Raw genomic sequence first — 45,591 nt, forward strand, 5'->3', positions numbered from 1 at the left:
TGCTCGTTCCTCGCAAAACTTTTTGGCCCAACCCCGGGAAAGTGTGGTAGCCCTTCGGGCAGGCCATACGGGGAGGACGGAAAAGCCCAAAAGCGAGGGCGCTGCGCGCCCCCCAAGGGCATTGCGCTGCGCGCTGAAGGACAGGGGCACTCCCTGTCATGTCTAACCTATAGCGCACAGGGGGCCTTGCCGCAAGGCCCCGGGGGTGGCGCACACTTGCCGACCGTAACGGGGAAGTGCTTGATCGGGGGCTTGTGTCTACTGAGGGTTACCGTCGGGAGCTCGTGTCCGAGCGGGAGTACGTGGCTGGGCTTTATGCGCGGCTTGATGCCGAGCGGGTTCGGGTCAAGGGGGCGTTCGAGGCTGCTCTGTTGGGGACCGGTGGGACGCCGATGGAGCGGGACTTCGAGGTTCGGGCGTTGGGCAAGGAGGCTCGGCGGCTCGACGTGGCCGACAACGGGTTGTGCTTCGGGCGCCTGGACAGCGTTGACGGCAAGGCGTCCTACATCGGGCGCATCGGGTTGTTCGAGCAGGATGACGAGTACGAACCCCTTCTGCTCGACTGGCGTGCGCCGGCGGCTCGGCCGTTCTACACCGCCACCGGCGCGCGGCCGGAGGGGATGCGGCGGCGTCGGCAGTTCCACACGCGGGGACGTCGGGTGCTGGAGTTCACCGACGAGGTGTTGGGGCGGCCCGAAGGCGGGGAACGCGGGGACGCGGCGCTGCTCGCGGCGGTCAACGCGCCGCGTGGGGAGGGGATGCGCGACATCGTCGCGACCATCCAGGCCGAGCAGGACGAGATCATCCGGCTCGACCACCCCGGTGTCGTGGTGATCGAAGGCGGACCGGGCACCGGCAAGACCGTCGTGGCGTTGCACCGCGTCGCCTACCTGCTCTACACGCAGCGGGAGCGGATGGAGCGGCACGGGGTGCTGGTGGTGGGCCCCAACCCCGCGTTCCTCAACCACATCAGCCGCGTCCTGCCGTCGTTGGGCGAGTCCGACGTGGTGTTCATGACGCCCGGTGATCTTGTGCCCGGGTTGCGCGTCACCGCCGAAGACGCGCCGGAGGCCGCCCGGATCAAGGGGTCGCCGGCGATGGTGGACGTGCTCAGGGCGGCCGTAGCGGATCGGCAGCGGTTGCCGGAGGAGCCGGTGCCGATCGACCTCGCGGACGTGACGGTGCGGATCGACGCCGCGACCGCCGAGTGGGCGCGGGACGAGGCCCGGCAGAGCGGGTTGCCGCACAACGAGGCGCGGGCGGTGTTCCTCGACATCGTCACCTACGTGCTCACCGAGCGGGCGATCGCGCGCATCGGGCGCGGGTGGCTCACCCGCGACGACCGCGACGGGTGGGAGCGGCTGCGGGCCGACCTGGTGAAGGAGTTGGCGGCGGACGAGGAGTTCGCCGCGGCGGTGGACGCGATGTGGCCGGTGTTGACGCCGGAGTCGTTGCTGGCGCCGCTGTACGAGTCGGAGGAACGGTTGCGGGCCGCCGGCGCGGACCTCGCGCTGCACCGGGCCGACGGCGCCGCCTGGACCGTCTCCGACGTGCCGCTGCTGGACGAGCTGGTGGACCTGCTGGGCCGGGACAAGTCCGCCGAGCAGGCCGCCGCCGAACGGGAGCGCAGGAAGCAGGCCGAGTTCGCCGCCGGCGTGCTGGACCAGCTCGTCGGCCGCCAGGACTCGATGGACGACGAGGACCACCTGTACGCCACCGACCTGCTCTACGCCGAGGACCTGGCGGAGCGGTTCGTCGAGCAGGACACGCGGGAGCTGGTCGAGCGGGCCGCCGCCGACCGGGACTGGACCTACCGGCACGTCGTGGTGGACGAGGCGCAGGAACTGTCCGGGATGGACTGGCGGGTGCTCATGCGGCGCTGCCCGGGGCGCTCGTTCACCGTGGTCGGGGACCTCGCGCAGCGGCGGTCGCCGGCCGGGGCGCGGTCGTGGGACGCCGTGCTGGAGCCGTACGTGCCGGGGCGTTGGGTGTACCGGTCGCTGACGGTGAACTACCGGACGCCCGCGGAGATCATGGCCGTGGCCGCCGGGGTGCTGGCCGAGTTCTCGCCCGAGACGCGGGCCCCGGAGTCGGTGCGGGCGTGCGGTGTCCCGCCGTGGTCGCGGCACGTGTCGGACGACGGGGTCGCCGCGGCGGTCGAGGAGTTCGTGCGGGAGGAGGCCGGTCGGGAGGGGACCAGCGTGGTGATCGGGCCGCCGGACGTGCCGGGCGCGGTGCCGGCGTCGGAGACCAAGGGGTTGGAGTTCGACGCCGTGCTGGTGGTGGACCCCGACCGCATCCTGGCCGACGGGCCGCGCGGGGCGGCGGAGCTGTACGTGGCGCTCACCCGCGCCACGCAGCGCCTGGGCGTGCTGCACCGCGACCCGTTGCCGGCGTCGCTGACCGGGTTGGTCGCGCGGTGAGCGTTCATTCCCACCAGAACGACCACCGGTGGCCGTCCGCCACGAGCCGGTCGGCGTAGCTCGACAGGCGGGCGTCGCCCTGCCACACGTTGTCCGGGCAGAACGCGAAGTGCTCGGCGGCGACCGCCAACGCCTCCGCGCGGGTGGTGGGCGGGGCGGCGACGCCGAGCACCAGGTCGCCGGGCCCCAGGGCGACGACCCGCGCCCCGAACCGGTCCTCCCAGTCGCGCAGGACGGTCGAGACCTCGGCGGTGTCGCGGGTGTGGTGGGCAGCACCGGTCCAGCCGGCGACGACTGGCACGTCGGCGCTGCGCTCGGCGGGGACCAGGCCCAGACGCAGTGACGGGTAGTGGTGCAGCAGGTCCGCGGCGACGCCGTCAGCGGCCGTGTCCGGGTCGCCGGCGGCTTCCGGCGTCGGGGCCGGGCCGGGCCAGTCCGGGCCGAACGGCGCGGTGATCGCCGGGTCGTCGGCGTACCGGGTCCACCAGCGCGCCAGCAGGGTGGCGGCGTCGTCGGGCGCGGGCGTGCTTGCCGGCGCGGTGGTGGACCAGGGGCGGTGCTCGTCCGTGGTGAGCAGCACGGGCCACCGGCCGGAGCGCGGGTGGTCGGCGCGCAGTCGTGCCCACTGGCCGGCGGGGTCGTCGCCGACCCAGGGCGTTTCGGTGATCATCGCGCCGCCTCCAGGCGGGCTTCCAGGCTGTCGAGGATCAGCTCCAGGCCGCGGGCGAACTCGTCGCCGTAGGAGTAGTCGCGGTCGAGGACCTGTTCGGCGACCATCTCGGTCAGGTGCGGGTACCGGTCGGCGGGCAGGTCCACCTGGGCGACGAACTCCTCCGCGCTCTCGCCCGCCTGGAAGGGCAGGTTCAGCTCGGTCAGCACGAACCCGTACACGTAGGCGTCCAGGACGGAGAACGCGCTGGCCGCCAGCGCCACCGGGAATCCGTTGTGCCGCAGACAACCCAGCACGCCGTCGTGGTGGCGCAGGGAGGCCGGGCCGGGGGAGCGGCGGGACTCGACCAGGCCCAGGCCCCACGTGTGCTCGGACAGCACGGCGCGGGCCGACGTGGCTCGGGCGGTCATCGCGGCGCGCCACGGCGTGGCCGGGTCGGGCAGCTCGATGCGGACGAAGATCCAGTCCGCGAGCGCGTCCAGGAGGGCTTCCTTGCCCTTGAGGTGGTGGTAGAGCGACATCGCCTCGACGCCCAGCTCCCTGCCGACGTTGCGCATGCTCACCCGGGTCAGGCCGCCGCGGTCGGCGACTCGCGCGGCGGCGTCGACGATGCGGGCGTGGGTCAGGCGGGACACGGGCGACCTCCTTGCGCTCTTACACCTGTAAGGCTACCGTCCGACTTACAGGTGTAAGGGGGATGGGTCATGCGTGCAGCGGTGGTCGACGGGTACGGCGCGCCGGAGGTGGTGCGGGTCGCGGAGGTCCCCCGGCCCGTGCCGAGAGCGGACGAGGTGTTGGTGCGGGTGCGGGCGGTCGCCGTGACCTCGGCGGACGCGCGGATCCGGGCCGCCCGGTTCCCGGCGGGGTTCGGGGTGTTCGGGCGGTTGGCGTTCGGGGTGCTGCGGCCGCGCAAGCCGGTGCTGGGCGGCTCGTTCTCCGGGGTGGTCGAGGCGGTCGGGGCGCGGGTCTCCGGGTTCGCGCCGGGCGACGACGTGTGCGGCATGACCGGTGTGCGCCTCGGTGCGCACGCCGAGTACGTGGCCGTGGCCGGCGCGAAGGTCGTCCGCAAGCCGCCAGGGGTGTCGCACGAGGACGCCGCCGGCCTGCTGTTCGGCGGCTCGACCTCCCTGCACTTCCTGCGCGACAAGGGGAAGGTGCGGGCGGGCCGGACCGTGCTGGTGATCGGGGCGTCCGGCGCGCTCGGCACGAACGCCGTCCAGTTGGCCAAGCACTTCGGCGCGGTCGTCACCGGGGTGACCAGCGCGGCCAACGCCCAACTGGTCCACGACCTGGGCGCCGACCGCGTGCTCGACTACACGACCGGCGCGCTCGACCGCACCCGGGAGCGGTTCGACGTCGTGATGGACACTGTCGGCACGCTGTCCATCAAGTCGGGCCGCCGCCTGCTGGCCGACGGCGGCACCCTCCTGCTCCCGGTGGCCGGACTGGGCGACACGATCCGGGCCCGCGGCGACGTCGCCGCCGGCATGGCCCCCGAACGCCCGGAGGACTTCGAGTTCCTCCTGGACCTGGCCGCCCGGTCCGCCCTGACCGTGGTGCTCGACCGGGTCCACGACCTGGCCGACATCACCGCCGCCCACCGCCGGGTGGACAGCGGCCGGAAGGTCGGCAACGTCGTCGTCCGGCCCTAGACCCGGGCCGGTGCGCGCAGCCTCGGGCGCACCGCCAGCCAGACGAGCGCGGCGGCGCAGGCGTGTGCCGCCGCCATCGTCAGGGCCATCGACCACGGACTGGTCCCGTTCAACGACACCAGCGGCGCGACCACGGGACCCACCGCGAACGCCGACGTGCCCAACAGCGCGGCGGCGGTGCCGGCCCGCGTGCCGTGCGCGGCCAGCGCCAGCGCCGACCCGTTCGAGGTCGAGCCGCCGCTGATCAGCATCACCAGCGCCAGCGGGACCAGCATGACCAGGCCCAGACCGGCCGTCCCCAGCATGGCCAGAGCCGCCACGGCGGTGCACGTCGTGGTGATGACGTACATCCGGGCGGGCCCGGCGCGCCGCACCACGGCCCGGTTGATCTGCGCGCCCACCACGGACATGACCGCGTTGGCCGCGAAGCACACGCTGAACCACTGCGGGCTCAACCCGAAACTGCCCTGCACCACGAAGCTGATCGACGCCAGGTACGTGAAGAACGCCGTCCCGCCGCACGCCCCGACCACCAGGAAGCACAGGAACAAGCGGTCACGCAGCAGGACACCCACGTCCTGGAACATGCCCGTGACGCGCCGTGCCGGTGGCGGCAGGCTCTCCGGCAAGGCGGTCAGCGCCAACACGAACAACAGCGCGCCGATCCCGGCCAGCACCAGGAAGATCCCGCGCCACCCCATCACCGCCGCGAGCTGCCCGCCGACCACCGGCGCCACGATCGGGGCCAGCGCACCGACCGTGGTCAGCATCGCCAGCAGCCGCACCAGTTCCACGCCCTCGGTCAGGTCACGGGCGACGGCCAGGGCGATCACGATCCCGGCCGACCCGCACAACCCCTGGAGGAACCTGGCCGCCAGCAACAGCTCGATCGACGGCGTCACCGCGCACACCAGCGACAGCAGGGTGAACCCGCCGACGCCGACGACCAGGGGCCGCCGCCGGCCCAGCCGGTCGCTGAGCGGCCCCACGACCAGCTGGCCCAGCGCCAACCCCAGCATGCACGCCGACATCGTCGCCTGCGCCAGGCTCTCGGAGGTGCCCAGGTCGGCGGCCAGGCGCGGCAGCAGGGGCAGGTAGAGGTCCATCGAGATCGGCCCGAAGGTCTCCAGCAACCCCAGGACGACGGCGACCCGCCGCAGGTTCACCGCAGGACGCGCCGCAGGAAGGACAACCGCGCCGCCTCCGCCGTGCGGGACACCTCGGCGGTCGGCGAGAACCCGGCGAAGCCGTGGTACCCGCCCGCCCACACGTGCAGCTCCGCCTGCCCGCCGGTGGCCCAGATCCGCGACGCGTACCCGACGGCCTCGTCGCGGAAGATCTCCGCCGCGCCGACGTCCACGAACGCGGGCGGCAGCCCGGACAGGTCGGCCATGCGCGCCGGGACCTGGTACGGCGAGGCCCCGTCGGTGAACCGCAGCGGCCCCAGGATCGCGTCCCACGCGGTGTCGTTGTTGTTGCGGTCCCACGCGCCCAGCCCGTCGTACTGCCGGGTGGACACGGTCTCGTTGCGGTCGTCCAGCATCGGGCACAGCAGCACCTGCCCGGCCAGCGCCGGCCCGCCGCGGTCGCGGGCCAGCAGGGCGACCCCGGCCGAGAGCCCGCCGCCGGCGCTCGCCCCGGTCACCACGACCCTCGCCGGGTCCACGCCGAGTTCGGCGGCGTGGGCGGCCAGCCACACCAGGCCCGCGTAGCAGTCCTCGACGGCGGCGGGCGCGGGGTGCTCGGGCGCCAGCCGGTACTCGACGGACACGCCGACCGCGCCGAACCGCAGCACGTCGGCGATCAGCCCGTCCAGGCCGAAGAACCGGTTGCCCAGCACCATCCCGCCGCCGTGGATGCTGTAGATCGCCGGCGCGTCCACGACCCCTCCGCGCGGACGCACCACCGTGACCACGATGTCCGGTTGGCCCGGCGGGCCGGGGACCGTGCGGTCCTCGACCTCCACCGGCCGGTCGCCCACGACCTGCTCGACCGGCGGCACGATGGTGGCGAAGTGCGCGCGGTTGACCAGGATCGTGTCCGCCCGCAGCGGGATGCGCTCGACCAGGTCCAGGAACGCCGCGAGGCCGGGTTCCAGCTCCGGGTCGTACGGGACGGGCTTCACCGCGTCCCCAGCACGCGCCGCAGCCACGAGTCGCGCGTGGCCAGGGCCGTCCGGCTGACGTGCCAGTCGGGCACGTACATGTCGAACCCGTGGAACGCGCCGCTCCACACGTGCAGCTCCGCCTGGCCGCCGGTGGCCCAGATCCGCAGCGCGTACTCGGTGTCCTCGTCGCGGAACGGCTCCGCGCTGCCCACCTCGATGAACGCCGGCGGCAGCCCGGACAGGTCGGTGGCCCGGGCGGGGGCCGCGTACGGGGAGACGTCCGGGCCGCCGGCGGCGTCGCCGAGCAGCGACCGCCAGCCGGCGAGGTTCGTCTCGCGCGTCCACGTGCCGGCGTCGGGGTACTGGTGGCTGGACACGGTGGTGTTGGTGTCGTCGATCATCGGGCACAGCAGCAGCTGCCCGACGAGCTTCGGGCCGCCCCGGTCGCGGGCCAGCAGCGCCACGGCCGCCGACAGGCCGCCGCCGGCGCTGCCGCCCATGACGACGATCCGCTCGGGGTCCACGCCCAGCTCGGCGGCGTTGTCCGCCATCCACACCAGGCCCGCGTAGCAGTCCTCGACGGGCGCCGGGTGCGGGTGCTCGGGCGCCAGCCGGTAGTCGACGTTGACCGCGACCACGTTGTGCTCCAGAACGAGCGCGAGCAGCCGGCCGGTGTCCATGTTGCGGTGGCCGACCATCATGCCGCCGCCGTGGATGTTGTAGAGGCCCGGGACCGGGCCGTCGAGGCCGCGCGGCGAGAGGATCGTGACCTCCAGCTCGCCGGCGGGGCCGGGGAAGGTGCGTTCCACGACGTCCACGGGCGCGTCGCCGACCACCTCGGCGGCGGGCGGGAACATCGACGCCATCGCCGCGCGCATCCCGGGGATGGTCTCGGGGGTGAACGGCGGTGCGTCGGGCTGGACGATCCCGGCCAGCGCCGGCTCGATCTCGGGGTCGAACGGGACGGGGGTGTGCGGCACGTCGATCACGGCCCTTCGGGGTCGATCACACCGCGGTCGGCCCAGAACGGCTCGACCAGCGCGCGGATCTCGGCGGCGCCGACCCGCTCGACCAGGTCGACGGCGGCGAGGTTGTCTTCGAGCTGGGCGAGCTTGGTCGCGCCGAACAGCGTGGTGGCGTTGGCGGGGTGGGTGAGGGTGAAGGCGACGGCCAGCCGGGCGGCGCTCGTGCCCAGTTCCCGGGCGACCTCGGCGACGCCGGCGGCGTGCCGCTTGATCTCCTCGCGGATGCCGCCGGGGTCGCGCCCGATCTCGCGGGACTGCCCGGTGTTGCCCGCCAGGATGCCGCCTTCGAGCACGTCCGAGGCCTGCATGGCGAACCCGTCGGCGAACAGCCGGCCGAACGGCTCGCCGTCGGGGATGGCGCGGCGGCCGATGCTGTACTTGAGCTGGGCGATCTGCGGGCCGGGCACGCGCTTGACGGCGGCGATGTCCTGCAACGCGCGGATGGTGGAGGCGGACCAGTTGTTGACGCCCCAGGCGCGGATCAGGCCGTCCCGGGTCAGCGCGGCGAGGTCGTCCACCAGGTCTTCCAGCGCGATGTCGTCGCGGCGCAGGTCGCCGAGGATGACCAGGTCGGCGACGTCGAAACCGCCGCGCAGGAAGGCGTTCTCCAGCTGGGGGCGGAAGCCCCGGTCGCCGAAGCCCTCCAACCAGAGCTTGGCCGAGACCAGGTACCGGTCGCGCGGGATGCGGGCGGCGCGCATGATCGCGCTCCAGATGACGTCGGTGAACACCGGCGGCATGCCGGGCGCGCCGTAGACGCCCACGTCGAACAGGTTGACGCCGGCGTCCACGGCCGCGCGGACCATGGTGACCGCGTCGGCGAAGTCCATGCGGTCGTAGGTGTGCCACGAGCCCAGGGACAGCGCCGAGACCTCCAGGTCTGACGTGCCGAGGCGGCGGCGGGGCAAGGGGGACACGGTGCGCTCCTAGTGGGTCAGGGGAGTCGGGGGTCGATGACGGCCTTGACCTCGTCCAGCCGGTGCATGGCCTCGATCCGGTCGTGGGCGGCCGACAGGCCCACCGGGGTGCCGAACAGGCGGTCCCACGGCATGCGGTCGGCGAAGGCCTGGAAGAACTCGATGGCGTGGTGGTAGTCGGCGATGTCGCCGTTGAGCGAGCCGCGCACGGTCAGCTCCTTGCCCATGACCGTGCCGAGCGGGAGCGGGTCGCTGTCGGGGCCGGTGCTGCCCACGATCACGACCCCGCCGCCCTGCGCGGCCATCGCGACGGCCTCCCGGCCCACCGAGGGCGCGCCGGCGAAGTCCATGACCAGGTCCGCGCCGCGCCCGCCGGTGAGGTCGAGCACCTGCTCGACGGTGGTGCCGTCGGCGATGTCCACGGTGGCGTCCGCGCCGAACTCGCGGGCCAGGTCGAGGCGGGAGGGCGGCGCGCCGACGGTGATCACCCTGCCGGCGCCGGAGATGCGGGCGACGGCGGAGGCGAACAGGCCCAGCGCGCCGGAGCCCTGGACGACCACGGTGGACCCGGTCCGCACCCCGCCGATGCCGTCGAACGCGCGCAGCACGGTCTTGGCCGCGCACCCGGCCATCGCGGCCCATGTGTCCGGGACCTCGTCGGGCAGCAGCAGCTTGGCCGCGCGCGGCACGACGTAGGCGTACTCGCACAGCCCGGCGGTGGCGTACGGGTGGACGTCCGAGCGCTGGAGGAAACCGTAACCGCGCTTGGCGCAGGCCACCGGCTGGCGCAGGACGACGCAGCCGTGGCACTCGCCGCACGTGGACTCCGACCAGCCGATGCGCGCGCCGACGGGGATGTCGCGGCCCAGGGCGTCCCGGGTGTCCGCGCCGGCGGCGACGACCTCGCCGACCATCTCGTGGCCCAGCACCATCGGCAGCATGCCGGGGAAGCTCATGCGGCCGGACCAGATCTCGACGTCCGTGCCGCACAGGGTGGCGCAGGAGACCCGCACCAGCGCCGCGCCGGGTTCGAGGTCGGCGGGCAGGGGGAGTTCGGTGAGGTGCAGCGGCGCGCCGTGCTCGGTCAGCACCGCCGCCCGGGTGGAGGAGGGCATCGGGTTCCTTGTCGCGTGGGTGGGCTCGGGGCTCAGGTCAGGAGTTGGCCGCCGTCGACGGGCAGGCTCGTGCCGGTGACGTGCTCCGCGCCCGCGAGGAACACCACGGCGGCGGCGACGGCCTCGACGGAAGCCAACTGGCGCAACGGGATGCGGTCCAGCCAGGCCTTGCGGGCGGGGGAGCCCTCGGGCAGGCCGGCGGCGAGCACCGGGGTCAGCACGGGGCCGGGCGCGACGGCGTTGACGCGGATGCCGTGCTCGGCCAGTTCGACCGCGGCCCAGCGGGTGAGCGCGTCCACGGCGGCCTTGCTGCTCTCGTAGCCGCCCATGCCGGGGGTCGGCTGCCGGCCGCCGATGGAGGACAGGTTGACGATCGCGCCGCGGGTGCCGCGCTGGACCATGCGGTGGGCGACGTGCTGGGTCATCAGGAAGGTGCCCAGGACGTTGGTGCGCAGGATCGCGTGCAGGTCGGCGCCGGGCAGGTCGAGCAGGCGGCCGTGGACGCTGAGCAGGCCGGCGTTGTTGACCAGCACGTCGACCGGGCCGACCTCGTCCAGGGCGCGGATGACCGAGTCCTCGTCGGTGATGTCCGCGGTGACGGCGCGGACGCCGAGTTCGGCGGCGGCCTCCGGCGCGCCGGCGAGGTCGGTGAGCACCACGGTGTCACCCGCGGCGGTGAACGCGGTGGCGATGGCGCGGCCGATGCCGCCCGCTCCGCCGGTGACCAGCACGGTCCGGGCCATCTGGGGTTTCCTCCGTCACCTCGGGGCGTTGAGGCTACGAGCGTAGAAAAAAAATTCACGCCGCCGCAAGGGGTCTGGCGTTTTTAGTCAACATGCGTAGACTCTCGACCCACTTGAACCCCGGGTTTCCTTGGAGGAGCCGCAATGACCGGACCCGCACCGGACCGCATCGTCGACCTGGCCATCGGTTACATGGGCGCGAAGCAACTGTTCGCCGCGTCCCGCGTGGGACTGTTCCGGGCGCTGGCCGGTGGTCCGCGCACGGTGGCCGAGATCGCCGCCGAGACGGGCGTGAGCGAGCAGATGGTCCGCGTCCTGGCCGACGCGATGAACGCCGAGGGCCTGCTGGACCGGGCGGAGGGCCGGTACTCGCTGGCCCCCGACGCCGCCGAGTACCTGGGCGGCGAGAACGACCTGGGGCCGTTCCTGACGTTCCTGAACGAGATCAGCTACGGCCACTGGCTGCAGTTCGACACGACGGTGGACACGACCACGCCCGGCGACCTGAAGATGGACGAGGGCCGGTGGGCGACGTTCATGGCCGGTGTCATGCGGTACAACGCGCTGCACGCGGCGATGCTGGCGCGGAACTTCGACTTCACGCCGTACCGGTCGATGCTGGACCTGGGCGGGTTGTCGCCGGAGTTCGCGGTGGGTGCGCTGCGCGCGAACCCGTCGCTGACGGCCCGGTTCGTGTTCGCGCCGATGGCGACGCAGGGGATCGAGGACGCCCTGGCGGCGGCCGGGTTCACCGACCGGGCGTCGATCGAGCCCGCGGAGACGGAGAGCGCCGAGCCGGGCGGTGACCACGACCTGGTGATGGTCAACCACGTGGTGCACCGGTTCACGGCCGAGCAGAACGAGGTGGTCCTGAGGAACGCTCGGGCGGCGGCGGCGGACGGGGGCACGTTGCTGTTGCTGGACTTCTTCCTGGACGACGATGCGCGGCAGCGGCGGATCGACGCGTTGCACGCGGGGGAGTACTTCGTGATCGACGGGACCGTGGTGTACCCGGAGGCCGAGGTGCGCGGGTGGCTGGAGAGGGCCGGGTGGCGGGTGCGCGAGGTGCTGGCGCTGCCCGGCAGCCCGCGGGTGCTGGTCGCCGACGCGGTGTGATCGGCAGGGCCGCGCGCCGGCGGCGGGTGCGGGGCGCGGGCTGCGGGGCGCGGCGGGTGTCGGGCGCGATGCTGGGCGAGCGGTAGCCGGCGACTGGCGGGCGGGTGGGGGCTGCCGGCCGGCTCGTTCTCGGGCTCAGCCCACCCGCCTGCCCGCCCTGCTCACCACCCGCTGCCCGCCCTGCTCACCACCCGCCTGCCGCCCACCGCCCCCGCTGCTCGCCCCCCTGCCCTGCCCCTGCCTGCCGCGCGCCTGCCCCTGCCTGCCGCGCCCGCCCCTGCCCTGCTCGCCGCCCGCCGGCTCGCTCGCCCGCGTGTCGCCGCCGCCTCGCCCGCGACCACCCGCCGGCGGCCGGATCGAATACGATTTCCTACATTTGTAGAACTTCGCCATCCGGTTTGTCCCAGGGCGAACAGCAGGTTGCTCGGGCGTTGCATTTTTTGCCGACGACCGTAGACTAACCGCCATCGCAGTGAGCCAGGTCTCACTTCACCGACACGCTCCAGGTGTGGCCGGCCGGCAGCGGCGCGTGACTCCCCAGCAGTCCCAGCACCCCCCGAGAGAAGGACTCGATGACCAGGAGACGGACATCGGCACTGGTCGCGGCGGCTGCCGCGGCGGCCACCGCGCTCGCCGGATGCACCGGGGCCGGTGGTGGCGGCACGGCCGCCGCGACCGACACCGGCGAGTTGAAGGCCGGCGTGTTCCTCGACATCACGTCGTGGGACCCCGCGAGCGCCGACATCGGCTTCGACGGCCCCTACCTGTCGGCCGTCTACGACCCGCTGGTCGCGCTCGACAAGGACGGCAAGCCGATCCCCGCGCTGGCCACCTCCTGGGAGTGGTCGGCCGACCGGCTCACCCTCACCGCCGACCTGCGCCAAGGCGTGTCGTTCGAGGACGGCCAGAAGTTCGACGCCGCCGCGGCCGTGGCCAACATCCAGCACCTCAAGTCCGGCGTCCGCTCCGGCCAGGCCTACCTCAACGTCGCGTCCGCCTCCGCCAAGGACGCCGACACCATCGAGATCAAGCTGTCCAAGCGCGACGACGCCCTGCTCTACCAGATGGGCCTGGGCCGCAGCTGGATGGCCTCGCCCGCCGCGATCCAGTCCGGCGCGCTCGCCAACGGCCCCGTCGGCTCCGGCCCGTACACCTACGACAAGGCCGGCTCGACCCCGCAGTCCCAGTACGTCTTCACCAAGAAGCAGGAGCACTGGGACACCGGCACCTACCCGTTCCCGACGGTGCGGCTGTACCCGATCACCGACCAGACCGCGAGCTTCAACGCCATGCTCTCCGGCCAGCTCAACGTCCAGTTCGCCAACGCGGCCAACCTGCCCAAGGCGAAGGAGAACGGCTGGAACATCGCCAGCCGCGCCGCGAGCTGGGTCGGCGTCCAGTACGCCGACCGCACCGGTGCCCAGGTCAAAGCGTTGGGGGACAAGCGGGTCCGCCAGGCCATCAGCCACGCCTTCGACGCCGCCGGCATCCTCAACGCGGTCGGCAACGGCTCCGGCACGGTCACCAACCAGGTCTTCTCCGTCGACGGCCAGGTCTACGACAAGTCGATGAACGACAAGTACAAGACCGACATGGCCAAGGCCAAGGCGCTGCTCGCCGAAGCCGGCTACCCGGGCGGCTTCACCGTCAAGATGCCGATGTCGCCGATCTTCGCCGCCTGGCAGCCCGCCGCCAACCAGACCTTCGGCGAGCTGGGCATCAAGGTCGAGTGGCAGGACATGGCCATGCCCGACTACCAGAAGAACGCGCCCACCTACCCGATGTTCCTCGCCGTGATCGCGTTGGCGGGCAACGACATGGCCACCCTGACCGACCAGGTCACCACCGCCCAGTGGTATAACCCCACCCCCTCGGTGGACGCCTACCCCGAGGTCAAGGCGCTGGTCGAGCAGGTCGAGAAGGCCGAGCCCGGCGCGGCGCAGACCGAGCTGCTCAAGAAGCTCAACGCCGAACTCGTCGACGAGGCCTGGTGGAGCGTCTGGTACCAGGCCGACAACACCTACTTCAGCGTCAAGGGGATCACCGTCACGCCGGTCACCGGCATGATGTTCCCGACGCTGCGGTTCATCCAGCGCGGCTGACGCGCCCGTGCGACCGGCGGGTCCGTCCACGGCGGACCCGCCGGCGAGGAGCCGACGATGCTGTCTTTCATCGCGAAACGCCTGATGTCCGGGCTGTTGCTGCTCGTGGTCGTCACCAGCGGCACGTTCTTCCTGGCGCACCTGGCCGTGGGCGACCCGACCCCCGGCCTGCTCGGCAACAGCGCCACCCCGGCGCAGCAAGCCGCGCTGCGCGCCCGGATCGGCTACGACCAGCCGCTGCTGGTCCAGTTCTGGAACTGGTTCTCCAACGCCGCCACGGGTGACTTCGGCACGTCGTGGCGCAACTTCCAGCCGGTCAACGACCAGATGGCGCTGCGCGTCCCCGTGACGCTGTCGGTCGTGGTGGTCGCCACCGTGCTCGCGGCCGTGGTCGGCGTGGCCGTGGGGATCGTGTGCGGGCTTCGGCCCGGCGGACTGCTCGACCGGGGGCTCAAGCTCGCGTCGGTGGTGCTGTTCGCGCTGCCCGGGTTCTGGGTCAGCCTCGTGCTGGTGACCTGGTTCGCGATCGAGCTGCGGTGGTTCCCGGCCATCGGGTACGTCTCGCCGGAGGAGTCGGTGGGCGGCTGGCTGCGGTCGATCACGCTGCCGTCGGTGTCGCTGGCGCTGGGCGCGATCGTGATGGTGGCCGAGCAGCTGCGCAACGGCTTCCTCCAGGTCGCCGGCCAGGACTTCGTCCGCACGTTGCGGGCGCGCGGCCTGTCCGACCGCCGGGTCACCGCCCACGTGCTGCGCAACGCCTCGCCCGCCGCCCTCACGGTGCTGGCGCTGCTGTTCGTGGGGCTGCTGGGCGGGGCGATCGTGGTGGAGATCGTGTTCAACCTGCCCGGCATCGGCAGCCTGACCCAGTCCGCGTCGCAGATCGGGGACATCCCGGTGCTGCTGGGCCTGACCGCCGTGACGGTGGTGTTCGTCGTGATCGTCAACTTCCTGCTCGACCTCGTGCTCGGGTGGGTCAACCCGAAGGTGCGCGACCGATGACCGCAGTACCGGCCCCCGTGGCACCGATCCCGTTGGCGTCCGCGAAGCGGATCTCGCTGTGGCGGCGGTACCTGCGCCGCCCGCTGGGCGTGGTCGCCCTGGCCGTGTTCGCGGTCGTGGTGGTGATCGCGGTGCTCGCGCCGTGGCTCGCGCCGTTCGACCCGAACCTGGTCGACTTCCGGATCACCCGGGCCGCGCCGGGCGGCGAGCACCTGCTCGGCGGCGACTCGGCGGGCCGCGACATCCTGTCCCGGCTGCTGCACGGGGCGCGCACCACCCTGTACGGCGCGGTGATCACGTGCGCGGCGGGGCTGCTGCTGGGCGTGCCGACGGGCGTGGCGGCCGGCTACTTCGGCGGGGTCACCGACCGGGTGTGCTCGTGGCTCAGCGACGCGTTGCAGTCCGTGCCGGGCATGATCGTGCTGCTGGTGGTCGCCGCGGGGACCGGGCAGGACTTCACCGTGCTGATGGTGGCGCTGGGCGTGTTCCTCGCCCCCGGCTACTACCGGATCACCCGGGCGCGGGCGCTGGCCGTGCGGCGCGAGCCGTACATCGACGCCGCCCGCGTGGCCGGCGTGACCAACGCCCGCATCCTGCGCACGCACATGCTGCGCGCCGTGTACGCGCCGATCGTCGTGCAGACGGCGTTGACCGCGGGCATCGCGGTCGGCATGCAGGCGGGGTTGCAGTTCCTCGGCATCGGGTCGGCGTCCACGCCGAGCTGGGGCCAGATGATGAACGACGGCTTCCAGACCATGCTGACCCAGCCGCTGATCCTGCTGTGGCCGTCGATCGCGCTGGGGGTCACGATCGCCGCGCTCGCGTTCATCGGCTCGACGCTGGCCGACCTGGTCAGCGTGCGCTCCGACCAGCCGTCACGGCGCTCGCGCGGCGCGGTGCGGCGGGAGCTGGCCGCCTCCACCCGGCCCGCGAGCGGGGGGCACGAGCACGACCCCGCCGGCTGCGTGCTGCGCGTCGAGAACCTGCGGGTCGGGTACGCGACGCGGTCGGGGGTGAAGGAGGTCGTGCGCGGGGTGTCGCTGGACGCCGCGCCCGGCGAGGTGCTCGGCATCGTGGGGGAGTCGGGCTCGGGCAAGACGCAGACCATCTTCGCCGTGCTGGACCTGCTGCCGGCGGGCGGGACGGCGGTCGCCGACCGCATCCTGCTCTCCGGTGAGGAGGTGGACCGCGGCGCGCTGGGCCGGTCCATCGGGTACGTGCCGCAGGAGCCGATGAGCAACCTCGACCCGTGCTACACGATCGAGCACCAGCTCGTGGAGCCGTTGCGGCACGTCCACGGCCTGTCCAAGGCCGACGCCCGCGCACGGGCGCGGGAGGTGCTGGTGCGGGTGGGCATCACCGACCCGGACCGGGTGCTGCGCTCGTACCCGCACCAGATCTCCGGCGGCATGGCGCAACGCGTGCTGATCGCGGGCGCGGTGGCGGGCCGGCCGGCGCTGCTGGTCGCCGACGAGCCGACGACCGCGTTGGACGTCACCGTGCAGGCGGAGGTGCTGGAGCTGCTGCGCGAGTTGCAGGAGGAGTACGGCATGGCGCTGGTGATCGTCACGCACAACTTCGGCGTCGTGGCGGACATCTGCGACCGGGTCGTGGTGATGAAGGACGGCCGGATCGTGGAGACCGGTCCGGTGGAGCAGATCTTCCGCCGGCCCGCCGACCCGTACACGGCGGAGTTGATCAGCGCGTCCCTGGACGACACCGAGGGGCGGCACGAGCTGGACGAGTTGGCCCGCGTGGGTGGGGAGGACGAGGCGCGATGACCGCCGCACTGCTGGACGTCGAGGACCTGGTGGTCGACTACCGCCTGCACCGCAAGCTGGAGCTGCGCGCGTTGAAGGGCGTGTCGCTGTCCGTGGGCGCGGGGGAGTGCGTCGGGCTGGTCGGGGAGAGCGGGTCGGGCAAGTCGACGCTGGGCAAGGCCGTGCTGGGGCTCGCGGCCGTCACGTCGGGGCGGATCACGTTCGACGGGGTGGACATCACCCACGCGCGGGGCGCGGCCCGTCGTCGGCTGGCCAACGACATCCAGGTGGTCTTCCAGGACCCCTACGGCTCGCTCGACCCGACCATGACCGTGGGCGAGGTGCTGGCGGAGCCGCTGGTGGCGGCCGGCGCGCGCGAGGCCCGCGCGGTGGTGGCCGAGATGCTCGACCACGTGCGCCTGCCCGCGGACTCGGTGCACCGCTACCCCAGCGAGTTCTCCGGCGGGCAGCGGCAGCGGATCGCCATCGCGCGGGCGCTGGTCCGGCGGCCCCGGCTGATCGTGTGCGACGAGCCGGTCAGCGCCCTGGACCTCACCACGCAGGCCACCGTGCTGGACCTGTTCCTGGACCTCCAGCGGGAAACCGGGGTGTCGTACCTGTTCGTGTCGCACGACCTCGGTGTGGTGCGGCGGGTGTGCCACCGGGTGTCGGTCATGTACCAGGGCGAGATCGTGGAGTCCGGCGACGCCCGCGCGGTCACCCGCGAGCCCGAGCACCCCTACACCCGGCGGCTGCTGCTGGCCGCCCCGGTCGCCGACCCCGTCCGCCAGGCCGAGCGCCGCGCCGCGTGGCTCGCCCTCCGCGACACGGCCTGACCATGCCGAAGGTCATCGACCACGACCAGCGCCGCCGCGAGATCATCGAGGTGGCCAAGCGGCTGATCGCGGAGGGCGGTTTCGAGGCGGCCACCATGCGCAGCATCGTGACGGCGGCGGGCTTCGCCAACGGGGCGCTCAAGCACTACTTCGCGGGGAAGGACGAGATCATCGCGGCGACGTTCGAGAGCGTGCTCCAGGAGACCGCCGAGCAGCTGTCCACCATGGACGTCCCGGCCGGTCCCCTGGACGCGTTGCGCGGGTTCATCGAGGCCGTCATGCCGCTGGACGCCCACCGCATCACCTCCGCGCGCGTGCTGCTGGTGCTGTGGGAGCACTCGGTCGCCAACCCCGACCTCGCCCGCCGCTACCGCGACCTGCTGACGACGTGGCGGGCGGAGCTGGTCGCCCGCATCGCGGCCGCCTGGACCGCGGCGTCGCGGGCGGAGGTGGAGGTGCTGGCGGACGAGATCATCTCGGCGACGATCGGCGCGAACGTGGCCAGCCTGATGCACCCGGTGGGCGACCTGGTGGACCGCTACCACGCCTACGTCGAGTCGGTGATGCGCCGGCTGACTCAGGTGTACCCGTCGCGGTAGGCCTGCTGCGCGGAGCGGCTGTACCGGCGGACCGGGTCGGGCAGGCGGTTCATCCGACGCGGGTAGGACACCACCGCGCGCCACCGATGGTACTCGGCCTCGGCCGCCGTGCGGGCCGGGTGGTGGGTCGGGAGGGCGTGGTAGAGGTCGGCGTACAGGTCCCGGGCCTCGGTGGCCCGGCCCGCCGACCACAGCCACCAGGCGTACCCGCGCATCGCGTCGAGGGTGGGCGTGGCGGCCACGCCGTGCGTCGAGCGGCAACCGTCGAGCAGGTCGGCCCCGATCTGGCACGCCTCGGCGGGGCCGCGGGTGACGCCGACGGTGTTCATCAGCCCCTGCTGCGCCCAGAGGGTCTGCTTGTGCCGCGGACCCCACCGGCTCGTCGACCGCTGGTGGAGTTCGACGTACTGGTCCAGGGCGTGCACGTGGGCGTGGAGGGCCTCGTTGCACCAGGCGAGGCTGCCGAGCACGTCCAGGGTGTCGTCGTGGTCGGGGCCGAGCACCTGGCGGTGGGCGTCGAGCATGTCGGCGTACGCCGCCCGCGCCTCCTCGACGCGGGCGGAGTCGGCCATCGCGTCGGCCTGGCGGCGTCGGACGGCCAGGGACGCCGGGTCGGTGCCGGGCGGGGCCGGCAGCGGCAGGTGGGTGACGTGCACGTCGCGATGGGCCTGGTAGACGCTGCCGCCGTAGGACGCCCACGCCCACTGCCCGCCCTGGGAATCACGCACGGTGTCGAGTGTCCGGCAATTCCGTGACGCGCTGTGCGCAAAACTGCGGCCACGGACGGGTGACGCAGATCAGGCGTCGGTCCCGTCGAGCCGGGCGCGGACCGCCGCCCGCGCCCGGTGCAGGCGGGACTTCATGGCGGCCACGCTCAGCCCCAGCGCGCGGGCCACCTCGCCGCCCGACAGGCCCTGCACGTCCCGCATGACCAGGACGCGGCGCTGGTCGTCGGGCAACGCGGCGATGGCGGCGGCCACCCGTTCCCGCTCCAGCCGCTCCAGCACGTCGTCCTCGGCGGACGCGGTGGTGTCCACGGGAGCCGCCGCGCCCAGCCCGGCCAGCGCCGCCCGGGTCCGCCGCAGACACTCGTTGCGCACGATCCGGAACATCCACGACGCCAACGCGGTGGCCGCCCGCAACGTCCCGATCCGGCGGAACAGGACGATCATCGCCTCCTGGGCGGCGTCCTCGGCGTCCTGGTCACTCGCGCACAACGTGAACGCGAACCGCCGCACGTGCGGGTGCGCGCCGGAGACCAACGCGGCGATCGACGCCTGGTCCCCGTCGCGCGCGGCAGCCACCAGCGCCTCGGCCGGCCACACGAACACCCTACCCACAAGTCCTCCCGAGCATGGAACCCCTCCGACAAGCTATCCGGCGCCCATGAGAGGCGCGCCGAACCGGAAAGGATTCACCGGGATCGCCGGAACGTGTGTGGGTCGAACGACTGGCAGAGGATCGTCACCGGCCGCTTACCGTCGATCACGTCCAGTTCCAACCGACACCTGAAGGGGAGGAAACAGGTGAAGGACGTGTTGCGCCGAGTGGGGGTGTTCGCCGCCGGGCTCTGCGCCGTGGTGGCGATGACGAGCGGGTCGGCGGTCGCCGCCGAGTCGGGGGCCGACGACATGGCCTCGATCGCCGGGTGGGGCAAGATCTACGAGTGGACGCCCGGGCACGCGAGCAACAAGCGGCTCGACCTGGCGACCAAGGTCAACAAGGCCAACGTCTGGAACGACAACAACGGGTCGAACCAGTCGTGGCGGACTTACAGCTACGGCAACAACCTGTTCGCGTTCCAGAACATGGCGAACCGCCAGTGCCTGCGTTACAACGGCACCGGCGTCCAGATGACGACCATCCCCTGCGACAACAGCGACAGCTACAAGTTCCGGGGGGTCAAGAGCGGCGGCTGGTGGACGTTCCGGCCGTTGAACAACAACGGGGTGTGCATCGACGTCAAGGGTCGTGGCACGGCCAACGGCACGCACGTCGTGACGTGGCACTGCAACGGTGACAGCAACCAGCGCTGGAAGCTGAGCGAGGTGTGACGTGGGGGAAGCCCCGGCCGGGGACGGCCGGGGCTTCCTCGTGCGTCAGGCGCAGATGCTGCCCCGGCTGCTCGTGGTGAGCACGTGCGTGCAGGCCAGCTCCTCCTCGTCGACCTCCTCAGCCTGCAGCCGCAGGACTTCTTCCATGCCGATCACTCCTCTCTACTCCGGGTGGTGCGCTGTCGAGCACGGTCCGCAGGGCGAGCAGCACGCCGGCCGACCCCGACCACAGGTCCGCGGACAGGCGTTGGCCGGGCTCGCCGAGCCACCCCACGCCCCCGGGCGCGGGGACCGCCGACCGGAACAAGCCGCGGGCGCCGACGACGGCCGCTTCCACCAGGTCCGGTCGCCGCAGCCGGCGTCCCGTGTCGGCCAGCACGGCGGCCAAGCCCGCCAGGCCGGTGAACAGCCCGGGGAACACGGCGAACCGGACCGTGCAGGCCTTCAGCGAGCGTTCCAACGCCTCGGCGGGGCTGTGGTCGGTCGGCACGGGGAACTCGGCGTCCGGGTGGCGCGCGAGGTAGCGGGACAGGACGGCCGCGTAGCCGGCGCTGCCCGCGAACAGGTACGGGAAGACGCGGCGGTCCTTGAGGCCGATCTTGAACCCCAGGCCGTCCACGGGCAGCGGTTGCGCGTAGGCCAGTTCCTCGCCGAGCAGCCGCATCCCGCGGTCGAACGGACGCCGGTCGCCGGTCGCCCGGTGCAGGTGCAGCAGCGCCAGGGCCACGCCGGTCCGCCCGCCGACCAGCCCGGACCGGTTGGTGCGGCTCAGCCGGCCGGTGAGGTCGTCGGGGACGGCGTCGAGCAGGTGTGCGGCCAGGTCCAGCCACCGGGGGTCGCCGGTGCGGCGGTGGTGGGCGAGCAGGGCGAGCGCGGTGCCCGCCGCGCCGCCGTTCAGCGTCGCGGACGTGGTGTTGAGCGGGTGGCGGGCGGCGGCGGTGAGCAGCGTCCCGGCGGCGTCGGTCTCGCCCAGTTCGGCCAGGACGCCCGCGATGCCCGCGGTGCCGACCAGGAAACCGGGCGCGGTGTCCTCGACCCGGGCGAGGGAGTCGTCGCGCAGTCTCCCGACGACGGCCGGGTCGCAGGGGCGTCCGAAGCGGTGCAAGGCGTGCAGGACGCCCGCGGTGCCGGCGGCGAGGGCACGGGTGTTCGTCTCGTAGCCCAGCGGGATGGTCGGGTAGACGCGGTCGGGGTGGTCCGGCTGGGCCAGCGACTCCAGGTGGTCGGCGGTGCGCTCGGCGAGGTCCCGCAACGCGTTCAGGGTGTCGGTGCGGACGCGGTCGGGTTCTGCGGTGCGGGGCTCGTGGTCGCGGGTGGCCAGCCGCCACAGGCGTCGGGGGACCGGTGCCCGCTCGCTGAGGTCGGCGTGCAGGTGGTCGAGCGCTTCGGGGTTGCGTTCCACCGTTTCGTGCACCGGGAAGAGCAGGAGCAGCGCCAGCGCCGACAGCCCGTACCGGTCCAGTTCGAGGGGGTCGGCGCGGGCGGTGGTCCGCGGGTCGGGGTGCAGGTAGCCGGGCGTGCCCATGACCCGGCGGACGTCGGCGATGCGTTGCGCGGCCTCGAAGTCGACCAGTCGGACGCGGTCGTCGTCGGCCACCAGGACGTTGGTCGGGCTCAGGTCGACGTAGACCCAGCCGAGGTCGTGCAGGCGGTCCAGCTGCGCGCGCAGGTCGTCCACCAGGGCCTGGCAGCGCCGGTGGTAGTCGGCGAAGTCCGCCGGGTCGGCGTCGGTGCGCACGGCCGGGTTGTTGGTGACCATCCACCGGTAGAGGGACATGCCGGGGACCAGTTCGGTGACCAGGTAGGTGTGCTCCCAGTGGTGGAACAACTCGACCGGGCGCGGGCACAGGCCGGGGGCGCGGTCGTGGATCGCGCGCAGCGCCAGGTACTCGGCGGTGAGCCGGGTCTTGGCGTCGGACTCGTCGGCGGTGTACCCGTTGTGCGCGCGGGCTTCCTTGACGAACACCGGCTCGCCGTCCCGGCCGAACCGGTACGCGCCGCCGGCGTTGCTGTGCTGGAGCACGGCTTCGAACGTGTAGCCGTTCAACGACACCGGCCCGTTGCCGACCGGCTTCTCGGCGGTGCGGAAGGGGTCCACGACACCGGGCGGCAACCGGAACTCGGGCCGGCGCGGGTCGTCCACCTCCGTGCCGTCGGGCGCGGTCATCCGGTCGACGTGGTGGCCTTCGGCATCGACCACGCTGCGCCCGCGGAACGCGCCGTACCGGTAGGAGACGCACGTGCTGCCGCCGAACCGCCGATCGGTGAGGACGTACGGCCCGTCAACGCCGGCAAGCGCGTTCTCCAACCGCCGCAACACCCGTGACGCGTGCTCCTGGTCGCGCGGGTAGAGGGTGCAGAACTTGCCGCTCTGCACGCGGTGCGCGTGCTTGTCGTGCGCGAGCAGGAACGTCCGCCGCCCGGCGAGGTGCTTGAACGACACCTCCAACTCCACACAGACACCCGTGACCACGGCCAGCACGTGCGGGGCGTTGGCGAGCGAGGCGGACACGTGCACCTTCCACCCCTGGTCGGGCAACGGCCCGCCGGGCGCACCCCAGTGCACCCAAGCGCCGGCAGCCGACCGCCGCCATCCGGACGGCACGGGCCCGGCCTCGAACGGGACCCCGTGGTCGCCGAGGTCCCAGGGCGCGTAGAAGTCGTCGTCGGCTAGCAGGAACGACATGTCCACGGCCATCGGGCCAAGGTGTCAAACGGTTGTGGGAGAGTCAATACGGCCACCTGCACTGTCTATTTCGGACACTACGGCCCTTGGTCGGGATGGCCGATCCGGAGCTGCGTCCAATGCGCGGGCTTGACGGGAGGAGGTTTGCAGTGCAAACCTGATTGCAGTACAGAACCTCGGGGGGAGCGATGGGCGACTCGGCCACCGCCGGTCTGATCGACGAGATGAGCGACCTGCGGCGCAGGACGCGGCGGACGCGGCACGGGTACTGGTTCCCGCTGCTGATGTTCGGTGTGCTCACGCTCGGGTCCATGCCGTTGCTGCGCCCTTTCGACTGGCGCAACTCGCCGACCCGGCGCTGCGAGCACGGGCCGGACGGGCAGGTGCGCTCGTGCACCGACCAGACGCCCACCACCTCGTTCGAGGTCCCCGGGCTGGGGCGGATCGACCCGCTCGGGGTGTTCAACTCCGGCTACCTCGGACCGGTCGCCAACCCGCTCGCGCTGGGCCTGTACTGGCTGGGCGTGCTGGTGTTCGGGTTCCTGGCCACGGTGTGGTGGTACCGGTGGCGGGCGTTGCGGGTGGGCGTGGAGACCTCCACCCGCACCTACGCGCAGGTCACGGTCTGCGGACTCGGGGTGTTGCTGCTGGTGCCCCTGATCAGCGCCGTCGGCGGGCGGCTGCTGTGGCTCGGCGGGTGGACCCAGCGCATCGCCAGCGTCGTGCTGGTCGCGGTCTCGTTGGGGGCGGTGCTGGTGGCCATGCGGCTGTCGCGATCGGGGGGCGCGACCAGCCGTCGGCGGCGGGTGCTGATCGGGGTGGGCGTGGCCGCGACGGTGGTGGTCGTGTCGGTCCTGGCGGCGGCCGTCATGCACAAGGTCGGCGGGTTGATGCTGTTGGCGATCGGCCTGCTCACCCTGGCGCTGGTCGAGCGCAGCGTGTGGTGCGCGCTGGTCGTCCTCGCCTTCACCGGGTTCACCCTGCTGGCCAACGCCTCGTACATGGGTACGATCTTCTACCGCTTGGGCTGGCGGATCGGGCCGGAGGAGACGAACCTGCTGTTCAACGGCAAGGACGTGGTGCTGCCGGGCTCCGTGCTGATCATCGGGGGAGTGGTGGCGCTGATCGGTCACCGGTGGGCGAACAGGCGGGCGGCCGGGTGACCGGACCGCACCCGACCAGCGGGCTCGACGACGTCGTCCACCAGCGGCACCGGCTCGGCATCCTGACCATCGCGGCGGAGGCCAAGCGGGTCGAGTTCGGCTACCTGCGCTCCACGCTGGACCTCACGGCGGGCAACCTCTCGCGGCACATCAGCGTGCTGGAGGAGGCCGGGCTGGTCGAGGTGGACAAGGGCTACGACGGCCGCCGGCCCAAGACCTGGGTCAGCATCACCGGCCCGGGGCGCACGGCCCTGGCCGAGGAGATGGCCGCGCTGCGCGCCCTGCTCACCCGCCACGAGAACCCGCCGTCCTGACCGGTCCCCGGCTCCCGGCAAGGGGGAGGAGCCGGGGACCGCCCAGCGCGGCGTCACGGGCGCGCGGTGACCATCGCGCTCTACAAGGTCAACCACCCGCACCTGCACCTGACCGACGACCAGGGCTGGCGCATCGTCGTGGACAGCCGGCCCCGATCGGCGACCCACGGCGGCGGCACGCAGGTCGGCGGCGGACCGGGCGGCTACTGCACCAACGCCGCCCTGGCCGGCTACGCCGAACTCGACTGCGACGGCACCGCGCCGCCGCTCTACACCGGCACCGAGGTCGGGTTCAGCTCGCTGTGCGTGCCCAGGGAAGTGACTCACACGTTCGTGGACGACGTCCTGCGCGAACTGGTCGCGATGACCCCGGGCCCGTACGTCCACATCGGCGGCCACGTCCCCGGCGGACTTCACGACGTTCATCAACCGCGTCCAGCCGCTCGTGGTGGGCAAGGGCCGGACCGTCATCGGCTGGCACGAACTCGGCACCGAACTCGGCTGGTCCCCGTGGGCCAGCCACGACTGGACGTCCTTCCGCACCCGCCTGGCCGCGCACGGTCCCCGCTTGGACGCGATGGGCTTCGCGTAACTCCACACGTGCCGCACGACGTCCATAGGGAGCCAGGCGTTCACACGCTGATGAGCCACTTTCGTGTTGTCAATAGCTTCAGTGTCACCCGAAAGTGTGATCCCACTCCGCAATGGCTGGCAAGATCATGGAGGTGGACGAGCCGACGCCCTACTTCGCCGTCGGCGACGGGTACGCGGTGTACCGGGGGCCGACGACGGACAGCACCTACCACCGGCACGCCGCCTTCCAGATCGCCATCGGCGCGCAGGTGTCCATGGTGGACGCCGGCGGGACCGTGCACCGGGGACCGGCCCTGCTCGTGCCGCCCATGGTGGAGCACCGCATCCTCGCCACCACCGACCTGCTCACGTTCTACGTCGAGCCGCATTGCGTGTTCGCCGACCGGCTGCGCAGTCGGAGCGGGGCCGGGATCACGGTGGTGCCCGAGTTGCGCGGGTTGCGGGAGGGGGACATCCCCGTGCGTGCCTCGGAACGGCTCGACCCGCGGCTGGTGGCGGCGTTGGACGTGGTGAAGCAGCGCGGGGTCGGGATGTCCGAAGTGGCCGCGGCGGTCGGGTTGTCGCCGCAACGGCTGCGGGCGTTGGCGCGGGCGCAGGTGGGGATGCCGTTGCCGCGGTGGCGGGTGTGGGTGGGGTTGCGGCGGGCCGCGGAGGCGTTGCGGGGTGGGCGGTCGCCGGCGGAGGCGGCGGTCGTGGCCGGGTTCGCCGACCAGGCGCACCTGACCCGGCGGATGCGGGAGATGCTGGGCCTGACGCCCGCCGCCGTCCTGCCGGTGCTGCGCGGCGAGGTGCCGCGCGGTCGGGTCCGGCGCGGGTGAGGTGCCGCGCGGTCGGGTCCGGCGCGGGTGAGGTGCCGCGCGGTCGGGTCCGGCGCGGGTGAGGTGCCGCGCGGTCGGGTTCGGCGCGAGTAGTTTCGGCGCGGTCAGGTTCGGCGTGCGCGGTAGACCGAGATCGAGCCGGTGGCGGTCGGCACCACCTCGACCTCGCGGACGTCGGTGAACCCGGCCTCGGCGATCAGGCCGGGCAGCGCGCCGTCGGCGTTGGGCTGGGTGTCCTGCTTGCCGTCGGCGAGTTGCACGACCCGGAACGCCAGGCGCATCAACGGGGTCCGCTGCCGGCCGTAGTCGGTGAGGACCAGCCTGCCGCCGGGGCGCAGGGTGTCGGCCACGGCGGTGAGGATGGCGCGTTTCACCGGCAGCGGGCACTGGTGGAGCACCAGGCTGGACACGACCGTGTCCGCCGCTCCGGCTCCCACGAGCTCGGCCACCCGGTCGCCCAGGCCGACCTCCCACCGCACCTCCGGGGCCTTGCGCCGGGCGAGAGCGAGCACCTCGGGGTCCGGGTCCACGCCGACGACCCTGGCGCGCGGTTCGAGGCGGTGCAGCAGCAGGGCCAGCGAACCGGTGCCGCAGCCGACGTCGACGATCAGCTCGTCGGGCCGGGGTGCGACGTGCAGGGCGGTGAGGGCGCGCCAGAGGCGTTCGCGGGTCAGGGCGATGGCGTGGTCGTAGAAGCGGGTGGGGGCGAACCGCCCGAGGGCGGGGGTGAAGGCGTTCTCGGTCACCCGGTCAGCTTCGGGGACCCGGTCGGCCGGGGTCTTGAACGAACCGCTCGTGGCCGGCAGGCGTACGTGGGTCGGGGACGGCCGGGCGCTCGTGCGGGTAGCACTACCGGGTGCGGACGAGGTCGTGCACGGCTCGGGCGATGCGCGCGCTGGCGCGGCCGTCGCCGAACGGGCAGGGCAGGTCGCGCAGGGCGGCCCGGACGGTCGTGCCGTCGGCGAGCCAGTCCAGGGCCGCGTCGGCGAGGTCGAACGGGGTGGCCAGGCGGCCGAAGTCGCGCAGCACCTCCGGGCGTTCGACCGACCGGCGCACGACCAGGACGGGTCGCTTGAGGACGGTGGCCTCCTCCTGCACCGCGCCGGAGTCGGTGACCAACAGGGCCGCGTGGGCGGCCAGGGCGAGGAACTCCGAGTGCCACAGCCGGTTGACCAGGCGCAGGTTCGTGGCGCCGGACAGGGCGCTGGACCGGATGAGGGCCGCGCGCACCTTCGGGTCGGCGGGCAGGAGGACGGGGTGGCCGGCCTCGGCGATGCGGGCCAGTTGGCGGGTGAGGGCGGGTTGGTCGACGTTCTCGGGGCGGTCGAGGGTGGCCAGGACGTAGTTGTCCGGGCGCAGCCCCCACTTGGCGAGGACCTTGTGGCGGTCGGGTTCGGCGATCAGGCGGTGGCCGACCGCCTCGGGGGTGGTGTTGCCGGTCAGGCGCACGTCCCGGCCGCCGAGGCCTTCGGCGCGCAGGTTGGCCGCGGCGGTCGGCGTGGGGGCGCACAGGACGTCGGAGAGCCGGTCGACCAGGACCCGGTTGTGCTCCTCGGGCACGGCGAGGTCGCGGCTGCGCAGGCCGGCGTCGAGGTGGACCAGCGGGATGCCGCCGGCGTTGGCGGCCAGGGCGCCGGCGAGGGCGGCGGTGGTCGCGCCGCGCACCACGACCACGTCGGGGCGGTCGGCGGCGAAGACGCGGTCCAGGTCGTCCAGGGCGGTCGCGATGCGGCCGGTGCGCGGGTCGGCGGCCGTGTCGCGGAGCACGGGTGGCTGGTCGGTGAAGGCGGGCAGGTCGCCCTGCACGCGCACCACCCGCGCCAGGTCGCCGAGCGCGCACAGGACCGGGGCCAGCGGGAAGATCTCCGGTCGGCTGCCCAGGACCACCGCGACGCCGCCGGTGCGCGCCCGGGTGGTGGCCGGCGGGACGGCGGGGCGGGCGGGCTTGCCCGGGGCGGGCTTGTCCAGGGTGGGCTTGTTCAGGGTCGCGGTCATGGCTTCCTCTCGGACCTGGCGTTGGGACCTGTCCAGGACACCTCGGCGCGGGGCCGCCCGCCGTCGTCCCGCGATGACCGTTCCGGTGTTCTTGTGGACCCGGGTTGACACGATGGTGGACGCACCCGGCCGTCGTGGGGGCGTGCTGCTTGCATGGGGTGGGTGATGGAGCGTTGGCAGGACGTGTTCCGCTCGCGGCGGTCGCGTGACGTCATGGCGGCGCTGGTGATCGTCGGTCCGGCCGCGGTGGGGGTGCTGACCGGCTTCTACCGCACGTCGATCGTGCCGTCGGCGGCGCTGTTCGCGGGGCTGACGGCGGTGTGCGCGGTCGTGGTCGGGATGTGGCGGCGGGAGCGCGACTGGGCGGCGGCGCTGTTGGCGTGCGCGACGTTCGTGGTCACCGACCTGCCGTACGCGAACTACGTGATGACGTACTCGCTGGCGCGGCGGCGGCGGTGGCCGTTGGCGGGGTTGACGGTGGGGTTGTTGCTGGTGTGGCCGTTGCACCAGACGTTGTTCGAGCCGGTGTCCGGCGCCGCGCCGCTGTTCGAGTTCGAGACCAGCCTGCCCGCCAACGGCGTCAACGGGCTGGTCTACTGGTCGTTCGCCGCGGTGTCGCCGTTCGTGATGGGGTTGGCGAAGAACAGCCTGGAGGAGGCGCTGGTCGAGCGGGAGCGGCACGCGCAGCAGTCCGCGGAGCGGCAGCGGCGGTTGCGGGAGAGCACGCTGCGGGAGCGGAACCTGACCGAGCGGGCGCGGCTGGCGTCGATGATGCACGACGGGGTCGGCCACCACGTGAGCGTGATGGTGACCACGGCGGGCGCGATCAGCGTGGACCCCGCGGCGACGGCGTCCATCGTGGAGCGCTGCGACCTGATCGTGGGCGTGGGTCGGGAGGCGATCGCGCGGCTCGGTGACGTGCTCGACGTCCTGGCCGCGCCGGAGCCCGCCGGCGTCGGCCCGGAGTACGCGGTGGCCGACATCGCCGACCTGGTCGGCGACTACCGGTCGTTGGGCGTGGCGGTGGACTACGAGGCGGAGCCGGTGGACGGGTGCGCCGCGACCACGCAGGACCTGTGCTACCGGATCGTGCGTGAGGCGCTGACCAACGTGCTGCGCCACGCGGCCGTGCCGCGCGCGGAGGTCCGGCTGGCCGTCGGCGGGGACCGGGTGGGCCTGACCGTGTCCAGCCCGCTGGCCCCGGCGGGCGGCCGGTCGCTGCCCGGCACCGGGCGGGGCCTGCGGTTGCTGGCCGACGAGGCGGCCCTGGCCGGCGGCACCCTCACCGCCACACCATCGGGTGAAAAAGGCCGGTTCGTGCTGCGTGCGGACCTGCCGCTGGTGTCCCGGGACGGTCGCGACCCGTCCGGGCCCGTGGGACCATCGGAGACATGATCAGAGTGCTTGTCGTGGACGACCAGGCTCTGATCCGGGCCGGGACCACGGCGATCCTGGCGTCCGCGGACGACGTCGAGGTGGTCGGCGAGGCGGCGGACGGGGCGGAGGCGGTCGCGGTCAGCCGCGAGCGGTCGCCGGACGTGGTGCTGATGGACCTGCGCATGCCGCGGGTGGACGGCGTGACCGCCACGGCCCAGCTGAAGAAGGACCCCGACCCGCCGCACGTGCTGGCGCTGACCACGTTCAACGACGACCAGCTGATGATCGACGCCCTGAGCGCCGGCGCGGACGGGTTCCTGCTCAAGCAGTTGACGCCGCGCGACCTGCTCAGCGCGATCCGGGCGGTCAGCGGTGGCGCGTCCGTGGTGGACACCGAGCTGAGCCGGCGGTTGCTGCGGCGCATCACCGACCACGCCACGTCCTTCCCGGAGGCGGCGGCGCGGCTGGAGCTGTTGAGCGAGCGGGAGCGGGAGGTGCTGGGGCAGGTCGGGCTGGGGTTGAACAACGCCGAGATCGCGCAGCGGCTGTTCATGAGCGTGTCGACGGTGAAGACCTACGTGTCGCGGACCCTGTCGAAACTGGGCCTGGAGAACCGCGTGCAGGCCGCGCTGCTGGCCCACCAGTTGCGGCTGACCCCGGAGTCTTGACGGTGCTGTAAAGGGTGGCCGGCGGTCGTGGGACCATGCGGGCATGACCGGGGACAGGCGGCGGGCCGACGCCGAGCGCAACATCGAGGCGATCGTGGACGCGGCCGTGGGGTGCATCAGCGAGCAGCCCGACGCGAGCATGACGGCGATCGCGAAGGCGGCGGGCGTCAGCCGGGTCACCCTGTACGCCCACTTCCCGTCCCGCGAGGACCTGGTGGCCCGCGCGCTGGACCGAGCGGTGTCCGGCGCGGCGGAGGTGCTGGACGCGGAGTCGCTGGACGAGGGCCCGGCCGCTGAGGCGTTGTCCCGCTTGGTGCGGTCGGGGTGGCGGGTGCTGGCCGGGTACCGCAACCTGATGACGGCCGCTTCGGCGGTGCTGAGCCCTCGTCAGGTGCGTGCGTATCACAAGGTCGTGCTGCAACGGGTGGAAAAGCTGATCGCGCGGGGGTGCGAGGAGGGCGCGTTCCGCACCGACCTGCCGCAGAAGTGGCTGGTGTCGGTGTTCTACAGCGTGATCCACCTGGCGGCGGACGAGATCGCCGCGGGTCGGCTCAAGCCGAAGGACGCGGCGGACGTCGTGGAGGCGACCGTGCTGAGCACCGTGCGGCGGGCCTAGCGCCGCGCGCCTCGGCGGGATCGAGTCCGGGCGCGGTCACCGGTTCGGCGCGGTCACCGGTTCGGCGCGGTCACCGCGTGGCACATCGACCCCGCAGCGGCGGCTGTATTACCGGTTCGCGAGTCCGTCGATGCGCAAGGTCGTGGACTCGTCGCGGTGGCTGCCGGTGGTGCCGACGTGCTTCGCGCTGATCTCCGTGCCGTTCTTCAGCACGTGGAACAACGCCATGCCGTGGCCGCGGCCCAGGTCGTAGTCGTTCTTGAGCCAGTCGAGGACCGTGCCGGCCTTCGTGGTGGCGTCGAAGCCCCGGTCGGCCGCCTCGGCGAGCAGTTCGGCGGGGGTCTTGCCGGTCTTGTTCTCGATGGCGTCGAGGTAGGCCTGGAAGGACATGGCGTCGTCTCCTTGTGTCGTCGTCGGGGCAAGCCTATGACAAGAAGGCCTTTCCAGACAACTATTCTTTTCGGCGACTCAGCCCTTGAGCGCCTCCCGCACCTTGGCGATCACCGCTTCCTCGACCTCGACGACCTGGCCGTCCGCGGCGGCGACCTCGTGGCAGATCGCCTCGACGGCCTGCGGGAACGTGGCGGCCTCGGCCGGGTCCTTCGCCTCCAGCACCTCCATCGACGTCCGCAGCGCCTCCAGGACCCGGCTCTCCAGCTCGGCGTCGGACAGCGAGGAGAGGTCGAACCGGGCGGCGTGCAGGACGACCCGCAGCTCGGGGGACAGGTTGGTCAGCGCTCTGAGCCCGGCGTAGCGCTCCTGGATCACGGGCCCGGGGTCGGCGTGGGAGACCAGGACCATCACGCCGAACACGGCGGTGCGCAGCGCGCGGCTCTCGTCGTCCGAGTAGAAGATCATGCGACCAGCCTAAGCGATCGCCCCGAACGGCCCCGCCCGCGCGGGACCCGCCTACCGCGGTCGTGGTAGGCCGGGTTTGCTTCACGGGGAGGACTCCACCGCGGGGTCGGGTGGTTAGGGTTCCGCCATGCGCATGGGGCGGGTGGGCGTCTGGGACTGGGGCATCGGCGTCGGAGTCGCCGCCGTCCTGGTGATCACCGGCTGGTCCGCGCCCGGGGTGGCGCCGGCCGCGTACCTGCTGCCCGCGGCCGGGGGGCTGGCGCTGGTCGCCCGCCGGCTCGCGCCCCGCGCCGTGCTGGCGGTCACCGGCGTGTGCGCCGTCGGGGCGCAGGCCGCCGGGTTGGACCTGCCGGCCGTGGCGTACCTGGTCGCCGTCTACACCGCCATGCGCGCCGGGCACCGGTGGGTGGTGGTCGGCGCGTCGGTCGCCCTGCTGCTCACGCTGCCGTTCGCGGACATGCTCGCCGAACCCGGCGGGGCCGCCGCCGAGTCGTTCGCCCACGCCCGGGGCGTGCTGGAGATCGGGTGGCTGGTCGGGGTCGCCGGCGCGGGGGAGGCGTTGCGGCAGGCCGAGCGGCGCGCCGACGAGGCCGAGCGGACCCGCGAGGAGACCGCCCGCCGCCGGGCCAACGAGGAGCGCCTGCACATCGCGCGCGAACTGCACGACTCGCTGACCCACCAGATCTCGGTCATCAAGGTCCAGGCCGAGGCGGCCGTCCACCTGGCCCGCAAACGCGGGGAAGAGGTGCCGCCGGCCCTGCTGGCGATCCGGGACGCCGGCCGCGAAGCCACCCGCGAACTGCGCGCCACCCTCGGCGCGTTGCGCGACGACGACGTGTCACCGCCGCGCGGCATCGACCACGTCACCGGGCTGGTCGACCAGGTCCGCTCGACCGGCCTCGACCTCACCCTGACCATCGAGGGCCCCCGGCGCGACATCCCGGCGGCCGTCGAGCGCACCGCCTACCGGATCGTCCAGGAGTCGCTGACCAACATCACCCGCCACGCCGCCGCCGCCCGCGCCGAGGTCCGCATCGGCTTCCGCGACGGCACCCTCGACATCCGCGTCGAGGACGACGGCACCGCCACCCCCGCCGACCCCACCCCCGGCGTCGGCCTGCTCGGCATGCGCGAACGCGTCACCGCGCTCGGCGGGCGCCTGCGGGCCGAACCCCGCACCGGCGGCGGGTTCACCGTCCACGCCGAACTCCCCGTGGAGCGCACCCCGTGATCAAGGTCCTGCTCGTGGACGACCAGCCGCTCATCCGCAGCGGCTTCCGCGCGCTGCTCGACGCCGAGGACGACATCGAGGTCGTCGCCGAGGCCGCCAACGGCCGCGAGGCCCTCGACCGCATCCGCGAACTGCGCCCGGACATCGCGCTGGTGGACATCCAGATGCCCGTCCTGGACGGCGTGGAGACCACCCGCCGCGTCGCCGCCGACCCCGACCTGGCCGGCACCCACGTCGTCATCCTCACCAACTACGGCCTGGACGAGTACGTGTTCGACGCGTTGCGCGCCGGGGCCGCCGGGTTCCTGGTCAAGGACGTCGAACCGGAGGACTTCCTGCACGCGGTCCGGGTCGCGGCCCGCGGCGACGCGCTGCTCGCCCCGTCGATCACCCGCAAGCTGATCGACCGGTACGTCACCCAGCCGCCGCACCTGACCACCGGCGTCCTCGACCAGCTCACCAACCGCGAGCGCGAGGCCGTCGCCCTGGTCGCCCGGGGCCTGTCCAACGACGAGATCGCCGACCACATGGTCATCACGCCGCTGACCGCGAAGACCCACGTCAACCGCGCCATGACCAAGCTGCGCGCCCGTGACCGCGCGCAACTGGTGGTGCTGGCCTACGAGTCCGGCCTGGTGACCCCGGGCGGCGGGTAGGCCCGCCCCCGCGCGGGAGGGGCGGGCCACCCCGGTCAGACGCCGGTGACCGCGCGGATCCAACTCCGGTTGGCCGCCACGCTGCCGTAGGTCTGCCGGCTGCGCCCGTCCGCCGTGGACGCCACGCCGACCTGGACGCCGTTGGCCATCTGCGGGCCGCCGGAGTCACCCTTCCACGCGTTGCCGTCGATCCCGACCGAGCAGATGGCCCGGCCGCCGATGTAGTCGCTGCACGACGTGGACGTGACCCGCACGCTCGCTGTCTTGAGCTGCTCGGACGCCGGACCGTCGTAGCTGGTCCGGCCCCACCCGTAGATGGCGTTGGTCGAGTCGACCGCCGGGTCCGCCGACGCGAGGGTCACGTAGGTGGTGGCGACGGAGCGGCTCAGCCGCAGCAACGCGAAGTCCGAACGCGAACTGGCGACCTGGCGGACGACACCCGCCGTGGTGCCGCCGGAGGACTTGTAGACGCTGCCCACCCGCACCGACATGCTCGACGACAGGCAGTGCCGCGCGGTGAGCACCCACTCGGGCGAGATGATCGTCCCGGAACAGGCGAACCGCCCGCTCTGGAACACCGCCGCCGCCCAGGGCGCGGACGACACCGTGCCACCACCGATGATGTAGGGCGTCACGTCGTCCGCGGTGGCGGACGACGCTGTCCCATTGACCAGACCGAAGGCCGCGGCGGTAGCCGCGACCAGAATCCGAACACGCACAGGCCACTCTCCATCGCAGGGTAAACGGAGGGGAATCACTGACCCGGCGATCGTCACGAACGCGGCTCCGCGGTGTCAACGCGAGGTTGAAAAGGCTTCTGGAATTCTCTGAAACCCTTGCGGGAACACTATTGTCACGAGCGCGCGGGAGTTGCGCTGGGCGGCGGGAGACCGGTCACGAATCGAGAAGCGTCGGCGCGGCGGCCGGACCTGGCCAAGCGCCGCGCCCGCCGCCGGACCGCGTGAGACCCGCTACGGCAGGTCGTGGCCGGCGGCGATCAGGTCCAGGCGGGGCAGGTCGGGGACCAGGACGGCGCGGCGCGTGCTGGTCAGCACCACGCCGGCGTCGCGCAGGCGGCTGAACGCCTTCTCCGCCGTGCGGGACTTCATGCCGGCGATGGACGCCAGTTCCACGTTGGTCAGCGGCAGGTCCAGCGTCCACCCGGCGGTCGTGCGGGAGCCGTGGTGGCGCACGAGGTGGCCCAGCACCCGCGCGATGCGGGTGGCCGCGTGGTGCGGCATGGCGCGGCGCAGCTCGTTGGCCCAGCGGACCTGGTCGGCGCGCACCCGGAACAGCTCCACCAGCACCTCGCGGTGGAAGTCGACGAAGTCCAGCAACTGGTGCTGCGGGATCAGCCGCCCGGTCACCGCGCCGCACGCCACGACCGTCGCCGACCGGGGCTGCCCGTCCAGCGCCGCCATCTCGCCGACCAGGTTGCCCGCCGACAGCACCGCCAGCAGCGCCGAGTCCCCGGCCTCGTCGGTGGCCCGCACCTTGACCGCGCCGGTCAGCACCAGCACGGCGTGCCCGTCCTCGCCGCCCTCGCTGAACACGATCTCGCCCGACCCGTAGCCCACCGGCCCGCCGAGTTCGAGCAGCGCCCCCGCCACCCGGTCCGACAGCCGCTCCAGCAAGCTCACACCGCTCATCCCCGCGTCCCCCGCACCGAAATCCAGTCCACTTCGCGTCGTCGGCACGACCATCTCACCATTCCGCCGCGCTGCGGAGGGCCAAGGGGTGGTCACTGACCGGTCTTCGGGGACCGGTCAGGCTCGGCGCAGGTCGAACAGGTGGCGGGTCGAGTGGGCGACGAAGCTGCCTTCGGCGCGGATCCGGGCGTCCATGCGGCGCAGCGTGTCGGTGTAGCGGTCCACGCTGAAGTCCGGGACCCACCACACGCACTTGCGCAGGATGTAGACCACCGCGCCGATGTCGAAGAACTCCATGCGGCACCGGGCGACGCGCAGGTCCTCCACGTGCAGGCCGGCCGCCTCCGCCTCCGCCGCCTCGGTGTGCGGGTCGCGGCCGTCCGGGCCGGGCCGCTCGCCGAGGAAGTACTCGGTCAGCTCCAGCGCCGAGCCGGGGCCGACGTGCTGGGCGAAGTAGTGGCCGCCGGGCGTCAGGACGCGGGCGATCTCCGGCCAGTCCGGGCGCACCGGGTGACGGCTGACCACCAGGTCGAACGACCCGTCGGGGAACGGCAACCCCGAGTCGGGCGGCGTCCGGACGACCTCCACCCCGCGCGGCCCCAGCAGGGCCTCGGCGCGCTCGGCGTTGGGCGCCCACCCCTCGGTCACGCACATGCGCGCCGGGAACGACGGCACCTCGGACAGCACCTCGCCGCCGCCGGTGTCGATGTCCAACGCGGCCGTGGCGCGGGGCAGCCGCTGGGCCAGCAGCCGGACGTAGCCCCACGGCGGGCGCTCCTCGGTGGCCCGGCCGTCGAGCCAGCCGAAGTCCCACCCGGAGACGTCCGCCGCCGCCGCTTCGGCGACCAGGTCCTCGAACGTGCGCATGAGGACCATGGTGGCGGATCAACGCGCTGTGCTCTCGCGAATTTCCAGCCGGAACGGCGTCTGCACCTGTTCGTGTGGCCGGTCCGGCGCCTCCACGCGGTGGCGCAGCAGGGTGACGGCCGCCTCGGCGATGGCGGCCTTGTCCGGGGCCACCGTGGTCAGCGACGGGCGGTGGTAGGCGCCTTCCTCGTTGTTGTCGAACCCCACCACGGCCAGCTCCTCCGGCACGCGCACGCCGTGGTCGGCCGCCGTGCGCAGTGCACCCACGGCCAGCAGGTCGTTGAAGCAGAACACCGCGTCCGGCGGCTCGGGCAGCGCCAACAAGGCCTTCATCGCGGCGGCGCCCTCGGCGCGGTGGTAGTGCAGGGCCGTGGCCACCAACGACTCGTCGAACGGCAACCCGGCCGCCGCCAACGCCGTCCGGTAGCCCTTGAGGCGCAACGCCGCCGTGCCGCGGGCCGGGTGCGCTCCGATCGCCGCGATCCGCGTGCGCCCCGACGCCACCAGGTGCCGCACGGCCTCCTCCGCCGCCCGCACGTTGTCGATGCCCACCCGGTCGATGGGCAGGTCCACGGGGTGCTCGCCGAGCATCACCACCGGCAGCGCCAAGTCGGCGAAATCGCCCTCCAACAACGCTTCCGGGCTCACGATCGCGCCGTCCACCAGGTGCGTGCCCAGCGCGGCCAGCGCCGCCCGCTCCCCTTCGCGCGTGCCCAGGGTCTGCTCGATCAGCACGTTCCACTCGTGCGCCTGCGCCGCGCGCAGCACCAAGCCGGCCAACTCGGAGAAGTACGGGATGCCCAACTCGGGCAGCACCAGGGCGAGGAACCCGGTGCGGCCCCGGCGCAGGTTGCGCGCGCCCAGGTTGGGGCGGTACCCGGTCGCCGCCAGCGCCTCCTCCACCCGCCGCCGGTTCTCCGGCTTGACGAAGGCGTGGCCGTTGACCACGTTCGACACGGTCTTGACCGACACGCCGGCGAGTTCGGCGACGTCCTTCAGCGTGGCCAACCCACTGCCTCCCGGTTGTTGAGCGACCCCGATGGTACCGCCCCGACGGGCCTTTACAACGTTGTACCAACGATGTAAGAACGACTTCAGTGACCTGGGTCACGCCCGTGCGGCGTGGTCAGCGGCGCGTTCCCGCTGGTCGTGGTCGTGCTCCAACGCTCGCCGACCGCTCGCGAGCGACCCCTGCGTCGAAAGGAGTCCGATGCGTCGCCTCATCGCGTTGACGGTGGCCGCACTGGTCACCGGGCTCGTCGCCCCGGCGGCCTCCGCCGCCGTGGTCCCGAAACCGCCGCCGCTGACCACCCCGTGGACCGGCCAGGTGTCCACCACCAACCCGCTGCCCGAGTACCCGCGCCCGCAGATGACCCGCCCGGACTGGCAGTCCCTCAACGGCGAGTGGGAGTTCCTCAACCCCGCCACCGACGCCGCCGGGAACGTGGACCGCTACGCCGCCCCGCCGCTGGGCCGGACCCTGCCCGAACGCGTGCTCGTGCCCTACCCGATCGAGTCCGGCCTGTCGGGCATCATGCGCAACGACAACCGGGACCTGATGTTCTACCGCCGCACGTTCACCGTCCCGGCCGCCTGGAACGGCCGCCGCGTCCAACTGCACTTCGGCGCGGTGGACTACGAGGCCACGGTGTGGGTCAACGGCGCGCAGGTCACCACCCACCGGGGCGGCTACGACCGGTTCGAGGTGGACATCACCGCCCAACTGCGCGGCGGCGCGAACGAACTGGTCGTGCGCGTGTACGACCCGACCGACGGGCGCGGTGAGAAGCAGCCGGTCGGCAAGCAGGTCGACAACCCCGGCGGCATCTTCTACACGCCGTCCTCGGGCATCTGGCAGACCGTGTGGCTCGAACCCACGCCGACGTCGTCGGTCTACTCCGTGGACATCCACCCGAACCTGTCGAACAACACCGCCCGCGTGCGGGTCTTCACGCGCGGGAACGTCAGCGGGCACAGCGTGTTCGCCGAAGCCATGGCGGGCACGACCGTCGTGGGCAGCGCCTCCGGCGGGTTCACCGAGTTCACCGTGCCCGTCCCGAACGCCCGGCGCTGGTCGCCCGACGACCCGTACCTCTACGACCTGCGCGTCTCGCTGCGCAACGCCGGCGGCACCACCGTGGACCGGGTGGTGAGCTACTTCGGCATGCGCGAGGTCGGCACGAAGGTGGTCGACGGCGTGCTGCGGCCGACGCTCAACGGCGAGTTCGTCTTCCAGGTCGGCACCCTGGACCAGGGCTTCTGGCCCGACGGCCTCTACACCGCGCCCACCGACGCCGCGCTGGCGTACGACCTGCGGAAGCACAAGGACCTGGGCTTCAACATGGTCCGCAAGCACATCAAGGTCGAACCGGCGCGCTGGTACCACCACGCCGACCGGCTCGGTCTGCTGGTGTGGCAGGACATCCCGTCCACCCCGACCGGCGATCCCACCCGCACGCCCGCCCAGATCGCGCAGTTCGAGACCGAAGCCCGCGAGATCGTGGACGAGCACCGCTCCTCCCCGGCGGTGATCGCCTACGTCCCGTTCAACGAGGGCTGGGGCGAGTGGAACCTGGACGACACCCGGCGGGTCACCGCGGCGCTGGAGAACCACGACCCGACCCGGTTGATGAACCCGCACAGCGGCTACAACTGCTGCGCCTCCAAGGGCGACCCGGGCACCGGCGACATCATCGACTGGCACGTCTACACCGGCCCCGACGCCCCGCGCCCGTCGGCGACGCGGGTGTCCGCGCTGGGCGAGTTCGGCGGCATCGGCCTGCGCAGCCCCGGCCACGAGTACAGCCCGAACGGCCGGTTCTTCGCCTACGAGCAGGTCTTCAGCGCCGACCGGCTCAACGACCGGTACACCGGCATGGTCCGGGACGTGCGGCAGCTGATGACCACCAAGGGCGTCTCGGCGTACGTCTACACCGAGATCACGGACGTGGAAGGCGAGTACAACGGCCTGGTCACCTACGACCGGCGGGTGCAGAAGGTGGACACGGCCCAGGTCCGCGCCGCCCACCAGGACGTGATCGGCACCTCCCGCAACCTGAACTCCCCGGTCCGGCTCACCGTGGGCCACGTCCGCTCGTTCCGCGTGACCACGCCGGGCCACACCGACCGCTACCTGCGCCACGCGAACTCGCTGGCCCGCACGGACGTCCTCACCGCGGCCGGTCCCGACGGCGCGCGGCAGGACGCGTCCTACCGGACCGTCCTCGGCCTGGCCGACCCGCGGTGCCACTCGTTCGAGTCGGTGAACTTCCCCGGCCGCTACCTGCGGCACGCGGCGGGACGGGTGCGCACCGACAGCGATACCGGCGGCGCCTTCCGCGCCGACGCCACCTGGTGCGCGCGTCCCGGCCTGGCCGCGGGTGGCGCGTCGTTCGAGTCCCTGAACAACCCGGGCGCGTACCTGCGCCACTACGCGGAGGACGTGTACCTCGCGCGCAGCGGTGGCCCGAACCCCTGGGACACCGCCACGAGCTTCGCCGCCGACGCCACGTGGGAGACCGCCGCGCCCGCCCTGTGGCGCAGCTCGGTGCTGCTCGCCACGGACGTCCGGCAGTCGCTGCGCGTCACGACCTGGGGCTACACCGACCGGTACCTGCGGCACTCGGGCAGCCTGGCGTACACGGAGGTGGTGGACGCCGGCAGCAGCGCGTTGCTGAAGGCCGACGCCACCTACACCGTGCGGCGGGGCCTGGCGGACTCGTCGTGCTACTCGTTCGAGTCGGTCAACTACCCGGGCCAGTACCTGCGGCACGCCGACTCCCGGGCGCGGAACTCGCCGGACGACGGCTCGGCCCTGTTCAAGGCCGACGCCACCTTCTGCGCCCGACCCGGGCTCGGCGGCACGGGCGTGACCTTCGAGTCGATCAACCTGGTCGGGTGGTACCTGCGGCACTTCAACGCGGCGGTCCACATCGCCTCCGGCGACGGCGCCGAGCACAACCGCCCGCAAACCCTGACCGCGGACAGAAGCTGGGCCGTCGCCCCGCCCTGGGCCCCGTAGCCGTCAGGAGGCGAACACGGGGTAGTGGTCCGAGTAGTCGGTGTAGGAGTACGTCTCGAACCAGGAGGTGACCGTCCACACGGGACTCTTGACCCGCCGCGTCTCGTTGGCGAGCACGGGTCCCTGGACGGTGAGCACGTAGTCCAAGTGCTCCGAGGCGTACTCCGCGCCGTACTGGTCGCGGCACACGCTGTTGTCCGCGCAGTCCCACGAGTACGGGTGGCCGGTGTAGGTCGGCGCCGCCGCGTTCAGGTCGGTCAGCATCGCCGAGTACTCCGGGGTGCCCTTGATGACGTTCAGGTCGCCCGCCACGTACAGCGGCTCGCCGGCGGGGATGCGTTCCGCCGTGACGAAAGCCGTGATCTCGGCCCGTTGGCGGGCGCGGACCGCTGCGGCGGAGGTGGTGCAACCCGGGTCCTCGGACTGCATGTGGGTGCCGATGACGTGCACCGGGCCGCTCGGGGACGCCAGCCGGACGTAGGCGAAGCCCTTGTTGGCCATCCAGTCGGCCCCGCAGCCGTCCCGGTACAGGTGCTGGACGCGGCGGGTGATGGGCCACCGGCTGACGATCGCGACCCCGCCGTCCTCGGCCGCCGAGTCGCGGTAGCCGCCCACCGTGGCGTCCCAGCCCGACCGGGTGCGGCCGACCGTCGGGGTCCGGTGCGGGTGGGTGTCGGACAGGTTGGTCAGCAGGCGGTCGCCGGCGGTGTTGTCGAACAACTCCTGGAGGACCACGACGTCCTGACCGGCCAGGACGTTCTGCCGGTCGATCAGGTCCGCCCGGGTGGTCTGGCCCCAGTTCGGGTACAGCGCCCTCGACAGCATGAACACGTTGTAGGAGGCGATCTTGGGCGCGGTCGGCGCCGCCGTCGCCGGGGTGCCGGTCGCGGTCAGGGCCGCCACGAGGCAAGACGTGAGCAGGATTCGCGTCTTCATGGTCGGTGATCGTGCACGGCCGGGCTCGGGCCGCACAAGGGCGTTGGGCGGCCCGTCGTCGGGTGTTCAGCTGTTGATCAACGGCAGTGCGGGGAACGCGTGGTCCCGCCACACCTCGCGGGACCGGGCCTCCGGGTAGGCGGCCACGGTGGGTTCGGTGTCGAACAGGCGTGTCAGGTGTCGGGTGGTGTCGTACACGGGCCAACCCGGGTCGCCGTGGGTCGCGAAGGCCGTCCACGCGGTGCGCATGGCGCGGGACAGCTCCTCGGCCTCCTCCGACCCGCCGATGAGCGCGGCGGGTTGGCCGCCGGCCAGGTTGCCGAACACCAGCGGCACGTCCAGGCCGTGGCAGGCGCCCAGCACGCCGCCCATCCCCGGCGCGGGCCAGGTCAGCTCGTAGAGGTGCGCGCGGCCGTGGGCGAGCGCGAGGTGGTGGGTCGGCATGCGGAACAGCCAGTCCGAGTGGACCGCTTCGTACAGCTCCTCCGGGCTCGCGTCCGGGTAGGCCGCCCGGAACCGGTCGGGGCCGCCCGGCGCGAAGACCTCCAGGGCGGTCGCGGCGTGGTCCTCGGTCACCTGGCCCAGCAGCCCGTCGAGGGCGGTGAGCAGGCGTTGTTCGTCGCGGGTGTGGCCGGCCAGCAGGTCGATGCCGGTGCCCCCGGCCAGCGCCTCCCACGGGGTGGCGGTCATCACCTCGCCGTCGATCACGGGCGAGAACAGGATCGACCGGTGCGCGGCCCGGCCCCAGCGGTCCGCCCGGCGGGACATGCCCGCCATCACCGCGTCGCCCGCGGCGGGCAGTCGGGCCGGGTCCGTGGTCGCCAGGTCGGCGGCGGTGGCGCGCAGGCCCAGTTCGGCGGCGCACGCGGCGGCGATGTCGGCGGCGAGTTCGGGCGTGAAGTACGTGCCCTGCGCGCTCTGGGCGACGGCGCGGCGGAACAGGCCCGTCGCGCGCGGCACCGCGAACAGCGCCGCCACCGACCCGCCGCCCGCCGACTGGCCGAAGACCGTCACCCGGTCCGGGTCGCCGCCGAACGCCCGGACGTCGTCGCGCACCCACACCAGGGCGGCGACCTGGTCGAGCAGGCCCCGGTTCGCGGGCGCGCCCTCGACGTGCGCGAAGCCCTCCACGCCGACCCGGTAGTTGAACGTCACCACGACCACGCCGTGCCGGGCGAGGCGCGCGCCGTCGTACTCGGGCAGGCTCGCCATGCCGATCGTGTAGGCGCCGCCCTGGATCCACACCATGACCGGCAGGTCCGCGCCCGCGCGCGGCTCGGGCGACCAGACGTTGACCGTCAACCAGTCCTCGCCCGCGCCCCGGGCCAGGTCGGCCATGCCGAACACGCCGGCCTGCGGTGGCGGCGGCCCGTACGCGACGGCCTCGCGCACCCCGTCCCACTTCAGCGCGGGCTTCGGTTCCGCGAAGCGCAGCGCGCCGACCGGGGGTTGGGCGAAGGGAATGCCTTTGAAGACCGCGACCCCCGCGTCGGTGGTGCCGCGCACCCGGCCTGTCGTCGTGCGGACCTCGGGCATCGCGGCTCCCTCCACGCGGCGATCCTGCTCGCCGCGCGGGGGGAGTGCGACCGAATTACGCGATCAGGCGGCCTGCGCCTTGGTGTAGAGGTTCTGGGCGTCGGCGCCGAAGTACGGGCCGAACATCCAGTTCGGGAAGAAGTTGATCTTGTAGCTGTTGACGGAGTTGAGGGTGCCGGTGCCGGTCGCCTCGGAGAAGGTCTTGAACCACGGGCCGCCGCTCGCGCCGCCGGTCATGTTGCAGGTCATGCCGATGCCGTTGCTCAGGAAGGCGTTGAACGTCCGGCCGCTGCAGTAGATGAGCTTGCTGCCGTCGTACGGGGAGGCGGCGGGGTAGCCGAAGGCGTACATGTTGTCCGCCTTGGCCTGGTTGAACGCGATGCCCTGCGCGCCCACCACGTCGGTCAGGTACTGCCCGCCGACCTGGCCGACGACGATCGCGCCGATGTCGTAGTTGATGTCCTCGGAGGCGTCCCACTGCGGGGTCGCGAAGGTGGCGCGGGCGTTCCACGTGCCGTACGGGGCGTTGCCGTTGTCGTAGGCGGGCACGAAGGCGACGTTGGTGTGGTACGCGCCGTCGAGCTTCACGCAGTGCCCGGCGGTGATCACCGTGCTCTTGTTGCCGCTGGTCACGGCGTTGCCGCTGCACGAGGCGTTGCGGCCCTGGTAGGTGAAGAACACCCGGCCGGCGGTCTTGACGACGGCTCCGCCGCCGGTCCACGCGCTGCCGCCGTTGGGGAAGGCGAGCGGTTCGACCGTGGTGGGCGTGCCCGTCGGGACGACGCCGCGCAGCTTGGCCGGGCTGACGGTCAGGGTGTCGAGCGGGACGGCGGAGCGCATCCGTTCCGGCGTCCAGTAGGTCCCGGGCGCGGACTGCGCGGCGGGCACGGCGACCAGGGACAGGGTTAACGCGCCCGCGAGCGTGAGCAGGCGTTTCACGGCACGGTTCATGATCTTCCACCTCTCGTGGGTCGATCAACGGCAGGGGACCGTGACGTGAAAATTACTCAAGACCGCGCGGGTGGGGCTCCGGCGAACGGGTGACAACGCCCGCGACCCCCGGCGTCCACAGTGGACGCCGGGGGTCGCGGGAGCGGGCTCAGACGCCCGAGGTGGAGCGGATCCAGGCGCGCGTGGCCGAGACGCTGCTGTACTGCTGGGTCGAGGTGCCGTCCGCCGTGGAGGCGACGCCGACCTGCAGGCCGTTGTACATCTGCGGGCCGCCGGAGTCGCCGGACCACGCGTTGCCGGTGATGCGGCTGCTGCACAGCGCCTGGCCGCCGTAGTAGTCGCGGCAGATCGAGGTCAGCCGCACGTCGGCGGTCTTGAGCTGCGAGGACACCGGGCCCGAGCGGCTGGTGTAGCCCCAGCCGTAGATCTGGTTGGTGGACCCGGTCGGCGGGTTGGCGTCGGCCAGCCGCGAGTACTGGCTGGTCTGGATGGGCGTCGCGAGCCGGAGCAGGGACTGGTCGGCCTGCGGGTGGTTGACGTACTGGCTGACCGAGCTGGGCGTGCCCTGGGCGCGGTAGACGTTGCCGACCCGGACGGTCAGGCCCGAGCCGACGCAGTGCTTGGCGGTGAGCACCCACTGGGCCGAGATGATCGTGCCGGAGCAGGTGAAGGAACCGTTGCGGTAGACCGCGGCGGCCCACGGGGCCGAGGTGACGTACGAGCCGCCGATGATCATCGGTTCGACGCCGTCGCTCGGCGCGGCGCTCGCCGGTGGCGTGAAGACCGCGCAGATCAGCGCGCAGGCCAGGATGAAGGGACGCATGCAGGGATCTCCTCGTCCGCTGGGCAGGGTGGGACAAGCGAGGGTCAGGGTGGCGGCTGGACCCCCGCCCCGGAAACGGGGGATTCCCGCTCCCGCTCCGGCTTCGGCCCCCTGGTGCGGCTCCCGGCGCGGCTCCGGCTCCGGCTGCCGGCGCGGCTATGGCTCCGGCTGCCGGCGCGGCTATGGCTCCGGCTGCCGGCGCGGCTATGGCTCGTGGCGCGCGGTGAGCTTCGCGGCCAGGTGGGTCCGGTTGTGGACGTCGAGCTTGCGGTAGATCCGGGTCAGCGCCCCCTCGACGGTCTTGACGCTGATGGTCAGCCGCGCGGCCACCTCCGGGTTGCTCGCGCCGCCCGCGACCAGGCGGGCGATCCGCGTCTCGAACCCGGTCAGCGTCGGTCCGTCCGGGGTGTCGCCCAGCAGCGCCGCCGCGCGGTCGGCCCAGCTCGGCGCGCCGCACCCGGCGAACACCAGCCGAGCCCGGTCGAGCAGCCGCCGGGCGGACCCCCGGCGCCTGCGGCGGCGTTCGGCGACGGCCAGGGCCAGCAGGCTGCGCCCGAGCTGGACCGGTTGCCCGAGGTCTTCGTGCGCTTCGACGGCCCGTTTCAACGACACCTCCGCGCCCGCGTGGTCCTTGAGCGCCAACCGGAGCAGGCCGTCGGCCCGGTCGAGCGCGGCGACCACGCCCCGCCGACCCAGCCGCACCGCGCACGCCCGCGCGCCGCCGATCAGCCCCGCCGCCTCCGGCAGGCGACCGGACAGGGCCAGGGCCTCGGCGAGGTCCGGGCGGACCGCGAACACGGCCGGGTCCACGACGCCCATGCCCAGTTCCAGTTCCACCGCCCGGTGCAACGGGTCCACCGCCCGCTCGGGGTGCCCCGCGGTCAACGCGGCCAGGCCCCGGACGTGCAGGTTGCGCGCCAGGAAAGAGTGGTCGCCGTCGGCCTCGGCCCGGGACGCGCCCTTGCGGGCGAGGGCGTCCGCGACGGCCGGGTCACCGCCGTGGGCCTCGGCCAGCGCCGCCCCGTAGTAGGCGACGGCGACGTCGCAGCCCAGTTCCTCGGCCAGCCGCAGCACCTCGCCGGCGCGGTGGCGGGCCTGCCGGCAGCGGCCCAGGGCGACCCACACCTCCACGGCGGCCCACGTCATGCCGACCACCTCCGACCGGGTGCCGCGGTCGGCCGCGTGGTCCAGCAGCGCCGTGAGGTGCTCGTCGGCCGCGTCCAGGCGGTCGGCGAACAGGTCGAGGCGGGCGGTGGCCCACCGCGTGCCGACGTGCGCGGTCACCAGCCGCTCGGGCGCGATCCGGCGGGCCAGGTCGAGGGTGCCGGCGGCGGTGGTGTCGCCCAGGGCGGCCTGGCACAGGGTGAGCGAGCACAGGGACATGACCTCGGTGGGCACGTCCCCGGCGGTGCGGGCGAGCAGGACGGCGTCGGCGAGGTGCCGGGCGGCCGTGCGGAAGTCGCCGCCGGCGGCCGAGTGCACCGCGAACCGGTACTCGGCCGACGCCTCCAGGGCGGCGTCGCCCCGGGCGTGGCTGAGCGCCTCGCCCATGATCGCGGCGACGGCCGTGCGGGCGTAGCCGACCGCGTCGACCATGACCAGCCGGGCGCGGACCCGGTCTCACCACGTCGTGAAGCGGCCACCAGGTCTGACCGGAAGCTGTCTGCCAGCGCGGCAGTGCGGAAACCCTCACGGTGGAGTTTGCCCGCCACCT

42 protein-coding genes and 1 pseudogene are annotated in these 45,591 nt (G+C 73.0%); 19 read left to right on the top strand and 24 right to left on the bottom strand.

Features of this window, described 5'->3' with window-relative positions; translation table 11 throughout:
* The first annotated feature begins 254 nt into the window (after positions 1-254).
* Complete coding sequence (gene helR, locus AB0A74_RS29815) at positions 255-2,423, top strand: RNA polymerase recycling motor ATPase HelR (RefSeq protein WP_358254584.1); 2,169 nt, start codon at positions 255-257, stop codon at positions 2,421-2,423.
* 4 nt (positions 2,424-2,427) lie between these two features.
* Here helR and AB0A74_RS29820 read toward each other — a convergent pair whose 3' ends face one another.
* Together AB0A74_RS29820 and AB0A74_RS29825 are read right to left on the bottom strand one after the other, a co-directional pair.
* The gene (locus AB0A74_RS29820) at positions 2,428-3,093 is read right to left on the bottom strand and encodes a DUF4253 domain-containing protein (RefSeq protein WP_358254586.1); all 666 of its coding nucleotides are present in this window, start codon (positions 3,091-3,093) and stop codon (positions 2,428-2,430) included.
* Positions 3,090-3,728, bottom strand: coding sequence for a TetR/AcrR family transcriptional regulator (locus AB0A74_RS29825; RefSeq protein ID WP_358254587.1), 639 nt, complete (start codon positions 3,726-3,728; stop codon positions 3,090-3,092). The genes AB0A74_RS29820 and AB0A74_RS29825 overlap by 4 nt, the downstream gene beginning before the upstream one ends.
* Before the next feature lie 69 nt (positions 3,729-3,797).
* On the opposite strand from AB0A74_RS29825, the gene AB0A74_RS29830 reads away from it, so the two are divergent.
* The gene (locus tag AB0A74_RS29830; RefSeq protein ID WP_358254589.1) at positions 3,798-4,745 is read left to right on the top strand and encodes an NAD(P)-dependent alcohol dehydrogenase; all 948 of its coding nucleotides are present in this window, start codon (positions 3,798-3,800) and stop codon (positions 4,743-4,745) included.
* Here the strand turns inward: AB0A74_RS29830 and AB0A74_RS29835 are convergent.
* The 6 genes from AB0A74_RS29835 to AB0A74_RS29860 are packed head-to-tail and all read right to left on the bottom strand — an operon-like array spanning position 4,742 to position 10,652.
* Complete coding sequence (locus AB0A74_RS29835) at positions 4,742-5,911, bottom strand: multidrug effflux MFS transporter (protein WP_358254590.1); 1,170 nt, start codon at positions 5,909-5,911, stop codon at positions 4,742-4,744. The two genes, AB0A74_RS29830 and AB0A74_RS29835, sit on opposite strands and share 4 nt — an antisense overlap.
* On the bottom strand, positions 5,908-6,870 hold the full coding sequence (locus AB0A74_RS29840; protein ID WP_358254591.1) for an alpha/beta hydrolase: 963 nt from the start codon (positions 6,868-6,870) through the stop codon (positions 5,908-5,910). The genes AB0A74_RS29835 and AB0A74_RS29840 overlap by 4 nt, the downstream gene beginning before the upstream one ends.
* Positions 6,867-7,832, bottom strand: a complete 966-nt coding sequence (locus AB0A74_RS29845) for an alpha/beta hydrolase (protein ID WP_358254651.1) — start codon at positions 7,830-7,832, stop codon at positions 6,867-6,869. The genes AB0A74_RS29840 and AB0A74_RS29845 overlap by 4 nt, the downstream gene beginning before the upstream one ends.
* A gap of 5 nt (positions 7,833-7,837) precedes the next feature.
* Positions 7,838-8,794: an aldo/keto reductase gene (locus tag AB0A74_RS29850; RefSeq protein WP_358254592.1), complete on the bottom strand. Its 957-nt coding sequence runs from the start codon at positions 8,792-8,794 to the stop codon at positions 7,838-7,840.
* Positions 8,795-8,811: 17 nt separating this feature from the next.
* Complete coding sequence (locus AB0A74_RS29855; RefSeq protein ID WP_358254594.1) at positions 8,812-9,909, bottom strand: zinc-binding dehydrogenase; 1,098 nt, start codon at positions 9,907-9,909, stop codon at positions 8,812-8,814.
* 32 nt (positions 9,910-9,941) lie between these two features.
* Positions 9,942-10,652: an SDR family oxidoreductase gene (locus AB0A74_RS29860; protein ID WP_358254596.1), complete on the bottom strand. Its 711-nt coding sequence runs from the start codon at positions 10,650-10,652 to the stop codon at positions 9,942-9,944.
* Positions 10,653-10,796: 144 nt separating this feature from the next.
* Here AB0A74_RS29860 and AB0A74_RS29865 point away from each other — a divergent pair, with 144 nt between their 5' ends.
* From AB0A74_RS29865 to AB0A74_RS29890, 6 genes are all read left to right on the top strand, one after another.
* Entirely contained in the window at positions 10,797-11,768 is a 972-nt protein-coding gene (locus tag AB0A74_RS29865; RefSeq protein WP_358254598.1) for a methyltransferase dimerization domain-containing protein, read from the top strand.
* 572 nt (positions 11,769-12,340) lie between these two features.
* Entirely contained in the window at positions 12,341-13,870 is a 1,530-nt protein-coding gene (locus AB0A74_RS29870) for an ABC transporter substrate-binding protein (RefSeq protein WP_358254600.1), read from the top strand.
* Positions 13,871-13,927: 57 nt separating this feature from the next.
* Positions 13,928-14,869, top strand: a complete 942-nt coding sequence (locus AB0A74_RS29875; RefSeq protein WP_358254602.1) for an ABC transporter permease — start codon at positions 13,928-13,930, stop codon at positions 14,867-14,869.
* Positions 14,866-16,650, top strand: a complete 1,785-nt coding sequence (locus AB0A74_RS29880; RefSeq protein ID WP_358254603.1) for a dipeptide/oligopeptide/nickel ABC transporter permease/ATP-binding protein — start codon at positions 14,866-14,868, stop codon at positions 16,648-16,650. The genes AB0A74_RS29875 and AB0A74_RS29880 overlap by 4 nt, the downstream gene beginning before the upstream one ends.
* Complete coding sequence (locus AB0A74_RS29885) at positions 16,647-17,465, top strand: ATP-binding cassette domain-containing protein (protein ID WP_358254605.1); 819 nt, start codon at positions 16,647-16,649, stop codon at positions 17,463-17,465. Before AB0A74_RS29880 ends, AB0A74_RS29885 begins: the two co-directional genes overlap by 4 nt.
* Before the next feature lie 2 nt (positions 17,466-17,467).
* On the top strand, positions 17,468-18,064 hold the full coding sequence (locus AB0A74_RS29890) for a TetR/AcrR family transcriptional regulator (RefSeq protein WP_358254607.1): 597 nt from the start codon (positions 17,468-17,470) through the stop codon (positions 18,062-18,064).
* Here AB0A74_RS29890 and AB0A74_RS29895 read toward each other — a convergent pair.
* Together AB0A74_RS29895 and AB0A74_RS29900 are read right to left on the bottom strand one after the other, a co-directional pair.
* Complete coding sequence (locus tag AB0A74_RS29895; protein ID WP_358254609.1) at positions 18,043-18,792, bottom strand: tetratricopeptide repeat protein; 750 nt, start codon at positions 18,790-18,792, stop codon at positions 18,043-18,045. The two genes, AB0A74_RS29890 and AB0A74_RS29895, sit on opposite strands and share 22 nt — an antisense overlap.
* 69 nt (positions 18,793-18,861) lie before the next feature.
* Complete coding sequence (locus AB0A74_RS29900; protein ID WP_358254653.1) at positions 18,862-19,395, bottom strand: RNA polymerase sigma factor; 534 nt, start codon at positions 19,393-19,395, stop codon at positions 18,862-18,864.
* 195 nt (positions 19,396-19,590) lie between these two features.
* Between AB0A74_RS29900 and AB0A74_RS29905 the strand changes: the two genes are divergently transcribed.
* Positions 19,591-20,118, top strand: coding sequence for an RICIN domain-containing protein (locus AB0A74_RS29905; RefSeq protein ID WP_358254611.1), 528 nt, complete (start codon positions 19,591-19,593; stop codon positions 20,116-20,118).
* A 118-nt stretch (positions 20,119-20,236) separates the two neighbouring features.
* On the opposite strand, the gene lanKC is transcribed toward AB0A74_RS29905, so the two are convergent.
* Positions 20,237-22,816, bottom strand: a complete 2,580-nt coding sequence (gene lanKC, locus AB0A74_RS29910) for a class III lanthionine synthetase LanKC (protein WP_358254613.1) — start codon at positions 22,814-22,816, stop codon at positions 20,237-20,239.
* 176 nt (positions 22,817-22,992) lie between these two features.
* Between lanKC and AB0A74_RS29915 the strand changes: the two genes are divergently transcribed.
* The 4 genes and pseudogenes from AB0A74_RS29915 to AB0A74_RS29930 all read left to right on the top strand — a co-directional run bounded on the left by AB0A74_RS29915 (position 22,993) and on the right by AB0A74_RS29930 (position 25,693).
* A complete protein-coding gene (locus tag AB0A74_RS29915) occupies positions 22,993-23,967 on the top strand; it encodes a hypothetical protein (protein WP_358254615.1) in 975 nt (324 codons plus the stop codon).
* Positions 23,964-24,281 (top strand): transcriptional regulator, encoded by a 318-nt coding sequence (locus AB0A74_RS29920; protein WP_343937035.1) that lies wholly within the window; start codon positions 23,964-23,966, stop codon positions 24,279-24,281. Before AB0A74_RS29915 ends, AB0A74_RS29920 begins: the two co-directional genes overlap by 4 nt.
* A gap of 72 nt (positions 24,282-24,353) precedes the next feature.
* Positions 24,354-24,873, top strand: a pseudogene (locus AB0A74_RS29925) (family 20 glycosylhydrolase); the annotation flags it as partial.
* Positions 24,874-24,985: 112 nt separating this feature from the next.
* Entirely contained in the window at positions 24,986-25,693 is a 708-nt protein-coding gene (locus AB0A74_RS29930; RefSeq protein ID WP_358254617.1) for an AraC family transcriptional regulator, read from the top strand.
* A gap of 104 nt (positions 25,694-25,797) precedes the next feature.
* Here AB0A74_RS29930 and AB0A74_RS29935 read toward each other — a convergent pair whose 3' ends face one another.
* Positions 25,798-26,439 carry a class I SAM-dependent methyltransferase gene (locus AB0A74_RS29935; RefSeq protein WP_358254619.1) on the bottom strand — a complete coding sequence of 214 codons (642 nt, stop codon included), beginning with the start codon at positions 26,437-26,439 and terminating at the stop codon, positions 25,798-25,800.
* Positions 26,440-26,542: 103 nt separating this feature from the next.
* Entirely contained in the window at positions 26,543-27,688 is a 1,146-nt protein-coding gene (locus tag AB0A74_RS29940; protein ID WP_358254621.1) for a UDP-N-acetylglucosamine 2-epimerase, read from the bottom strand.
* Between the two features lie 165 nt (positions 27,689-27,853).
* Here AB0A74_RS29940 and AB0A74_RS29945 point away from each other — a divergent pair, with 165 nt between their 5' ends.
* Genes AB0A74_RS29945 through AB0A74_RS29955 form a run of 3 tightly spaced genes read left to right on the top strand, consistent with a single transcriptional unit; the run spans position 27,854 to position 30,349 of the window.
* A complete protein-coding gene (locus tag AB0A74_RS29945) occupies positions 27,854-29,083 on the top strand; it encodes a histidine kinase (protein WP_358254623.1) in 1,230 nt (409 codons plus the stop codon).
* Positions 29,080-29,733 (top strand): response regulator transcription factor, encoded by a 654-nt coding sequence (locus tag AB0A74_RS29950; protein WP_358254625.1) that lies wholly within the window; start codon positions 29,080-29,082, stop codon positions 29,731-29,733. Before AB0A74_RS29945 ends, AB0A74_RS29950 begins: the two co-directional genes overlap by 4 nt.
* 43 nt (positions 29,734-29,776) lie before the next feature.
* Entirely contained in the window at positions 29,777-30,349 is a 573-nt protein-coding gene (locus AB0A74_RS29955; RefSeq protein ID WP_358254627.1) for a TetR/AcrR family transcriptional regulator, read from the top strand.
* 108 nt (positions 30,350-30,457) lie between these two features.
* Here AB0A74_RS29955 and AB0A74_RS29960 read toward each other — a convergent pair whose 3' ends face one another.
* The gene (locus tag AB0A74_RS29960) at positions 30,458-30,739 is read right to left on the bottom strand and encodes a DUF4287 domain-containing protein (protein ID WP_358254628.1); all 282 of its coding nucleotides are present in this window, start codon (positions 30,737-30,739) and stop codon (positions 30,458-30,460) included.
* Between the two features lie 78 nt (positions 30,740-30,817).
* Positions 30,818-31,207 (bottom strand): hypothetical protein, encoded by a 390-nt coding sequence (locus AB0A74_RS29965; RefSeq protein WP_358254630.1) that lies wholly within the window; start codon positions 31,205-31,207, stop codon positions 30,818-30,820.
* Positions 31,208-31,340: 133 nt separating this feature from the next.
* On the opposite strand from AB0A74_RS29965, the gene AB0A74_RS29970 reads away from it, so the two are divergent.
* Entirely contained in the window at positions 31,341-32,438 is a 1,098-nt protein-coding gene (locus tag AB0A74_RS29970) for a histidine kinase (protein ID WP_358254655.1), read from the top strand.
* Positions 32,435-33,094, top strand: a complete 660-nt coding sequence (locus tag AB0A74_RS29975) for a response regulator transcription factor (RefSeq protein WP_358254632.1) — start codon at positions 32,435-32,437, stop codon at positions 33,092-33,094. Before AB0A74_RS29970 ends, AB0A74_RS29975 begins: the two co-directional genes overlap by 4 nt.
* Positions 33,095-33,129: 35 nt before the next feature.
* Here AB0A74_RS29975 and AB0A74_RS29980 read toward each other — a convergent pair whose 3' ends face one another.
* From AB0A74_RS29980 to AB0A74_RS29995, 4 genes are all read right to left on the bottom strand, one after another.
* Positions 33,130-33,729 (bottom strand): trypsin-like serine protease, encoded by a 600-nt coding sequence (locus tag AB0A74_RS29980; RefSeq protein ID WP_358254634.1) that lies wholly within the window; start codon positions 33,727-33,729, stop codon positions 33,130-33,132.
* Between the two features lie 336 nt (positions 33,730-34,065).
* On the bottom strand, positions 34,066-34,743 hold the full coding sequence (locus tag AB0A74_RS29985; protein WP_343937049.1) for a Crp/Fnr family transcriptional regulator: 678 nt from the start codon (positions 34,741-34,743) through the stop codon (positions 34,066-34,068).
* A 117-nt stretch (positions 34,744-34,860) separates the two neighbouring features.
* On the bottom strand, positions 34,861-35,610 hold the full coding sequence (locus tag AB0A74_RS29990) for a class I SAM-dependent methyltransferase (protein WP_358254636.1): 750 nt from the start codon (positions 35,608-35,610) through the stop codon (positions 34,861-34,863).
* 18 nt (positions 35,611-35,628) lie between these two features.
* Positions 35,629-36,618 carry a LacI family DNA-binding transcriptional regulator gene (locus AB0A74_RS29995; RefSeq protein ID WP_358254638.1) on the bottom strand — a complete coding sequence of 330 codons (990 nt, stop codon included), beginning with the start codon at positions 36,616-36,618 and terminating at the stop codon, positions 35,629-35,631.
* Positions 36,619-36,820: 202 nt separating this feature from the next.
* Between AB0A74_RS29995 and AB0A74_RS30000 the strand changes: the two genes are divergently transcribed.
* Entirely contained in the window at positions 36,821-39,631 is a 2,811-nt protein-coding gene (locus AB0A74_RS30000; protein ID WP_358254640.1) for an AbfB domain-containing protein, read from the top strand.
* A 3-nt stretch (positions 39,632-39,634) separates the two neighbouring features.
* Here AB0A74_RS30000 and sph read toward each other — a convergent pair whose 3' ends face one another.
* From sph to AB0A74_RS30025, 5 genes are all read right to left on the bottom strand, one after another.
* Positions 39,635-40,567, bottom strand: coding sequence for a sphingomyelin phosphodiesterase (gene sph / locus AB0A74_RS30005; protein WP_358254642.1), 933 nt, complete (start codon positions 40,565-40,567; stop codon positions 39,635-39,637).
* A gap of 66 nt (positions 40,568-40,633) precedes the next feature.
* Entirely contained in the window at positions 40,634-42,103 is a 1,470-nt protein-coding gene (locus AB0A74_RS30010; protein ID WP_358254643.1) for a carboxylesterase family protein, read from the bottom strand.
* A gap of 63 nt (positions 42,104-42,166) precedes the next feature.
* Positions 42,167-43,054, bottom strand: a complete 888-nt coding sequence (locus tag AB0A74_RS30015) for a peptidase (RefSeq protein WP_358254645.1) — start codon at positions 43,052-43,054, stop codon at positions 42,167-42,169.
* Positions 43,055-43,202: 148 nt separating this feature from the next.
* On the bottom strand, positions 43,203-43,877 hold the full coding sequence (locus tag AB0A74_RS30020) for a DUF1986 domain-containing protein (RefSeq protein ID WP_358254647.1): 675 nt from the start codon (positions 43,875-43,877) through the stop codon (positions 43,203-43,205).
* Between the two features lie 204 nt (positions 43,878-44,081).
* On the bottom strand, positions 44,082-45,473 hold the full coding sequence (locus AB0A74_RS30025; RefSeq protein WP_358254649.1) for a LuxR C-terminal-related transcriptional regulator: 1,392 nt from the start codon (positions 45,471-45,473) through the stop codon (positions 44,082-44,084).
* Positions 45,474-45,591: the final 118 nt, after the last annotated feature.

The sequence above is a fragment of the Saccharothrix sp. NPDC042600 genome, assembly GCF_040647305.1.
Lineage (GTDB): Bacteria > Actinomycetota > Actinomycetes > Mycobacteriales > Pseudonocardiaceae > Actinosynnema > Actinosynnema mutabilis.

Bases quoted from the DNA above. Each gene is read 5' to 3' on its own strand.
- AB0A74_RS29820 (WP_358254586.1), bottom strand. From the start codon at position 3,093: ATGATCACCGAAACGCCCTGGGTCGGCGACGACCCCGCCGGCCAGTGG.
- AB0A74_RS29830 (WP_358254589.1), top strand. From the start codon at position 3,798: ATGCGTGCAGCGGTGGTCGACGGGTACGGCGCGCCGGAGGTGGTGCGG.
- AB0A74_RS29855 (WP_358254594.1), bottom strand. From the start codon at position 9,909: ATGCCCTCCTCCACCCGGGCGGCGGTGCTGACCGAGCACGGCGCGCCG.
- AB0A74_RS29860 (WP_358254596.1), bottom strand. From the start codon at position 10,652: ATGGCCCGGACCGTGCTGGTCACCGGCGGAGCGGGCGGCATCGGCCGC.
- AB0A74_RS29865 (WP_358254598.1), top strand. From the start codon at position 10,797: ATGACCGGACCCGCACCGGACCGCATCGTCGACCTGGCCATCGGTTAC.
- AB0A74_RS29870 (WP_358254600.1), top strand. From the start codon at position 12,341: ATGACCAGGAGACGGACATCGGCACTGGTCGCGGCGGCTGCCGCGGCG.
- AB0A74_RS29875 (WP_358254602.1), top strand. From the start codon at position 13,928: ATGCTGTCTTTCATCGCGAAACGCCTGATGTCCGGGCTGTTGCTGCTC.
- AB0A74_RS29880 (WP_358254603.1), top strand. From the start codon at position 14,866: ATGACCGCAGTACCGGCCCCCGTGGCACCGATCCCGTTGGCGTCCGCG.
- AB0A74_RS29885 (WP_358254605.1), top strand. From the start codon at position 16,647: ATGACCGCCGCACTGCTGGACGTCGAGGACCTGGTGGTCGACTACCGC.
- AB0A74_RS29890 (WP_358254607.1), top strand. From the start codon at position 17,468: ATGCCGAAGGTCATCGACCACGACCAGCGCCGCCGCGAGATCATCGAG.
- lanKC (WP_358254613.1), bottom strand. From the start codon at position 22,816: ATGGCCGTGGACATGTCGTTCCTGCTAGCCGACGACGACTTCTACGCG.
- AB0A74_RS29915 (WP_358254615.1), top strand. From the start codon at position 22,993: ATGGGCGACTCGGCCACCGCCGGTCTGATCGACGAGATGAGCGACCTG.
- AB0A74_RS29930 (WP_358254617.1), top strand. From the start codon at position 24,986: ATGGCTGGCAAGATCATGGAGGTGGACGAGCCGACGCCCTACTTCGCC.
- AB0A74_RS29940 (WP_358254621.1), bottom strand. From the start codon at position 27,688: ATGACCGCGACCCTGAACAAGCCCACCCTGGACAAGCCCGCCCCGGGC.
- AB0A74_RS29945 (WP_358254623.1), top strand. From the start codon at position 27,854: ATGGAGCGTTGGCAGGACGTGTTCCGCTCGCGGCGGTCGCGTGACGTC.
- AB0A74_RS29950 (WP_358254625.1), top strand. From the start codon at position 29,080: ATGATCAGAGTGCTTGTCGTGGACGACCAGGCTCTGATCCGGGCCGGG.
- AB0A74_RS29955 (WP_358254627.1), top strand. From the start codon at position 29,777: ATGACCGGGGACAGGCGGCGGGCCGACGCCGAGCGCAACATCGAGGCG.
- AB0A74_RS29960 (WP_358254628.1), bottom strand. From the start codon at position 30,739: ATGTCCTTCCAGGCCTACCTCGACGCCATCGAGAACAAGACCGGCAAG.
- AB0A74_RS29965 (WP_358254630.1), bottom strand. From the start codon at position 31,207: ATGATCTTCTACTCGGACGACGAGAGCCGCGCGCTGCGCACCGCCGTG.
- AB0A74_RS29970 (WP_358254655.1), top strand. From the start codon at position 31,341: ATGGGGCGGGTGGGCGTCTGGGACTGGGGCATCGGCGTCGGAGTCGCC.
- AB0A74_RS29985 (WP_343937049.1), bottom strand. From the start codon at position 34,743: ATGAGCGGTGTGAGCTTGCTGGAGCGGCTGTCGGACCGGGTGGCGGGG.
- AB0A74_RS29990 (WP_358254636.1), bottom strand. From the start codon at position 35,610: ATGCGCACGTTCGAGGACCTGGTCGCCGAAGCGGCGGCGGCGGACGTC.
- AB0A74_RS30000 (WP_358254640.1), top strand. From the start codon at position 36,821: ATGCGTCGCCTCATCGCGTTGACGGTGGCCGCACTGGTCACCGGGCTC.
- sph (WP_358254642.1), bottom strand. From the start codon at position 40,567: ATGAAGACGCGAATCCTGCTCACGTCTTGCCTCGTGGCGGCCCTGACC.
- AB0A74_RS30010 (WP_358254643.1), bottom strand. From the start codon at position 42,103: ATGCCCGAGGTCCGCACGACGACAGGCCGGGTGCGCGGCACCACCGAC.
- AB0A74_RS30015 (WP_358254645.1), bottom strand. From the start codon at position 43,054: ATGAACCGTGCCGTGAAACGCCTGCTCACGCTCGCGGGCGCGTTAACC.
- AB0A74_RS30020 (WP_358254647.1), bottom strand. From the start codon at position 43,877: ATGCGTCCCTTCATCCTGGCCTGCGCGCTGATCTGCGCGGTCTTCACG.
- AB0A74_RS30025 (WP_358254649.1), bottom strand. From the start codon at position 45,473: ATGGTCGACGCGGTCGGCTACGCCCGCACGGCCGTCGCCGCGATCATG.